The sequence below is a fragment of the Azospirillaceae bacterium genome (assembly GCA_028283825.1).
Taxonomy (GTDB): domain Bacteria; phylum Pseudomonadota; class Alphaproteobacteria; order Azospirillales; family Azospirillaceae; genus Nitrospirillum.
In genome coordinates this window covers 1-57,671 of the sequence record JAPWJW010000003.1, presented here as the reverse complement: position 1 = coordinate 57,671, position 57,671 = coordinate 1, and the positions used below count along the sequence as shown (strand labels likewise).

At 67.3% G+C, this 57,671-nt stretch carries 51 protein-coding genes and 2 pseudogenes (1 of these 53 running past the window's edge); 29 read left to right on the top strand and 24 right to left on the bottom strand.

Annotated features, from left to right (window positions below; all coding sequences use genetic code 11):
• The 8 genes and pseudogenes from murG to lpxC all read left to right on the top strand — a co-directional run.
• Window positions 1-584 carry the 3' portion of an undecaprenyldiphospho-muramoylpentapeptide beta-N-acetylglucosaminyltransferase gene (gene murG, locus PW843_12130; protein ID MDE1147348.1) on the top strand. It extends 520 nt beyond the left edge of the window, so 584 of the gene's 1,104 nt are visible here — the last part of the coding sequence; the start codon falls outside the window, past its left edge; the stop codon is at window positions 582-584.
• A gap of 121 nt (window positions 585-705) precedes the next feature.
• On the top strand, window positions 706-2,136 hold the full coding sequence (gene murC, locus PW843_12125) for a UDP-N-acetylmuramate--L-alanine ligase (protein ID MDE1147347.1): 1,431 nt from the start codon (window positions 706-708) through the stop codon (window positions 2,134-2,136).
• Window positions 2,137-2,153: 17 nt separating this feature from the next.
• Window positions 2,154-3,096 (top strand): annotated as a pseudogene (murB, locus tag PW843_12120) (UDP-N-acetylmuramate dehydrogenase).
• Window positions 3,097-3,344: 248 nt separating this feature from the next.
• Entirely contained in the window at window positions 3,345-4,274 is a 930-nt protein-coding gene (locus tag PW843_12115; protein MDE1147346.1) for a D-alanine--D-alanine ligase, read from the top strand.
• Complete coding sequence (locus tag PW843_12110; GenBank protein MDE1147345.1) at window positions 4,262-5,224, top strand: FtsQ-type POTRA domain-containing protein; 963 nt, start codon at window positions 4,262-4,264, stop codon at window positions 5,222-5,224. The genes PW843_12115 and PW843_12110 overlap by 13 nt, the downstream gene beginning before the upstream one ends.
• A 14-nt stretch (window positions 5,225-5,238) precedes the next feature.
• On the top strand, window positions 5,239-6,516 hold the full coding sequence (ftsA, locus tag PW843_12105) for a cell division protein FtsA (protein ID MDE1147344.1): 1,278 nt from the start codon (window positions 5,239-5,241) through the stop codon (window positions 6,514-6,516).
• A 175-nt stretch (window positions 6,517-6,691) separates the two neighbouring features.
• On the top strand, window positions 6,692-8,446 hold the full coding sequence (gene ftsZ / locus PW843_12100) for a cell division protein FtsZ (GenBank protein MDE1147343.1): 1,755 nt from the start codon (window positions 6,692-6,694) through the stop codon (window positions 8,444-8,446).
• 461 nt (window positions 8,447-8,907) lie between these two features.
• Window positions 8,908-9,867, top strand: coding sequence for a UDP-3-O-acyl-N-acetylglucosamine deacetylase (gene lpxC, locus PW843_12095; protein ID MDE1147342.1), 960 nt, complete (start codon window positions 8,908-8,910; stop codon window positions 9,865-9,867).
• Window positions 9,868-10,029: 162 nt separating this feature from the next.
• Here the strand turns inward: lpxC and PW843_12090 are convergent, their stop codons facing one another.
• The 8 genes from PW843_12090 to PW843_12055 all read right to left on the bottom strand — a co-directional run bounded on the left by PW843_12090 (window position 10,030) and on the right by PW843_12055 (window position 14,014).
• On the bottom strand, window positions 10,030-10,161 hold the full coding sequence (locus tag PW843_12090) for a hypothetical protein (GenBank protein ID MDE1147341.1): 132 nt from the start codon (window positions 10,159-10,161) through the stop codon (window positions 10,030-10,032).
• Window positions 10,162-10,242: 81 nt separating this feature from the next.
• Entirely contained in the window at window positions 10,243-10,380 is a 138-nt protein-coding gene (locus tag PW843_12085) for a hypothetical protein (protein ID MDE1147340.1), read from the bottom strand.
• 57 nt (window positions 10,381-10,437) lie between these two features.
• Window positions 10,438-11,381 (bottom strand): IS630 family transposase gene (locus PW843_12080; protein ID MDE1147339.1). Its coding sequence is split into 2 segments (ribosomal slippage): window positions 10,438-11,043 and window positions 11,046-11,381, totalling 942 coding nucleotides; the frame shifts between segments, so codons are not numbered across the junction.
• A gap of 403 nt (window positions 11,382-11,784) precedes the next feature.
• Window positions 11,785-11,943, bottom strand: coding sequence for a hypothetical protein (locus PW843_12075; GenBank protein MDE1147338.1), 159 nt, complete (start codon window positions 11,941-11,943; stop codon window positions 11,785-11,787).
• A gap of 92 nt (window positions 11,944-12,035) precedes the next feature.
• Window positions 12,036-12,173, bottom strand: a complete 138-nt coding sequence (locus tag PW843_12070) for a hypothetical protein (GenBank protein ID MDE1147337.1) — start codon at window positions 12,171-12,173, stop codon at window positions 12,036-12,038.
• Window positions 12,174-12,568: 395 nt separating this feature from the next.
• Window positions 12,569-12,703, bottom strand: a complete 135-nt coding sequence (locus tag PW843_12065) for a hypothetical protein (protein ID MDE1147336.1) — start codon at window positions 12,701-12,703, stop codon at window positions 12,569-12,571.
• 43 nt (window positions 12,704-12,746) lie between these two features.
• Entirely contained in the window at window positions 12,747-12,884 is a 138-nt protein-coding gene (locus tag PW843_12060) for a hypothetical protein (protein ID MDE1147335.1), read from the bottom strand.
• A 212-nt stretch (window positions 12,885-13,096) separates the two neighbouring features.
• The gene (locus PW843_12055) at window positions 13,097-14,014 is read right to left on the bottom strand and encodes a hypothetical protein (GenBank protein ID MDE1147334.1); all 918 of its coding nucleotides are present in this window, start codon (window positions 14,012-14,014) and stop codon (window positions 13,097-13,099) included.
• Window positions 14,015-14,343: 329 nt separating this feature from the next.
• On the opposite strand from PW843_12055, the pseudogene PW843_12050 reads away from it, so the two are divergent.
• The 10 genes and pseudogenes from PW843_12050 (at window position 14,344) to PW843_12005 (ending at window position 30,714) form a co-directional block, all read left to right on the top strand.
• Window positions 14,344-15,108: pseudogene (locus PW843_12050) on the top strand (outer membrane protein assembly factor BamD).
• A gap of 387 nt (window positions 15,109-15,495) precedes the next feature.
• Window positions 15,496-17,169 (top strand): DNA repair protein RecN, encoded by a 1,674-nt coding sequence (recN, locus tag PW843_12045; protein MDE1147333.1) that lies wholly within the window; start codon window positions 15,496-15,498, stop codon window positions 17,167-17,169.
• A 55-nt stretch (window positions 17,170-17,224) separates the two neighbouring features.
• The gene (gene ligA, locus PW843_12040) at window positions 17,225-19,462 is read left to right on the top strand and encodes an NAD-dependent DNA ligase LigA (GenBank protein ID MDE1147332.1); all 2,238 of its coding nucleotides are present in this window, start codon (window positions 17,225-17,227) and stop codon (window positions 19,460-19,462) included.
• 183 nt (window positions 19,463-19,645) lie between these two features.
• The gene (locus tag PW843_12035) at window positions 19,646-20,455 is read left to right on the top strand and encodes a DUF2807 domain-containing protein (protein ID MDE1147331.1); all 810 of its coding nucleotides are present in this window, start codon (window positions 19,646-19,648) and stop codon (window positions 20,453-20,455) included.
• A 255-nt stretch (window positions 20,456-20,710) separates the two neighbouring features.
• Entirely contained in the window at window positions 20,711-21,130 is a 420-nt protein-coding gene (locus tag PW843_12030) for a VOC family protein (protein MDE1147330.1), read from the top strand.
• Between the two features lie 70 nt (window positions 21,131-21,200).
• Entirely contained in the window at window positions 21,201-21,602 is a 402-nt protein-coding gene (locus PW843_12025; GenBank protein ID MDE1147329.1) for a hypothetical protein, read from the top strand.
• A 127-nt stretch (window positions 21,603-21,729) separates the two neighbouring features.
• Complete coding sequence (locus PW843_12020) at window positions 21,730-24,666, top strand: EAL domain-containing protein (protein ID MDE1147328.1); 2,937 nt, start codon at window positions 21,730-21,732, stop codon at window positions 24,664-24,666.
• A gap of 240 nt (window positions 24,667-24,906) precedes the next feature.
• Window positions 24,907-27,120 carry a DUF1302 domain-containing protein gene (locus tag PW843_12015; protein MDE1147327.1) on the top strand — a complete coding sequence of 738 codons (2,214 nt, stop codon included), beginning with the start codon at window positions 24,907-24,909 and terminating at the stop codon, window positions 27,118-27,120.
• 96 nt (window positions 27,121-27,216) lie between these two features.
• Window positions 27,217-28,278 carry a YCF48-related protein gene (locus tag PW843_12010; protein ID MDE1147326.1) on the top strand — a complete coding sequence of 354 codons (1,062 nt, stop codon included), beginning with the start codon at window positions 27,217-27,219 and terminating at the stop codon, window positions 28,276-28,278.
• Window positions 28,279-28,332: 54 nt separating this feature from the next.
• Window positions 28,333-30,714 carry an MMPL family transporter gene (locus tag PW843_12005; protein ID MDE1147325.1) on the top strand — a complete coding sequence of 794 codons (2,382 nt, stop codon included), beginning with the start codon at window positions 28,333-28,335 and terminating at the stop codon, window positions 30,712-30,714.
• A gap of 60 nt (window positions 30,715-30,774) precedes the next feature.
• Here the strand turns inward: PW843_12005 and PW843_12000 are convergent, their stop codons facing one another.
• The 7 genes from PW843_12000 to PW843_11970 form a co-directional block, all read right to left on the bottom strand.
• Window positions 30,775-32,295: a CehA/McbA family metallohydrolase gene (locus PW843_12000; protein ID MDE1147324.1), complete on the bottom strand. Its 1,521-nt coding sequence runs from the start codon at window positions 32,293-32,295 to the stop codon at window positions 30,775-30,777.
• A 23-nt stretch (window positions 32,296-32,318) separates the two neighbouring features.
• A complete protein-coding gene (locus tag PW843_11995) occupies window positions 32,319-35,012 on the bottom strand; it encodes a TonB-dependent receptor (GenBank protein MDE1147323.1) in 2,694 nt (897 codons plus the stop codon).
• 426 nt (window positions 35,013-35,438) lie between these two features.
• Window positions 35,439-37,310: an autotransporter domain-containing protein gene (locus PW843_11990; GenBank protein MDE1147322.1), complete on the bottom strand. Its 1,872-nt coding sequence runs from the start codon at window positions 37,308-37,310 to the stop codon at window positions 35,439-35,441.
• A 355-nt stretch (window positions 37,311-37,665) separates the two neighbouring features.
• Window positions 37,666-38,043, bottom strand: coding sequence for a cytochrome c family protein (locus PW843_11985; GenBank protein ID MDE1147321.1), 378 nt, complete (start codon window positions 38,041-38,043; stop codon window positions 37,666-37,668).
• Between the two features lie 191 nt (window positions 38,044-38,234).
• Window positions 38,235-38,696, bottom strand: a complete 462-nt coding sequence (locus PW843_11980; protein MDE1147320.1) for a hypothetical protein — start codon at window positions 38,694-38,696, stop codon at window positions 38,235-38,237.
• A 224-nt stretch (window positions 38,697-38,920) separates the two neighbouring features.
• Window positions 38,921-39,451, bottom strand: coding sequence for a hypothetical protein (locus tag PW843_11975; GenBank protein MDE1147319.1), 531 nt, complete (start codon window positions 39,449-39,451; stop codon window positions 38,921-38,923).
• Window positions 39,452-39,460: 9 nt separating this feature from the next.
• Window positions 39,461-40,099 carry a hypothetical protein gene (locus tag PW843_11970; GenBank protein MDE1147318.1) on the bottom strand — a complete coding sequence of 213 codons (639 nt, stop codon included), beginning with the start codon at window positions 40,097-40,099 and terminating at the stop codon, window positions 39,461-39,463.
• A 182-nt stretch (window positions 40,100-40,281) separates the two neighbouring features.
• Here PW843_11970 and gloB point away from each other — a divergent pair, with 182 nt between their 5' ends.
• The 4 genes from gloB (at window position 40,282) to ychF (ending at window position 43,338) form a co-directional block, all read left to right on the top strand.
• Window positions 40,282-41,061: a hydroxyacylglutathione hydrolase gene (gene gloB, locus PW843_11965; GenBank protein ID MDE1147317.1), complete on the top strand. Its 780-nt coding sequence runs from the start codon at window positions 40,282-40,284 to the stop codon at window positions 41,059-41,061.
• A gap of 54 nt (window positions 41,062-41,115) precedes the next feature.
• On the top strand, window positions 41,116-41,721 hold the full coding sequence (locus PW843_11960) for a glutathione S-transferase N-terminal domain-containing protein (GenBank protein MDE1147316.1): 606 nt from the start codon (window positions 41,116-41,118) through the stop codon (window positions 41,719-41,721).
• Window positions 41,722-41,727: 6 nt separating this feature from the next.
• On the top strand, window positions 41,728-42,168 hold the full coding sequence (locus tag PW843_11955; GenBank protein MDE1147315.1) for a cupin domain-containing protein: 441 nt from the start codon (window positions 41,728-41,730) through the stop codon (window positions 42,166-42,168).
• 72 nt (window positions 42,169-42,240) lie between these two features.
• Window positions 42,241-43,338 (top strand): redox-regulated ATPase YchF, encoded by a 1,098-nt coding sequence (ychF, locus tag PW843_11950; protein ID MDE1147314.1) that lies wholly within the window; start codon window positions 42,241-42,243, stop codon window positions 43,336-43,338.
• 59 nt (window positions 43,339-43,397) lie between these two features.
• Here the strand turns inward: ychF and PW843_11945 are convergent, their stop codons facing one another.
• A complete protein-coding gene (locus tag PW843_11945) occupies window positions 43,398-44,408 on the bottom strand; it encodes an aldo/keto reductase (GenBank protein MDE1147313.1) in 1,011 nt (336 codons plus the stop codon).
• 127 nt (window positions 44,409-44,535) lie between these two features.
• On the opposite strand from PW843_11945, the gene PW843_11940 reads away from it, so the two are divergent.
• Window positions 44,536-45,444, top strand: a complete 909-nt coding sequence (locus PW843_11940) for a LysR family transcriptional regulator (protein ID MDE1147312.1) — start codon at window positions 44,536-44,538, stop codon at window positions 45,442-45,444.
• Window positions 45,445-45,478: 34 nt separating this feature from the next.
• On the opposite strand, the gene PW843_11935 is transcribed toward PW843_11940, so the two are convergent.
• Window positions 45,479-46,231, bottom strand: a complete 753-nt coding sequence (locus tag PW843_11935; protein MDE1147311.1) for a helix-turn-helix transcriptional regulator — start codon at window positions 46,229-46,231, stop codon at window positions 45,479-45,481.
• 115 nt (window positions 46,232-46,346) lie between these two features.
• Between PW843_11935 and PW843_11930 the strand changes: the two genes are divergently transcribed.
• A complete protein-coding gene (locus PW843_11930) occupies window positions 46,347-46,742 on the top strand; it encodes a hypothetical protein (GenBank protein ID MDE1147310.1) in 396 nt (131 codons plus the stop codon).
• Between the two features lie 4 nt (window positions 46,743-46,746).
• Here the strand turns inward: PW843_11930 and PW843_11925 are convergent, their stop codons facing one another.
• Both PW843_11925 and PW843_11920 read right to left on the bottom strand, forming a co-directional pair.
• Complete coding sequence (locus tag PW843_11925) at window positions 46,747-47,640, bottom strand: tetratricopeptide repeat protein (GenBank protein ID MDE1147309.1); 894 nt, start codon at window positions 47,638-47,640, stop codon at window positions 46,747-46,749.
• Between the two features lie 179 nt (window positions 47,641-47,819).
• Window positions 47,820-48,386 (bottom strand): DUF924 domain-containing protein, encoded by a 567-nt coding sequence (locus PW843_11920; GenBank protein ID MDE1147308.1) that lies wholly within the window; start codon window positions 48,384-48,386, stop codon window positions 47,820-47,822.
• 146 nt (window positions 48,387-48,532) lie between these two features.
• Between PW843_11920 and PW843_11915 the strand changes: the two genes are divergently transcribed.
• Both PW843_11915 and PW843_11910 read left to right on the top strand, forming a co-directional pair.
• On the top strand, window positions 48,533-49,615 hold the full coding sequence (locus PW843_11915; protein ID MDE1147307.1) for a YjgN family protein: 1,083 nt from the start codon (window positions 48,533-48,535) through the stop codon (window positions 49,613-49,615).
• On the top strand, window positions 49,612-50,664 hold the full coding sequence (locus tag PW843_11910) for a M48 family metallopeptidase (protein ID MDE1147306.1): 1,053 nt from the start codon (window positions 49,612-49,614) through the stop codon (window positions 50,662-50,664). The genes PW843_11915 and PW843_11910 overlap by 4 nt, the downstream gene beginning before the upstream one ends.
• A 186-nt stretch (window positions 50,665-50,850) precedes the next feature.
• On the opposite strand, the gene PW843_11905 is transcribed toward PW843_11910, so the two are convergent.
• The 3 genes from PW843_11905 to petA are packed head-to-tail and all read right to left on the bottom strand — an operon-like array spanning window position 50,851 to window position 53,560.
• On the bottom strand, window positions 50,851-51,633 hold the full coding sequence (locus PW843_11905) for a cytochrome c1 (GenBank protein ID MDE1147305.1): 783 nt from the start codon (window positions 51,631-51,633) through the stop codon (window positions 50,851-50,853).
• On the bottom strand, window positions 51,633-52,964 hold the full coding sequence (locus tag PW843_11900; protein MDE1147304.1) for a cytochrome b/b6: 1,332 nt from the start codon (window positions 52,962-52,964) through the stop codon (window positions 51,633-51,635). Before PW843_11900 ends, PW843_11905 begins: the two co-directional genes overlap by 1 nt.
• Window positions 52,965-52,987: 23 nt before the next feature.
• Entirely contained in the window at window positions 52,988-53,560 is a 573-nt protein-coding gene (gene petA, locus PW843_11895) for a ubiquinol-cytochrome c reductase iron-sulfur subunit (GenBank protein MDE1147303.1), read from the bottom strand.
• A 294-nt stretch (window positions 53,561-53,854) separates the two neighbouring features.
• Between petA and PW843_11890 the strand changes: the two genes are divergently transcribed.
• Complete coding sequence (locus PW843_11890) at window positions 53,855-54,355, top strand: tRNA (cytidine(34)-2'-O)-methyltransferase (protein ID MDE1147302.1); 501 nt, start codon at window positions 53,855-53,857, stop codon at window positions 54,353-54,355.
• Between the two features lie 29 nt (window positions 54,356-54,384).
• Window positions 54,385-55,323: an oxygen-dependent coproporphyrinogen oxidase gene (hemF, locus tag PW843_11885; GenBank protein ID MDE1147301.1), complete on the top strand. Its 939-nt coding sequence runs from the start codon at window positions 54,385-54,387 to the stop codon at window positions 55,321-55,323.
• A 226-nt stretch (window positions 55,324-55,549) separates the two neighbouring features.
• Here the strand turns inward: hemF and PW843_11880 are convergent, their stop codons facing one another.
• Window positions 55,550-56,065 carry a hypothetical protein gene (locus PW843_11880; protein ID MDE1147300.1) on the bottom strand — a complete coding sequence of 172 codons (516 nt, stop codon included), beginning with the start codon at window positions 56,063-56,065 and terminating at the stop codon, window positions 55,550-55,552.
• Between the two features lie 102 nt (window positions 56,066-56,167).
• A complete protein-coding gene (locus PW843_11875) occupies window positions 56,168-57,010 on the bottom strand; it encodes a DUF4198 domain-containing protein (GenBank protein ID MDE1147299.1) in 843 nt (280 codons plus the stop codon).
• Between the two features lie 250 nt (window positions 57,011-57,260).
• Here PW843_11875 and PW843_11870 point away from each other — a divergent pair.
• Window positions 57,261-57,671, top strand: a 411-nt coding sequence (locus PW843_11870) for a hypothetical protein (protein MDE1147298.1), incomplete at its 3' end; no start/stop codon positions are given.

Genomic DNA, 57,671 nt, shown 5'->3' with positions numbered 1-57,671 from the left:
ACACCCCGCCCGGCGGCACCCTGTCCATCCTGGTGACGGGCGGCAGCCAGGGGGCGGCGGTGTTCAGCACCATCCTGCCCGCCGCCATCGCCCGCCTGTCGATCGAACACCGCCTGCGCCTGCACATCAAACAGCAGGCCCGGGTGGAGACGATGGAACAGGCCCGCGAAGGCTATGCCGGCCTGGGCGTGGATGTGGAACTGGCCCCCTTCTTCCGTGACATGGCCGGCCGGCTGGACGCCTGCCACCTGGCCATCTGTCGTTCCGGTGCCGGAACGGTGGCGGAATTGGCCGTGGCCGGCCGCCCCGCCATCCTGGTGCCCTATCCCCAGGCCATGGACGACCACCAGACCGCCAACGCCCGGGCCCTGGTTGCCGCCGGCGGCGCCTGGCTGATGCCACATGCGGAATTCACGGCCGAGGCGCTGGCCCAGCGTTTGGCCGCATTCCTGGACGATCCCGCCCCCCTGGTGGCCGCCGCCGCCGGATCCCGGTCCTTCGCCATCCCGGATGCCGCCGACCGCCTGGCCGATGTGGTGCTGGAGGTGGCGACCGGTGCGCAGTTGAGCGGGAGGGCCGCATGACCGAACCCCGCAAGACAGCCTTCCCTCGGGTGGTGCGCTTCCCCTATGGTCCCGCCGCCGCGGGGGAACCTCGCGCGCTTCACCCCATTCAAGATCCCAATCTGGGCGACGGAGACGGCCAATGAGGGCGATGCCCCTGTCCATCGGCACCATTCATTTCGTGGGCATCGGCGGCATCGGCATGTCCGGCATCGCCGAGGTGCTGCACAACCTGGGCTATTCCGTCCAGGGCAGCGACCTGGCCGACAATTACAATGTGAAGCGCCTGCGCGACCTGGGCATCCCGGTTTCCATCGGCCAGCGGGCGGAAAACCTGGGCGATGCGGCCGTCGTCTGCATCTCCTCCGCCGTGAAGCGCGACAACCCCGAGGTCATGGCCGCGCGTGCCGCCCTGGTGCCGGTGGTGCGGCGCGCCGAGATGCTGGCCGAGCTGATGCGCCTGAAGTGGTCGGTCGCCATCGCCGGCACGCATGGCAAGACCACCACCACCTCGCTGGTGTCGGCCCTGCTGGACGGTGCGGGCTTCGACCCCACCATCATCAACGGCGGCATCATCAACGCCCTGGGCACCAACGCCAAGCTGGGCTCCGGCGACTGGATGGTGGTGGAGGCGGATGAGAGCGACGGCACCTTCACCAAGCTGCCGTCCACCATCGCCGTGGTCACCAACATCGATCCGGAACATCTGGACTTCTACGGCACCTTCGACCGGGCGCGCGAGGCGTTCGACCAGTTCGTCCAGAACATCCCGTTCTACGGCTTCGCCGCCCTGTGCATCGACCATCCCGAGGTGCAGGCCCTGATCAGCCGGGTGGACCGCCGCATCGTCACCTACGGCTTCAACCCCCAGGCCGATCTGCGCGCCGCCAACCTGCAGACCACCGTTGAGGGCGCCTTCTACGACGTCGTCGTCTCCGACCGCGTGGCGGGGGAGGAACGCACCATCACCGGCCTGCACCTGCCCATGTACGGCCTGCACAACGTCCAGAACTCCCTGGCCGCCATCGCCGTGGCCCTGAACATGGGCATCACCGACGACAGCATCCGCGACAGTCTGGCCAAGTTCAGCGGCGTGAAGCGGCGCTTCACCAAGACGGGCCAGTCCAACGGCATCACCGTCATTGATGATTACGGCCACCACCCGGTGGAAATCGCCGCCGTGCTGAGTGCCGCGCGCACCGCCGGCACGGGCCGCACCATCGCCGTGGTGCAGCCCCACCGCTACAGCCGCCTGCAAAGCCTGTTTGAGGAATTCTGCACCTGCTTCAACGACGCCGACGCCGTCATCGTCGCCGATGTCTATGCCGCCGGTGAAACGCCCCTGGACGGTGTCAGCAAGGAGGCGCTGGTGGACGGCCTGCGCACCCACGGCCACCGCCATGCCCTGCCCCTGCCCTCGCCCGAGGCGCTACCGTCCATGATCCGCGACATGGCGCGGCCGGGCGACCTGGTGGTCTGCCTGGGCGCCGGCAACATCACCAATTGGGCCAACGCCCTGCCGGGCGAACTGGACCGCCTGTTCGGCACCGCCATCCCGGGGAGCCACGCGTGATGATGGCCGAGCGGCGCATGGATGGGGTCGAGGCATCGGCGGAAGGCCGGGGTGCGGCCCTGCTGCGCCGCCTGCCGGCCGTGCGCGGTCGCCTGACGCCCGACGCGCCGCTGGGTCCGCTGACCTGGTTCCGCGTGGGCGGCCCGGCCGATGCCCTGTTCCGCCCGGCAGATGAGGAAGACCTGGCCGCGTTCCTGGCCGGTTGCCCGGCCGATGTGCCGGTGACGGTGATCGGTGTCGCCAGCAACCTGCTGGTCCGTGACGGCGGCGTGCGCGGCGTGGTCATCCGCCTGGGTGGCAGCTTCGCCCAGGTGGCCACCGACGGCGATCTTGTTCGCGCCGGCGCCGGCGCCCTGGATCTGACGGTGGCCCAGACGGCGCAAGCCAGCGGCCTGGCGGGCCTGGAATTCCTGTCCGGCATCCCCGGCACCATCGGCGGCGCCATCCGCATGAATGGCGGCGCCTATGGCGGGGAAACGGTGGATGTGATCGAGACGGCCAGGGGCGTGGATCGCCAGGGCAATGTCCGCACCGTACAGCCGTGATGCGTTGCATCTGACCTACCGCCATTGCGGCGTGCCCGACGACGTGATCTTCACCCAAGCCAGCTTGCGCGGCCGTCCGGGCGACAAGCCCGCCATCCAGGCCCGCATGGATGAGATCGCGGCCGCCCGTGCCGCCAGCCAGCCGGTGCGCGCCCGTACCGGCGGTTCCACCTTCGCCAACCCGCCGGGCGAGAAGGCCTGGGCCCTGGTGGACAAGGCCGGCTGTCGCGGCCTGGTGGTCGGCGGCGCCCAGATGTCGGAGAAGCACGCCAACTTCATGCTGAACCTGGGCGACGCCACCGCCGCCGATATCGAGACCCTGGGGGAAGAGGTGCGCCGCCGCGTCTTTGAGGCCTCCGGCATCGATCTGCGATGGGAAATTCGCCGCATCGGGGAGCCACCGAATCAGCCGTGACGCGGTGCGGCAAGGGCCCGGTTCCCGAGTCGTTTTCGGACCCATCCGGAGGACATAGGGAAGGACTATGGGTAGTTATACCCCGGTTGCACCGGTCTGCACATTTCAACGCAATAGCTAGCGGTTTTCAAAAAGAGGCATCAAGAAACTCACAAAATGTTGCGTTTCCCAGCGGTTCTGCAAAGGTGGGCTATCCTCTAGGGATTGTGTCGCCTGGCTGAACCGATTCAGCCAATAGGGAGCGTTTGATGAGTGGTCACCAGCCTAAGCATGTCACCGTCCTGATGGGCGGGTGGTCTGCCGAGCGCGAGGTATCGCTTGTCAGCGGCGCGTCCATCGCGACGGCGCTTGAGTCCCAGGGTTACGTCGTGCGCGCGGTGGACGTGCAGCGCGACCTGGCCGGCCTGCTGGCCGCCTTGACGCCCAAGCCGGACGTCATCTTCAACGCCCTGCACGGCCGGGGCGGCGAGGACGGCATGATCCAGGGCGTGCTGGAATATCTGGGCGTGCCCTACACCCATTCCGGCGTCATGGCTTCCGCCGTCGCCATGGACAAGGCCATGACCAAGCGGGTGCTGGGCACCGTCGGCATGCCCCTGGCCGACAGCGTCATTGCCACGCGTGAGCAGGTGCTGGCCGGCCATGTCATCGCCCCGCCCTATGTCATCAAGCCGGTGGATGAGGGTTCCAGCGTCGGCGTGCGCATCGTGCGCCCTGGCGCCAACGGCCCCGCCATCCCGGAAGAGCATTGGGTCTATGGCGACACCGTGATGGTGGAAAGCTTCATCCCCGGCCGCGAGCTGACGGTGGGCGTGATGGGCGACCGTGCCCTGGCGGTGACGGAGATCGTGGCCAGCACGGAATTCTTCGACTACACGGCCAAGTACACCGAGGGCCACGCCGTCCACGTCTGCCCGGCGCAGATCCCGGAGGATGTCGCGGCCGAGGCCAAGCGTCTGGCCCTGCTGGCCCACCAGACCCTGGGCTGCGCCGGCGTCAGCCGCAGCGACTTCCGCTGGGACGACGCCAAGGGCGTGGCCGGCCTCTGCTTCCTGGAGACCAACACCCAGCCGGGCTTCACGCCGCTGTCGCTGCTGCCCGAGCAGGCGGCGCATTTGGGCATCAGCTACGCCGATCTGTGCGGCTGGATCGTGGAGCACGCCGCATGCCACGGGTGACCCATCCCTCCAGCCCCGGCCTGTTTCCCGAGGGCGACAACCCGCGCAGCCGCATCGCGTATGAGACGCGGCGGACGACGCAGCGCGCGGCGCAGGCGGCCAACCGCCGCCGCGCCGTTCCCTTGTGGCTGAAGTTCCTGGGCCGCCGGGCCACCATCATCGTGCCGCTGGCCCTGGTCGGCGGCCTGGTGCTTTGGGGTTGGGCCAGCGGCAAGCTGACCGCCGCCGGCAATGCCGTCGACGCCGCCTTCCTGGACGTGACGGCGCGGGGCGGCTTGCAGGTGCAGGACGTGCTGGTCAAGGGGCGCAAGGAAACCGACGCCGCCGACGTGCTGACCGCCTTGGGCGTGCAGCGCGGATCGCCCATCCTGGGCTTCGACCCGCATGCGGCGCGCAAGCAGCTGGAGCAGATCCCCTGGATCGCCAGCGCGCGGATCGAGCGCCGGCTGCCCGACACCCTGTACGTGGTGCTGACGGAACGCCAGCCCATGGCCATCTGGCAGCACGACCAGAAGCTGGCCCTGGTGGATGCCGACGGCACCGTCCTGACCGAGCACAATCTGGATCACTTCCCCAACCTGCCCATCCTGGTGGGTGACGGCGCGCCCAAGCAGGGCAAGGCCTTGCTGGCGGCCCTGGCGGCGGAGCCCACGCTGGCGTCGCGCGTCAACGCCGCCGTGCTGGTCGGCGCCCGGCGTTGGGACCTGCACCTGACCGGCGGTGCTGAAATCCGCCTGCCGGAGATCGACTACCCCGCCGCCCTGCACAAGCTGGCGGGCCTGGAGGCATCGGACAAGGTGCTGGAACGTGACGTGGTCGCCATCGACCTGCGTGTGCCTGACCGCCTGATCGTGCAGACCTCCGCCGCGGCGGCGGACGCGCGCATGAACGCCAAGGCGAACAAGGGCGGCAAGCGCCCGACGACGCCCCCCGCGGCGAAGAAGAACTGAGGGCGGACCAGACCATGGCATTCACCGTAACCGGCCGGTCCAAGCCCAAGCGTGTCGCCCGCGGCGGCACGATCGCGGCGCTCGACGTGGGCAGCAGCAAGGTCGTCTGCTTCATCGCCCGGGTGGAGGAACCCGGATCCATCCGCGTGGTCGGCATCGGCCACCAGGTGTCGCGCGGCGTGCGCGCCGGCGCCATCGTGGATATGGAGGCGGCGGAGAACGCCATCGGCACGGCCGTGCACGCCGCCGAGACCATGGCGGGTGAACAGATCCGCGAGGTGCTGGTGGGCCTGTCCGGCGGCCAGCCGGAAAGCCAGACCCTGACGGTGGAGACGGGCATCTCGGGCACCGAGATCACCGACCACGACCTGCGCCGCGCCCTGGCCCACGCCCGCAACCTGAACGTCTCCGCCGATGCGGAACTGATCCATTCCATCCCGGTGGGCTACACCGTCGACGGGTCCAGCGGCATCCGCGACCCGCGCGGCATGGTGGGCGAGAAGTTGGGCGTGCGCCTGCACGTGGTGACGGCCGCCGCCGGCCCGGTGCGCAATTTGAATTCCTGCGTCGGCCGCTGCCACCTGGGCGTGGAGGGCTTCGTCATGTCGCCCTTCGCCGCCGGGCTGTCTTGCCTGGTGGAAGACGAGATGGATCTGGGCGTCACCCTGATCGACATGGGTGGCGGCACCACCAGCATTTCCGTCTTCTTCGACGGCAAGATGGTGTGGACCGACAGCGTGCCCATCGGCGGCAGCCACGTGACCAGCGACATCGCCCGCGGCCTGACCACGCCGCTGGCCCATGCCGAACGCTTGAAGACCCTGTACGGCAGCGCCCTGCCCGCCCCGTCGGATGAACGCGAGATCATCGACGTGCCGCAGATCGGGGAAGAGGACCGGGCCCAGGCCCACCACGTGCCCAAATCCCTGCTGGTCGGCATCATCCAGCCCCGCCTGGAAGAGGTGTTCGAGTTCGTGCGCGGCCGCCTGGACGCCTCGGGCTTCGCCAAGCTGGCCGGGCGCCGCGTCGTGCTGACCGGCGGCGCCAGCCAGTTGCCGGGCATACGCGAGCTGGCGCAGCAGGTGCTGGACAAGCAGGTGCGGCTGGGCCGGCCCTTGCGCATCGGCGGCCTGGCGGAATCCGTGGGCGGCCCCGCCTTCTCCGCCGCCGCCGGCCTGCTGGCCTACGCGGTGCAGCAGCATACCGAGGCGCCGGCGCTGGCCCCCCTGATGGAGCCGGCCGGCAGCGGCTGGCTGGGCCGCATGGGCAACTGGCTGAGGGACAATTTATGACCCCAGCCATGATCCAGGCGACGCAACAGGCGTTCCGGCCCCCGCCATCGCCTTATTTCGGACAAGGCACCGGGCGATGTAGCGCCCGAAGATCGCCGGTCCGAAGACCGAAATCGACCGCCCACCGTCACAAGAACCAAACGTATTCCGGACGTTCCGCAGAGGGGACCACGCCATGACCATCAAAGTCACCATTCCGCCGGTGGAAGTGCTGACCCGCCCGCGCATCACCGTCTTCGGTGTCGGCGGCGCCGGCGGCAACGCCGTCAACAACATGATCCGCTCCAACCTGGAAGGGGTGGAGTTCGTGGTCGCCAACACCGACGCGCAGGCCCTGACCGGCAGCGAGGCGACCAAGCGCCTGCAGCTGGGCAGCACCATCACCCGCGGCCTGGGCGCCGGCTCGCGCCCCGACGTGGGCCGGGCGGCCGCCGAGGAACAGCTGGAGGAGATCCTCTCCTACCTGGAAGGCACCAACATGTGCTTCATCACCGCCGGCATGGGCGGTGGTACCGGCACGGGTGCGGCCCCGGTGATCGCGCGCGCCGCGCGGGAGCAGGGCATCCTGACGGTGGGCGTGGTGACCAAGCCCTTCCACTTCGAGGGCGCGCATCGCATGCGCATCGCGGAGCAGGGCATCAATGAACTGGCCAGCTACGTCGACACGCTGATCATCATCCCCAACCAGAACCTGTTCCGGGTGGCGAATGAGAAGACCACGTTCGCCGACGCCTTCAAGATGGCCGACGACGTGCTGCACTCCGGCGTGCGCGGCGTCACCGACCTGATGGTCATGCCCGGCCTGATCAACCTGGACTTCGCCGACATCCGCACCGTGATGACGGAGATGGGCAAGGCCATGATGGGCACGGGCGAGGCCACCGGCGAGCGCCGGGCCGTGGAGGCCGCCGAGGCCGCCATCAGCAACCCGCTGCTGGACGACGTGTCGATGAAGGGCGCCCGCGGCGTCCTGATCAACATCACCGGCGGCTACGACATGACCCTGTTCGAGGTGGACGAGGCGGCCAACCGCATCCGCGACGAGGTCGATCCCGACGCCAACATCATCTTCGGCTCCACCTTCGATTCCGCCCTGGATGGCAAGATGCGGGTATCGGTGGTGTCCACCGGCATCGAAAGCCTGGCGGGCCAGCAGCCGCGCCAGCCCGCCGCCCCGCAGCTGGCTGTGGTCGCCGGCAACGCGACCCCCGTGCGCCGCGCCGCCACCCCGGTGCCGGCCACGCCCGTCAGCACCCCGGTGCGCCCGGCGGCGACCGGCGCCGCCAGCTATCACGCCAACCTGACCCCGGCCCCCATGGCCCCGGCCGCCGCCGCGCCGTCGATGGCGGTGCCGGCACCATCCGCCTATACGGTCCCCGGCCCGTCGCCGGCACCGGCGCCGGTGGAAGCGGCCCCCGTCGCGGTGATGGCGGCCCCGGAAGTGGCGCCGGAACCGGTGGCGGAACCGGCCCCCGCCCCGCGGATGGAAGTGCCGATACGCGCCCCGGCCCCCAACGCCGCCCTGCGCGGCGAGCGTGGCAATGCCGGCTTCATCCCGCCGCGCCCGGCCGATGCCGGTCCGCGCCTGGGCGCCCCCAACCCGGACCGCTACACGCCGCCGCAGGCGGAACCGCGCAAGCGCAGCATCTTCCAGCGCATGTTCGGCATCGCCGGCGATGAGCCCCAGGCGCACGCGCCACAGGCCCATCACCCCGCCCCCCGCCATCCGGGCGTGAACCAGCCGCCGCCGCAACAGCAGGCCCCCGTCGCACACTACGCACCGCAGCCCGCCCCGCAGGCACATGCCCCGGCGCCGCAGGCGGCCCCCCGCCCGGCACAGGCCGTTCACCCGGACGCCGGCCTGGCCCGCGCCCCGGGCGAGGACAGCTCGCTGGATATCCCGGCCTTCCTCCGGCGCCAGGCGAATTGATGCCAGTCATGTGACACGCGTCACTGCACCGCACCATGTGAAGGGCCGCTTCCCCAGGGAAAGCGGCCCTTTTCATTTGCGGCAGAAGAAAGGCAAAATTGCATTTGTGCTCAAGTAGATACGCATGGGTCCGCGTAACATTCGGTAACAAAGAGTGATTTGATGCTTGGCGCACGGGTTGTTACTTAGGCAGCGTGACGTTTGGCTTTCGATGCACCGCAACATGCGGCGATGACGAAGCCGGCGACGAACCGAAGCGAAAAGGTCGGCCTACCCGCGGATTTCACCGCTAGGCAAACCGGACGCCGGACGTGGATGGCAGAGCCCGGTGCGGTCTTCCCCAAGACAGCCGCTAACGCATCCAGTCCGAACCCAAGTCCCGGGGGGAAACCCCAGGGCAACCGTGATGCAGGAGGGACCCGGTCCCAACCGTATCATGGCCGAACAAGGAAGTTGGACCCGTGTACGCCGATCGTGAAAACACCGCCGCCGCCCGCCAGCAGACGCTGAAGGCCCCCATCAATTGCACTGGCGTCGGCCTGCATTCCGGCCTGCCCGTGACGATGATCCTGCGCCCGGCGCCGGTGAACACCGGTATCGTCTTCCGTCGTATCGACCTGCTGCGCAGCGGCGCCACCGAGGCGCAGGCCACCATCCCGGCCCGCTGGGACATGGTGGTCGACACCCGCCTGTGCACGGTGGTGGGCAACGGCGGCGGCGCCACCGTCGGCACGGTGGAACATGTGATGTCCGCCCTGCGCGGCTGTGGCATCGACAACCTGTTCATCGACCTGGACGGCGCGGAAGTGCCGATCATGGACGGCAGCGCCGCCCCCTTCGTCTTTCTCATCGAATGCGCCGGCATCACCCAGCAGGCCCTCGCCCGCCGCGTCATCCGCGTGCTGCGCCCGGTGTCGGTGGTGGAGGGCGAGAAGATCGCCACCCTGACCCCCGCCTCCGGTTCCAGCTTCGCGTTCGAGATCGACTTCGCCAGCGCCGCCGTGCGCCGCCAGGAAGGTTTCGTCCGCCTGGAAGCGGAGACCTTCAAGGATGAGGTGGCGGAGGCCCGCACCTTCGGCTTCCTGCAGGAAGTGGACATGATGCGCCGCGCCGGCCTGGCCCGTGGCGGTTCGATGGACAACGCCATCGTCATCGACGGTGACCGCGTCCTGAACGAGGGTGGCCTGCGCTTCACGGATGAGTTCGTGCGCCACAAGATCCTGGACGCCGTGGGCGACCTGTACATGGCGGGTTACGCCATCATCGGCCACTACAGCGGCGTGCGGTCCGGCCACGCGCTGAACAATAAGCTGCTGCACGCCCTATTCGCCGACGCCTCCGCCTACGAGATCGTCGAGGAAATGGACCCCGCCTTCGTGGCCCCGGCCTGGGAACGCCCCCGGCTGGCCGCCACCGCCTGATCCACGCCGCCGTCCGTCCGGCCAAGAACAAGAACGTCAAGCACAGCCAAAACAAAACAACTGAGCCTCAAGCGAAAAGGCCTTCTTCCCCAAGCGGAAGAAGGCCTTTTCCGTTTCCGGCCGGACGATCCCGACCGCCGTGCCGGCGCGCCCCAGCGCGCCTCACAGCATGGCGTTGACGCACAGCGCCATGATGGCGGCGACGGACAACATGCCGGCGGCCTCAACCAGGCCGGACAGGCGGGCGGCGATGCTGGCGGTGACGGCGGTCTCGGTGGCGGTAACGGTGGTCATGATCTTGTCCCCTTGGGAATTCTGGTGATCGCTGGTCAGGCGATGGTCGGTGAGGCGAGGCGTTGAACGGGCCGGGTCGACTTACAGCATGGCGTTGATGCTGGCGGCGATCAGCAGGGCGATGGCCATCATGGCGCCCGTCTCGACGACGGCGATATCGGGCAACACCTTGAAAAAGCGGAAGGAAGCGGTGCGGCTAGCGGCGGCGAAGGCGGTCATTTGTCTCTCCATCAGGATCGTTGGTCGGTGTTGTCCCTATATTAGAGCATTATGATTTTAGGTTGGTCCATACCCGCAACTTTTGAAGTAGTTTGAGCATTCCGCTGGCGTAACAGTATCCATGGTCTTTACGATGCTCTTGCAGAGGGCCTCGATAGATCGTGGCTGGGCCTCACGCAAAGAATGCTTGAGCTTGGAGAAGAACTTCTCGATGGGGTTCATGTCCGGGGAGTATTTTGGTAAGAAGATTAACTTAGCGCCGGCGTCGCGGATGGCCTTGCGAACGGGCTTGGCCTTGTGGGAGGGAAGGTTGTCCATGATGACGACATCGCCCTTGCTCAAGGTCGGAGCGAGAACCTCCTCGACATAGACCTGGAAGCGCTGGCCGTTGACGGGCTTGTTCAAGAGCCAAGGAGCCTCGATGCGGTCATGGCGCAGGGCGGCCAGGAAGGTCATGGTGTTCCAATGGCCAAAGGGCGCCTTGCCGACAAGGCGCTCACTGCGCGGCCCCCATCCTCGGAGTGGCGCCATGTTGGTTTTGGTCCAGGTTTCGTCGATGAACACCAGGCGGGACGGATCGACCGACGCCCGGTGCTTCACCCATTGCGCTCGTCGGTGGGCAACGTCGGGGCGGTCCTGCTCGCTGGCGACCAGCGTCTTTTTTTATAAGTCAGCCCCTGGCCACGGACGAACTCCCAGACCGAACGGTAGTCGACCTTCAGGCCGCGTTCCCCCAGTTCCGCGATCAGGACGGCCAGGGTGAAGGGCCGCTCCTGGCAGCGCGCAACAAGCCAGGTGTGATGGTCACCGGATATCTTCTTGGGCTTGTGACCGCCCATCTGACCAGGGGCGACGTCACCCGTCTCGTTCAGGCGCTTCATCCACCTGATCGCCGCGCTGTCGCTCACACCGAACCGAGCCGCCGCCTGACGCCGCGACAGGCCCCCCTGAACTGCGGCCACTACCCGTTCACGAAGATCCATTGAATACGGACGACCCATCGCCACTGCCTCCATCTCAAGACAGACGCAGTGAATCAGAGGCCCAAATAAATGGGAATCCCCCTTACCGATTCAGCCTTATTTCAAAATGCTCTAGCAAGGGGTGTGCCAACTGCCCGAAATGGCGGAAAGTCTGGGCTTTCGGTGCTGACCAACCAGCGCCATGCTTCGCGATGGCCATAAAATCGCCGTTATGGCGATTTAGTATAATAATGGGCAAATTTGCACTGCACGATGGCGAACACTGTCCGTTTGCGGACACAGGCGGCCCGCCACACAGAATCCCCAAAAGCGAAAGGCCCTCTTGCCCAGGTGGGAAGAAGGCCTTTTCGTTTGGCAGTGCCGGAACCCCCGGCCGGCGCGCCCCATCACAGGCGGGGCGCGCATCGTGGTCGGCGCAGGCTCACAGCATGTAGTTGATGCACAGCGCCATGATGCCGGCGACAGACAACATGCCGGCGGCCTCGACCACGCTGGACAGGCGGGCCATCAGGCCCCCAAAGGCGCTGGGAACGCTGGTGGCGGAAGCGGTGGCGGTCTGGTTGACGGTAACGGTGGTCATGATCAATTCCCCTTGGGTGGATGTCTGTGGATGGCGGATCGCTGGTCGGGCGATGAGGGCGGTTACGGCTTGAGTGGCGGGAAGGTCGCGGTTTACAGCATGGCGTTGATGCTGACGCTGATCAGCAGGGCGACGGCCAGCATGCCCACGTTCTCGATCAGGTCGGTGCCGGGCAGCCCCTTCAGGAAGCGGAAGGAAGTGGTGCGGCTGGATGAAGCGAAGGCGGTCATCGGTGTCTCCATGGTTGAGCGGTTCGTCTGATGACTGGGTAATCGCAAGGGGCGTGCCAGAACCCGTAAGCCAGGATTTCCGTGGGTTTGGCCTCGCCGTTATCGCGACATCAACATCACACCGCCATCAAGTCGCCGTTTTCGCTATTTATTGTATAATCTGGGGCATTCTGGACTCGCCAAAGCGGACACTGTCCGCTAACGAACACTCCGGATCGCCCTTCGGAACCCCGGCCAGCGCCCACATGACACCCATGCGATACCCGCATAGGATGTAATCCCGGAAGCCGGCAGACCAAAACGAAAAGGCCCTCCTCCCCACGCGTGGGAAGAGGGCCTTTTCGTTTCAGATACGGCAGACGCCCCGGGCGAAAAACCTGGGGGTCGGGGCGATCTTACAGCATGTAGTTGATGCACAGCGCCATGATGGCGGCGACGGACAGCATGCCGACGGTCTCGACCAGGGCGGCGATGCTGGGCAGGCGGTTGGTCAGCTTGCTGGCGGTGGGGGCGACGGTATGGGTGGTCATGACGGCGGCTTCCTTCTTCCCAAGGTTGGCAGTGATCGCTGGATCAGAGCATGGCGTTGATGCTGACGCTGATCAGCAGCGCCACGGCCAGCATGGCCACGCTCTCGACGATCTCGGTACGGGGGAACACCTTGAAGAAGCGGAAGGAAGCGGTGCGGCTGGAAGCGGTGAAAGCGGTCATTTCGGTCTCCGTCGGAGGATGGTTGGTTGATGTCCCCCTAAGAGCAAGGGGTGTGCCAACCCTGGGAAACCGCCAATTTTTCCGCGAAAAGGACTGCCGTTATCACGACATCAACAGGCCAGCGCCATTAAATGGCCGTATCGGCCACTTCTTAAATAGATCGGCAACGCCAAGCCGTCCGCCAGCGGACACTGTCCGATATCGGACACCTCTTAGCCGCTGAACCACACTTTGGTGTCCAGATAGCGCGACGCCAGGAAACGGTACAGGCGGCTGATCTCGAACATCGCCTCGTCCTTGGCGGGGTCCAGGGCCTTCCAGCGCTGGGGGATGTCCTCCCAGGCCAGGGTTTCGAAATGCAGGCCGTCGCGATGGCGGCGCAGCATGGCCACCGTGCCTTCGAACTGCTTCAGCGCCGCCACGGCCTCGCCGGTGCCGGCCTCCACCTCATCGAACCATTCGCGGTACTTGTCGACCGGCACCTTCAGCAGGGTCTGGATGCGGCGCAGCTGGTGGTCCAACTCACGGTCGCCCCGGGCCAGCTTCTGCATCTCGCGCAGCTTGCGGCCGATATCGAACACCGGCTTGAAGTATTCCCGCAGCGCCTCCAGGAAACCCAGCTCGTTGGCCAGCACCTCCACCCGGTCCACCACCTCCTGCTTGCGGTCGGGCGGCAGGCCGACCAGGGAGGCGATCTCGGCCGCCTGTTCCCGCATGCGGCGCTTGGCCTCCTCGCTCTCATCCAGGGCGGTATGCTCGCGCGCGCCGGCGATGGCCTTCAGCAGCGACCCGCCGATCTTGATGAAGGCCAGGTCGCGGTGCCGGGCCTCGATGGTCCATGAGGCGGTGCCGTCCAGGATTTCCGACGGGATGCGGTCGCCGTTGTGGATGATGCGGACGAACTTCAGGCTGGACGCCACCATGCCCAGCAATTGGCCGTCGGTGCTGTCGGGCGCGATGGAGAACATCTGTGCCACCTGCTTCACCGGGATCGTGCCCCGGGCATCGCCCAGGTCGATCTGCAGCACCGGCTCGCCATGGCTGAGCGTGAAGAAGGAATTGGGCAGGCTTAGGGCCTGATGGGTGAAGGTGAAGTCTTTGACGTTGGGCTTGGCCGTCTTGTCGGTCATGGCGGGAAGACGCAGTCCTTGGGGGCGGGCGGTTCCGGGACGGAAACGGGGAACGCGGATTCGGGCGACGGCGACGGCCGTTGGCACATTCCTATAAGGTACCAACGTTAAGGCTAGCGCTTGACCGCACGATCATCCACCCTGAAGACATCCGGCCGCGAATGCAAAAATCGGCCGCCCGCCCGGCGGATACGCGCCGCGCCAGGCCGACGATCATCGCTTTTTTAAAAAAATTCGCTGTTCGGCCGATAATGTGCCGCTTGGCGATGGACAGGATGTGCGTGCTATAACACGCCGTCGCGCATCCCCGCATATTCGCCTTCGAGATGATGCCCTTGTCCCTCCGCTTCGCCCTGTCGCCCCGCCACCTCCCTCTTCTGGCCCCGCTCGCGCTGCTCGCGCTGGCGGCCTGCTCCAGCGATGATAAGGAGATGCCCTACGTCGAACTTCCGGTGGAGCGCATCTACTCGGAGGGCGGCAACGCCATCGACCGGGGCGAATACCAGAAGGCGGCGCTGTTCTTCGGCGCGGTGGAGCAGCAGCATCCCTACTCCACCTGGGCCATGCGCGCCGAACTGATGGGCGCCTACGCCTATTATGAGGCCAACAAGTATGACGAGGCGATCGGTTCGCTGGACCGCTTCATCAGCCTGCACCCCGGCAATCCCAACGTCGCCTACGCCTATTACCTGAAGGGCCTCTGCTATTACGAGCAGATCTCCGACGTGCGGCGCGACCAGACGCCGACCGTGCAGTCGCTGAAGGCCTTGGAAGAGGTCATTCGCCGCTTCCCCTCCAGCCCCTATGCCCGCGACGCCAAGCTGAAGATCGACCTGACCCGCGACCATCTGGCGGGCAAGGAAATGGACATCGGCCGTTATTACCAGAGCGTCAGCCTGAACCTGGCGGCCATGAAGCGCTTCCGCAAGGTGGTGGACGACTACCAGAGCACCAGCCATGTGCCGGAGGCCCTGCACCGCCTGGTGGAGGTCTACCTGACCCTGGGCATGCTGGACGAGGCGCGCAAGACCGCCGCCGTTCTGGGTTACAACTACCCGGGCAGCGACTGGTACCAGAACACCTACGACCTGATGCGCGACGTGCCGCAGCCGCGCGTCATCCCCATCGCCATCAAGGCGCCGGTGCCCGCCCCGGCGGCCCCGGTCGCTGTGCCCGCGGCAGCCCCCGCCGCGACGCCCGACGCCGCGACGCCGCCCACCGGCGATGCGACCCCAGCGGCTGCCAGCCCCGCCACGGCCACTCCGGCCACGCCTGAGGCGGCCCCGGATGCCGCCGCCCCGGCCCCGGCGGCCCAGCCGGCCGAAAAGCCGCGGCGCGAGAGCAAGGACCGTGGCTTCTTGGGTTGGCTTTTCGGCGAATAAGCCCTAGAAAAATCCTATCCCGACAGCGGGGCTCCGGAACGGCGATGGCCGGTCCGGGGCCCTTGTCGTCTCAAGGCTCGCAACCCGGGTGAGTGCCCCATGCTGGCGTCCATCTCCATCCGCGACGTCGTCCTGATCGAGCGGCTGAACCTATCGTTCGGCCAGGGCTTGTGCGTGCTGACCGGTGAGACCGGTGCCGGCAAGTCCATCCTGCTGGACGCGCTGGGCCTGGCACTGGGCGGACGCGGCGACAGCGGCCTGGTGCGCCACGGCGCCGACCAGGCCACGGTGGTGGCGGAATTTGACCTGGGTGCCGATGGCGCCAACCACCCGGCCCTGGCCCTGCTGCGGGCCCAGGACCTGGACGCCGACACCACCCTGGTCCTGCGCCGCACGGTGACGGCCGATGGCCGGTCCCGCGCCTTCGTCAACGACCAGCCGGTGGGCGTGGCCCTGTTGCGCCGCCTGGGCGAGACCCTGGTGGAGGTGCACGGCCAGTTCGACACCCATGGCCTGCTGAACCCCCTGACCCACCGCGACCTGCTGGACGACTATGCCGGCCTGGCGTCCAAGCGCGCCCACCTGTCCGGCCTCTATCGCGCCTGGCAGGCGGCGGAGACGGCCCGCGCCGACGCCGACCGCGAGGCCGCCCGGGCGCGTGAGGAAGAGGAATACGTCCGCCACGCCCTGGCGGAGCTGGACGCCCTGGACCCCAAGGACGACGAGGAAGGGGCGCTGGCGGAAAAGCGCACCGTCATGATGCACCGGGAAAAGCTGGTGGAGGCCCTGACCGGCGCCGCCGGTGAGATCGCCGGCGACCGGGGTGCGGAACGGGCGCTGGCCAACGCGCTGCGTCACCTGACGCGCGTGGCCGACAAGGCCGCCGGCCAGTTGGACCCCCTGATCACCGTCCTGGACCAGGCCGCCGCCGAGATCGGGGAGGCCGCGCGTACCCTGCAGATCATGGCCGGCAACATGGACCATGACGGCAGCACCCTGGAAAAGCTGGAGGAGCGGCTGTTCGCCCTGCGCGCCTGCGCCCGCAAGCACGGCATCGCCGTGACCGGCCTGGCCGCCTTGCGCGCCGACTTCGCCCGCCGCCTGTCGCTGATCGAGGACCAGGGCGACCTGCTGACCCGCCTGGCCAAGGCGGCGCAAGAGGCCAAGGCTGCCTACGCCGCCACCGCAGCCACCCTGACGGAGGAACGCCGCAAGGCCGCCGGCAAGCTGGATCGGGCCGTCATGGCCGAACTGACGCCGCTGAAACTGGAGAAGGCGCGCTTCGTCACGGCGGTGGAACCGGTGGGTGAGGCCGACTGGGGCCCCGGCGGCAGCGACCGCGTCGCCTTCACCGTCGCCACCAACCCCGGCGCCCCGCCCGGCCCGCTGGCCAAGATCGCGTCGGGTGGCGAACTCGCCCGCTTCATGCTGGCGCTGAAGGTGATTTTGGCCCAGGTCGGCACCGTGCCCACCCTGGTGTTCGACGAGGTCGACACCGGTATCGGCGGCGCCGTGGCCGACGCCGTGGGCGAACGCCTGGCCCGCCTGGGCGCCAGCCTGCAGGTGCTGGTGGTGACCCACAGCCCGCAGGTGGCCGCGCGTGGCCGGCATCATCTGAACGTGCGCAAGCGCGTGGCCGCGGGCAAGACCACCACCGAGGTGGTGGCGCTGACCCCCGACGAACGGCGGGAGGAAATCGCCCGCATGCTGTCGGGGGCGGAGATCACCGCCGCCGCCCGGGCCGCCGCATCCGAACTGATGGCCGCCGGCTGAGGCCCGCCGCCTTTCCCGTCCTGTTTTCCCTGCCCGTATTTCCGAGTGCACGACCATGGCATCCCCCACGGCCATCGATAGCCTTTCCCGTGAAGACGCCCAGGCGGAACACGCCCGCCTGGCAGCAGAGATCAAGCACCACCGCGACCTCTATTATCAGAAGGACGCGCCGGCGCTTTCCGATGGCGACTATGACGCGCTGGAAAAGCGCCTGGTGGCGCTGGAGGAACGCTTCCCCGACCTGGCCGGCGCCGACAGCCCCACGGCCACCGTGGGTGCCGCCCCCGCTGCCGGCTTCGGCAAGGTGAAGCACAAGGTGGCCATGCTGTCGCTGGGCAACGCCTTCGCCGATGAGGACGTGACCGACTTCGTGGCCAGCATCCGCCGCTTCCTGGTGCTGGACGACGACGCCCCGCTGGATTTCGTGGCGGAGCCCAAGATCGACGGCCTGTCGCTGTCCATCCGTTATGAGAATGGCGACCTGGTGCAAGCCGCCACCCGTGGCGACGGGGCGGAGGGCGAGGACGTCACCGCCAATGTCCGCACCATCCGGGATATCCCCAACACCCTCAACGGCCCGGCACCCGCCGTGCTGGAGGTGCGGGGCGAGGTCTACATGACCCGCGACGATTTCCTGGCCCTGAACCAGGCGCAGGCCGAGAAGGGGGAGAAGGTGTTCGCCAACCCGCGCAACGCCGCCGCCGGGTCATTGCGCCAGCTGGACGCCGGCATCACCGCCGGCCGGCCGCTGCGTTTCTTCGCCTACACCTGGGGCGAACTGTCGGAACCGCTGGGCGCCACCCAGTCGGAAAGCCGGACGCGCCTGGCGGCATTGGGCTTCACCATCAGCGAGCCGTCGGCGCAGTGCCATACGGCCGATGAGCTGCTGGCCTATTACCGCGACATCGGCGCCAGGCGCGCCACCCTGCCCTTCGACATCGACGGCGTGGTCTACAAGGTGGACCGGCTGGATTTGCAGGAACGCCTGGGCTTCCGCACCCGCACGCCGCGCTGGGCCACGGCGCACAAATATCCGGCGGAACAGGCGCAGACCATCCTGAAGGCCATCAGCATCCAGGTGGGCCGCACCGGCGCCCTGACGCCAGTGGCGGAACTGGAGCCCATCACCGTGGGTGGCGTGGTGGTGTCGCGCGCCACCCTGCATAACGAGGATGAGATCCGCCGCAAGGACGTGCGCGTGGGCGACACCGTCATCGTGCAGCGCGCCGGCGACGTCATCCCGCAGATCGTGACCTCGGTGGCGGCCCTGCGCCCGGCGGACGCCCAGCCCTTCGTCTTCCCCACCCATTGCCCCGCCTGCGGCAGCCTGGCCGTGCGCTCCACCGCCGAGAAGGCGGACGTGGCGGCCGAGACCGCCGCCGTGGAAGGCGCGCCGGAGGATGCCGAGGCCCCGCCGGCGACGGAAACGATGGCCGAGCCCGACGGCGTGGTGCGGCGCTGCACCGGCGGCCTGATCTGCCCGGCCCAGGCGGTGGAACGCCTGATCCACTTCGCCAGCCGCCTGGCCTTCGATATCGAGGGGCTGGGCATCGAGCGCATGCAGCTGTTCTTCCGCCAGGAACGCATCCGCGAGCCGGCGGACATCTTCACCCTGGAAAAGCGTGAGGGCGAGCGGCTGGACCGCATCGTCACCATGACCGGCTTCGGCAAGAAATCGGTGGAGAAGCTGTTCGCCGCCATCGAGGCCCGCCGCACCATCGGCCTGGACCGCCTGATCTACGCGCTGGGCATCCGCCAGGTGGGCGAGGCCACGGCCAAGCTGCTGGCCCGCCACTACGTGACGGTGGCGCACTGGCGCGAGGCCATGGAGAAGGCGGCGACTGAGCGCGCCGCCCGGCCGACCGAACGCAAACCGGAACCGGTGGGCGAGGCCTATGCCGAGCTGTGCGCCATCGAGCAGATGGGCATGGGCGTGGCCGACGACATGATGGCCTTCTTCCAGGAAGAGCATAACCGCGCCGTGCTGGACCGCCTGCTGGCCCAGATCATTGTGGAGACCTATCAGCAGCCCACCACCACCGACAGCCCGGTGGCCGGCAAGACCGTGGTCTTCACCGGCACGCTGGAGACCATGGGCCGTGGCGAGGCCAAGGCCAAGGCCGAGAGCCTGGGCGCCAAGGTGGCGGGCTCCGTCAGCGCCAAGACCGACTACGTCGTGGTTGGCGCCGACGCCGGGTCCAAGGCCACCAAGGCGCGCGAATTGGGCCTGACCATCCTGACGGAACAGGAATGGGTGGACCTGATCGGCGGCAAGGCAGTTACGCAGGGGTGATGGCTAAAATCACCACCTGGTGGCGTTAACGGCGATTAAATCGCCTCTCCCTCTGCGCGCCTTGGAGCCCACCCTAGGCTTTCCGCGGGTTCCAGGACTGGCACACCCCTTGCGATATAGGCGGGACACGGGAACCGTCGCCGACGGCGGTTCCCCCCGTTTTCGTCAGGGAGCCCCCGCCTCATGTTCCGCATTCCCCACCGCCTGGCCGCCCTGTCCGTCGCCCCGCTGGCGGCCGCCCCCTTGATGGCCGCCTTCATCGCCCTGACCGCCGTTCCGGCGCATGCCGCCACCGTCGGCCCGCAGACCCTGCACGGCCGGACGCTGGAGCTGCGGGGCCTGGTGGCCAATGTCGACGTCAAGGTGTCGTCCTCCGCCAAGGACATCACCGTGTCGGCCGATGGCCCCGACGACCAGGTCGGCCGCCTGACCTTCCATGACGAGGGCGAGAAGGCGTTGGTGAAGCAGGAACACCGCCACCATGAGCACCTGAACGACGAAGACTTCATGACGGTCACTGTCACCCTGCCCGCCGGGACCAGTCTGGCGGTGGACGACTTCGTCGGCCGAGTGACGGCGGGCGACCTGAACGCCGCCCTGGCGGTGGAGGATCTGCACTCCGGCACCATCACCGTGGGCCATGTGCGCGAGGCCTCGCTGGAGGTCAGCGGCAGCGGCGACATCAACCTGGGCGACATCGACAAGGCCCTGTCGGTGGAGATCAGCGGCAGCGGCAAGGTGCGCACCGGCAAGACCGGCGGAACCGTGTCGATGCAGATCAACGGGTCCGGCAATGTCGATATCGCCGCGGTCAACGGTGCCGTCTCCGCCGAAATCCACGGCAGCGGCAATGTCGCTATCCACGCCGGCAAGGCCGACCCGCTGGTGGTGGAGATCGCCGGATCGGGCGACTTCACCCTGGACGGCAGCGCCGCCCACCAGTCCATCAGCCAGAGCGGCAGCGGCCGCGTGCACATCCGCGACGCCCACTGAACCTTTCCCTGATTGAGCTACCGAAAGCCCGCCGACCCACCGGCGGGCTTTCGTCTTTTGACCAGCCTCCTGAAGCCAACGGCTGCGACCGCAGCCGCCGCAGGTTTCCGGGGAATGTCAGTGGACTGGAAACCGAGGAAGCCCAGCGGCCGGATGGCCGCGCCCGGCAATTGAGGGGGCATTTGATCGGCCACGATCAAATGCCGATGGTATAAGGTCCGGTCACACACGACACCAACCCTGGGAATTCCGTCGATGAAATACCTGCACACCATGGTGCGCGTCACCGACCTGGAGGCCTCGCTGGACTTCTACGTCAACAAGCTGGGCCTGAAGCTGGTGCGCCGCAACGACTATGAGAAGGGCCGCTTCACCCTGGTCTACCTGGCGGCCGAGGGCAGCCCGGATGCCGAGGTCGAGTTGACCTACAACTGGGATCCGGAGGTCTACACCGGCGGCCGCAACTTCGGCCACCTGGCGTTCGCCGTGGACGACATCTACGCCACCTGCCAGCGGCTGATGGACGCAGGCGTGACCATCAATCGGCCGCCGCGCGACGGCCATATGGCCTTCGTCCGCTCCCCCGACCAGATCTCGATTGAGCTGTTGCAGGCCGGCGGTTCGCTGCCGCCGCAGGAGCCCTGGGCCTCCATGCCCAACACCGGCGCCTGGTAAGGACCCCAAACGCCCGGATCCGCCGCCGCGACGGTTGCGGATCCGGGCCGCTTATTCTATCCCTGATGCCATGATGTTGTTGATCGTCCTGGCCATCGTGGCGGTGGCGGCGGGTTTGGTGACGGCCCTTTGGCTAGCCACCCGCAGCCCATCCGAAACCGAGATCTTCCGCCGTTTCGACGCGCTGGACGGCTTCACCGTCACCGAGCGCCACGCCCATGACGGCACCGGCATCGCCGCCGACGAGACCCTGGGATACGTGGCCGTCATCGGCCGGGGCGCCAGCGCCCGCCCGCCCGTGCTGCTGGGCCGCCGCGATCTGGCCGCCTGGCGCTACCAGGCTAAGGACACGCATTTCGAGTTGGCACTGACCTCGCGCCGCCATCCCCAACCCTTCGTCGTCAGCTTCCGCAAGCGCGCCACCGCGGATGAATGGTTGAAGATTTTCCGTAACATAGTGGAAGAGCGCTGACCTTTTGCGTGCCCCCCGCCATACGGAAGTGCGAGACTTCACGACCCATACGCCTTAAGGTCTTCCCGCACGTTGTTAACGCATCCGGCACCCCTGTTTGGCCTGGCCCCGCGACATGAAGGTTGGCATGACGCCCCCACCGTCCTCCGAGGCATCGTCGTCCTCCCCGACCCCGGCGGCGCCGGCGGAGGCGAAGCCGTTGGGGACGGGTGCGGCGAAGCCGTTAGGGACCGGAACCAAGGTGCAGCTGCCCCTGCGCAAGCGCCTGTCCTACAAGCAGGCGCGCAACACCGCCATCATCACCCTGGCATTGGGCCTGATCCTCAACACCGGCCAGATCACCTACGACCTGTTCAACGTCGAACAGCAGACCGACCAGCTGGTACAGCAGGTGCTGGCCACCTCGCGCCAACCGGCGGCGGAGGCGGCCTACGCCTTCGACCAGGCCCTGGCGGAACGGGTGCTGACCGGCCTGTTCGAGTACCGGCCCCTCTATCATGCCGTGATCTATGAGGATTTCGGCAACCAGCTGGCCGCCAAGGACCGGCCGGAGGCGGAGGGCGGCCTGAAATGGCTGGCCGAAATCCTGCTGCCGCAGGAAAAGAGCTTCTCTATCCCCCTGGTCATCGAACGCCACCAGCAGAACGTGGGTGTGCTGAAGGTCAGCGTCGACCGTTACCTGATCGCCCTGGACTTCTTCCGCCGGTCCGCCGTGGTGCTGGGCGTGGGCCTGGTGTGGACGGTGGCCCTGGCCCTGATCCTGGTGGTGGTCTTCTACATCTCGCTGTCCAAGCCCTTCCTGCGGCTGACGCGCGGCATCGCCGCGGTGGACGCGCGACGCCCGGCCGACCTGCTGCTGAGCGTGCCGCCGCAGCACACGGATGACGAGCTGGGCCTGCTGGCCAGCACGACGAATGAACTGCTGCTGGAATTCGACCGCGCGCTGGTGGAGCGCGAGCGGGTGGAGAACAGCCTGCGTGAACGCGACACCCACCTGTCCGGCATCATGGACAACGTGGCCGACGGCATCATCACCCTGGATGAGGACCTGCGCGTCGCCACCATGAACCGCGCCGCCCACCGCCTGTTCGGGTATGAGGACGGCCAGGCGGCCGGCCGGCCCTTCGTCGGCTTCATCGCCGATGACGACTGGCCCCGCGTGTCGGCCGAACTGATGGCCAGCCTGCGCCGCCACGGCAGCAGCCATGGCGGGGAGCAGCGGTCGGAGGTGCAGGGCCGCCGCCACGACGGCACCAGCTTCGCCATCGCCTTCGGCGTCAGCAAGATGCGGGTGGGCAGCAGCCGCACCGCCATCTGCGTCATCCAGGACATCACCCAGCGCAAGCGGGCGGAACGCGCCGTGCGCGAAAGCGAGGAGCGGCTGAAGCAGGCCGTCAGCGCCACCCGGTCCGGTGTGTTCGACAGCGACTTCACCACCGGCCTGACATGGTGGAGCCCGGAATTCCTGGAGATGCTGGGCTATCCGTCCGGCGCCAGCCCCTGGCACGACAAGCCGCTGGAAGCCCTGCTGCACCCCGACGATACGGCCGCCACCCTGGGTACCATCGAGCGCTACCTGTCCGGCGAAAGCGGCGACTATGTCAGCCTGTTCCGCCTGCGCAAGAGCGACGGCGGCTGGCTGTGGACCGAGGCGCGCGGCCTGGCCATCCGGGATGAGCGCGGCCGTCCCCTGCGCTTCACCGGCACCATGACCGACGTGACCGACCGCAAGCGCTTCGAGGAGCAGCTGCTGTACGTCAGTACCCACGATCCGCTGACCGGCCTGGCCAACCGCACGCTGTTGCAGGACCGCCTGCAGCACGCCATCGCCCATGGCGAACGCAAGGGCACCTCGGTCGCCGTGCTGGTCATGGATCTGGATCGGTTCAAGCTGGTGAACGACAGCCTGGGCAGCCAGGTGGGCGACAAGCTGCTGCGCGCCCTGGGCCAGCGGCTGGTGTCCTGCGTGCGCGCCGCCGACACGGTGGGCCGCATGGGGGCGGACGAATTCATGGTGATCGCGGAAGACCTGCCGGAGCCGCAGGCCGCCGCCCGCATCGCCGAGGCCATCCTGGTGGGCCTGACCCGGCCCTTCGCCATCGACGGCCAGCAGCTGTTCATCACCACGTCCATCGGCATCAGCCTGTTCCCCGGCGACGCCAAGGACACCGACGCCCTGCTGCGCGACGCCGCCACCGCCATGGACAACGCCAAGGCGGGCGGCGGAAACAGCTATCAGTTCTTCACCCCCCGCATGAACGAGGAGGCGGTGGCCCGCCTGTCCATGGAACACGCCCTGCGCGAGGCCCTGGACCTGAACCAGTTCACCCTGCACTACCAGCCCAAGATGGACCTGGAAACGCTGAAGCCCATCGGGACCGAGGCGCTGATCCGCTGGACCCATCCGGAGATGGGCCCCATATCCCCCGCCCGCTTCATCCCCATGGCGGAGGAGAACGGCCTGATCGTGCCCATCGGCGAATGGGTGATGCGCACCGCCCTGGCCCAGATCCGCGCCTGGCAGGAACAGGGGCTGCAGCCCCTACCGGTGGCGGTCAACGTGTCGGTCCGCCAGGTGTCGTCGGGCCAGTTCGGCGAACGGGTGAACCAGCTGCTGCAGGAATACGGCGTGGGGCCGAAGTTCCTGGAACTGGAGATCACCGAGACGGCGATGATGTCCAACCTGGCCTATATCGCCGACACCCTGGCGGAGTTGCGCGCCCAGGGCATTTCCATCGCCATCGACGATTTTGGCACGGGCTATTCCTCGCTGTCCTACCTGCGGCGCCTGCCCATCACCACGCTGAAGATCGACCGGTCCTTCGTGGCGGAGGCGACGTCCAACACCGACACCGCCGCCATCGCCGCCACCATCATCGCCATGGGCCGGCAGTTGGGCCTGACCGTGGTGGCGGAGGGAATCGAGACGCAGGAACAGCTGGACTTCCTGCGCCGCCACCAGTGCGACCAGCTTCAGGGCTTCTTCTTCTCAAAACCGCTGCCCGCGGACGATTTTTGCAAAACTTTTTTGAAGCCCGCCCAGATGCGGGCAGTTGCGTCGTGAAGTCGGCCTGACGCCTACTGGCAAACCCCTCTGCAACCTGGCCGCGCCGCCGGAACCAACCTGAACGGCGTTGCAGATTTGCCCCATTTTCCCGCGGAATCCCTTGATCCTGCTCATCTATGCTTGACGCCAACGCCCGGAAAAACGAGGCTTGGCGGATAGTGGGTTCGCGTGCACTCCTGGACAGCAATGCCAGGAACGATGGTGCCCACAAAAAAAACGTGCAGGGAGGAAAGACGCATGGTGGCGAACGTCTATGGGAAGTCGTGCCTGAAATCTCGCATCCTGGCGGGCGTCAGTGGCGGGGCCCTGTTGGGGGCCATCGCGCTGCCGCTATTCGTTTCCGCGCCGGCGCGCGCCCTGGACTTCAGCAGCGGCGATCTTCAAGGCAGCTTCAACACCACCTTGACCTTCGGTGGCCTGATCCGCGTGCAGGAACGCGACAAGGCGCTGGTGGGCAAGGCCAACGGCGGCACTGCCGCCTCCATCAACCAGGACAACGGCGACCTGAACTACGGCACCGGCCTGGTGTCGACCGGTGGTCGCATGACCAACGAGCTGAAGCTGGACTATCACGAGATCGGCTTCTTCGGTCGCGCGACCTTCTACTACGACCCGATCAACAACGACGCCAACAGCACGTCGGGTGCGCGCACCGGCAACTTCACGCTGAGCTCCACCGCCCGCGACCAGTCGGCGGCCTACGCGCGCCTGCTGGACGCCTATGCCTACGGCAACTTCGACCTGGGCGACAGCATGTCGCTGAGCCTGCGCGCCGGCAACCAAGTGCTGAGCTGGGGTGAAAGCACCTTCATCCCCAACGGCATCAACGCCATCAACCCGGTGGACGTGTCGGCTCTGCACCAGCCTGGCACGGAACTGAAGGAAGTCTTCCTGCCGGTACCCATGGTCAGCGCCAATCTGGGCCTGACCGACCGGCTGAGCGTGGAGGCGTTCTACCAGTTCAAATGGGAAAAGACCCTGCTGGACCCGGCGGGCACCTATTTCAGCAGCGACGACGCGCTGTCGCCGGGCGCCCGCTACCTGTCCCTCCCCTTCGGCAACCCGCTGGCGCACGACACCGCCACCCAGGGCGCCATCCAGACCAACGGCAGCGTCGTCAACCCGGTGCTGGGCCAGGCCACGCCCATCGCCCCGTTCGGCACCAACGTGCCGCGCCTGAACGACCACAACGGCCGCGACGACGGCCAGTTCGGCTTCGGCGTCCATTATTCCGTGCCGGAACTGGACGACACCGACTTCGGCCTGTTCTTCATGAAGTACAACAGCCGGGTGCCCGACCTGTCGGTCAAGGTGGGCAGCTTCGCCGACTTCGCGTCCGACCCCACCACCTTCAGCAACCACAGCGGCTACTTCGCCGACTACGCCAACGACATCAAGATGTACGGCGTCAGCTTCAGCACCAGTGTTGAAGGTGTCGCCATCCAGGGTGAGTACTCGTACCGGCAGGGCCAGCCGCTACAGTACGACGCCGTGGACGTGCTGCAGGCCATGCTGGCCGCCCCCACCGTCTACGGCCTGATCCAGACGGGCGCCACCCAGGGTGCCGCGGCCGGCTCCGCCCAGGGCATCGCCGCCGCCACCGCCTCGTACCAGACGGCGGTCAATCGGGTGTTGTCGGTGGCCGCACCGGCGCTGGTCGGCACGTCCTATAGTTCGCTGCCCTCCGCCGTGCAGTCGACGGTGGCGGCCGCCATCGCCGCCGCCGGCGGCCCGGCCTCGCTGGCCGCGGCGCAAGCCGCCGGTGCGGCGGCCGGATCCGCCGCCGGCACCACAGCCGGCGCGCAGCAGGCGGCCACCGCCGCCGCCCACATCTTCAACACCAACGCGCTGATCCAGCGCCTGGGCGGCATCCAAGGCACCACCACGGCGCAGATCGAGCAGAGCGCGTCCCGCCTGTTCGGCAGCACCATCCAGGGCTATGGCCGGTACGACATCAGTCAGGTGCAGATGACCTTCACCAAGGACCTGCCGCCCATGATGGGCGCCAGCCAGGTCATCCTGGTGGGTGAGGTCGGCGCCGACATCGTGCACAACATGCCGGACGGCGTGCACTTCTCCGGCACCGGCACCAACGTCGGCGGCAACGCCACCTTCCTGGGCCTGGGCGGCATGGACAGCGTGGCCACCAGCGGTTTCGGCACCGAATTCTCGTGGGGTTACCGCCTGGTCGCCCGTTTCGATTACCTGAACGCCATCGGCGGCATCAACCTGATGCCGCGCATCGTGTGGGAACATGACGTGCACGGCACCACGCCGCTGCCCGTCGGCACCTTCATCGATGGCCGCAAGGCGGTGTCGGTCGGCCTGACCGCCTCCCTGCTGGACAAGTGGTCGGCCGACATCAACTACACCAACTTCTTCGGCGGCGGCGACTTCAACCTGATCAAGGACCGCGATTTCGTCAGCTTCAGCGTGAAGTATTCGTTCTGATCCCCCTCGTCCGTCCCCGGGTGCCCCCCGGGGACGGACGGGTTCCTGTCCCTGGTCTTATGGGCGCCGGTTGCCGAGAGGCGGCCCGCGACTTGAATGATGAAATGCCGATCCCTCGCCGTCCGGCTGTCCGCCGGACTTCTGTCCCTGGCCCTGGCCTCCAGCCTCGCCCCCGGGGACAACCTTCAGGCGAGGGAGGTGGCGGCAGGCGACAATGCCACGTCGTCTTCCGCCGATGGGGCCGGGCCTGACGCCGCCGCCGCCAAGGCCGGCGTGGCACCGGCCGCCCCCATCCCGGCGATGATCGCCCCGCTGGCCGCCAAGTCCCTGCTGCTGGGCGCCGCCCTGGCCGGCAACCGCCTGGTGGCGGTGGGTGAACGCGGCCACATCCTGCTATCCGATGACAACGGCCATGCCTGGCGCCAGGTGCCGGTGCCGGCCAACGCCACCCTGACGGCCGTGCGCTTCATCGATGCCAAGCAGGGCTGGGCCGTGGGCCATGACGCCACCATCCTGCACACGGCCGATGGCGGTGACAGCTGGACCCTGCAGAACTTCGCGCCCGACTGGGAACAGCCCCTGATGGACGTGCTGTTCGATGATGCCGACCACGGCATCGCGGTCGGCGCCTACGGCCTGTACCTGGAGACGGCCGACGGCGGCCGGACCTGGACCAAGCGCCGCATCACCGAGGACGATCTGCACCTGAACGCCATCCTGGCCATAGGCGGCGACAACCGCCTGATCGTGGGTGAGGCCGGCGGCGTCTATACCAGCGCCGACAGGGGCCGCACCTGGACCAAGCGCGACCTGGGCTACGAGGGCTCAATGTTCGGCGGCACGCTGGTGGACGGCAAAACCATCATCGTCTTCGGCCTTCAGGGCCACGCCTTCCGCAGCACCAACGGTGGGGAGGCCTGGCAGCCGGTGGACACGGGCACCAAGGCCGGGCTGATGGGGGGCCTGGCCACGCCCGACGGCCATGTCGTGCTGGTGGGTGCGCTGGGCACGGTGCTGACCAGCACCGACGCCGGCGCCACCTTCACGCTGACCTACCGTCCCGACCGCCTGGCCCTGGCCGACGCGGTGCGGGGTAGCGACGGCGGCCTGATCCTGTTCGGGGATGAGGGGCCGAAACTGGCCGGCGCCCTACCTTAATTCCTATAGGCCCCGACCGCCCTTTCCCCGGTTCATTCGTTTTTCTGGTGCCCGATGCTGACGTCCCTGCCCCGTATCATTGACGCCGTGATCTTCCGCCACCGCAAGGTGGTGCTGATCCTGTTCGCGCTGGCCACCGCCTTCTTCGCCTGGCAGGCCAGCCACCTGGCGGTGGACACGGCGTATGAGAAGCAGCTGCCGCAAGACCACCCCTACATGAAGACCTTCCTGCAATATCAGAAGGAATTCGGCGGGGCCAACCGGGTGGTCGTGGCGCTGAGCGTCAAGCAGGGCGACATCTACACGCCGGAGTTCTTCACCAAGCTGAAGCAGGTGACGGACGAGGTGTTCTTCATCCCCGGCGTGGACCGGGCCAGCGTCACCTCGCTCTACACCCCCAACGTCCGCTTCATCGAAATCGTGGAGGATGGGTTCAGCGGCGGCAACGTCATCCCGGCGGAGTTCAAGGCGACGCCGGAGTGGCTGAACGTGGTGCGCGGCAACGTGCTGAAGTCCGGCCAAGTGGGTCGCCTGGTGGCGGAGGACTTCACTGCCGCCCTGGTGAACATCCAGCTGCTGGACCGCGACCCCACCACCGGCGCCAAGCTGGACTATATGGAGGTCGCCAAGCGGTTGGAGGCCATCCGCGCCAAGTACGGCAGCGACACCGTCGACATCCACATCATCGGTTTCGCCAAGGCGATGGGCGACGTGGCCGACGGCACGGTGGGCGTCGTCGTCTTCTTCGGCATCGCCTTCGTCATCACCGCCTTGCTGGTCTATGTCTACGGCCGGTCGGCCCGCATGACGGCCGTGCTGCTGGCCCTGTCGGTGGTCACCGTCATCTGGCAGGCCGGCCTGCTGGTGCTGATGGGCCTGGCCATGGACCCCATGTCCATCCTGGTGCCCTTCCTGGTGTTCGCCATCGCCATCAGCCACGGCGTGCAGAACGTGGGCACCATCACGCAGGAGATCGGCAAGGGTGCCGACGCCTTCTCCGCCGCGCGCATCAGTTTCCAGCGCCTGCTGGTGCCTGGTGCCTCCGCCCTGGTGGCCGACGCCATCGCCTTCCTGACCATCCGCATCGTCAAGATCCAGATGATCCAGGACCTGGCGCTGTCGGCCTCCGTCGGCATGGTCATCATCGTGCTGACCCACCTGATCATCCTGCCGATCACCCTGTCCTTCCTACCGCTGGGCGACAACTATCGCCGCCGCGTGGCGCACCAGGTGGACCGGTTCGACGCGGTTTGGAAGATGTTCACCGTCTTCGCCCGGCCCAAGGGCGCCATCCCGGCCCTGCTGATCGGCCTGGCCGTCTTCGCCTGGGCCCACCATGAGTCCGGCCGCCGCGTCATCGGCGATGCCGAGGCCGGCGTGCCCGAACTGTGGCCGGACAGCCGCTACAACAAGGATGCCGACTTCATCGCCGGCCACTTCGCCATCGGCGTGGACATCATCCAGGTCATCGCCGAGGCACCGGCCAACGGCTGCATCGACTATCATGTCGCGTCCCAGGTGGACGACTTCGCCTGGCAGATCCGCAATGTGGAGGGGGTGCAGTCCACCCTGTCCCTGCCCCAGGTGATGAAGACCGTCAACATGGGCTGGAACGAGGGCAACCTGAACTGGCGGGTGCTGCCCCGCAACAGCCAGGTGCTGGTCCGCACCGTCTCACCGGTGGAAACCTCCACCGGCCTGCTGAACGCCGACTGTTCCGTCATGCCGGTGATGATCTTCACCAAGGACCATCGGGCCGAAACCATCGACCGCGTGGTCAAGGCGGTGGAGACCTACAACCAGGCCCACCACACCTCGGAAAAAGATAAGAGCCCCATCCACTTCCGCCTGGCCACCGGCAGCGTCGGCGTCATGGCCGCCACCAACCAGGCGGTGACCCAGGCAGAGACGCCCATGCTGCTGTGGGTCTACGGCACCGTGCTGGTGTTCTGTGCTATCACCTTCCGCTCCGTCGTCGGCACCATCGCCACCGTGCTGCCGCTGGTGGTGGTCTCCTTCCTGTGCGACGCGCTGATGGCCGAGCTTAAGATCGGCCTGAAGACCAGCACCCTGCCCGTCACGGCGCTGGGCGTGGGCATCGGCGTGGACTACGGCCTCTACATCTTCAACCGCCTGCAATCCTACCTGAAGCATGGGCTGGGCTTCGCCGAGGCCTACTACAAGACCTTGCAGGAAACCGGCAGTTCCATCCTGTTCACCGCATTGACCCTGGCGGTGGGGGTGGCCACCTGGGCGTTCTCCGCCCTGAAATTCCAGGCCAACATGGGTGAACTGCTGACCTTCGTCTTCATCGCCAACATGTTGGGCGCCATCATCCTGCTGCCCGCCATCGCCGCCATGCTGTACCGCCTGTTCCCCCGCCTGTTCGAGGGTGAGGTCAAGCGGGCGCAGAAGCGGAACTTCGTGGCGCACTGACGGGGGAAACCCCACCGGGGCGGTCCTTGGGGGCCGCCCCGGTGGGTGGGGATCGGTGATTTACCCCTTCGGCGCCACGTAGATGGGATTGCCAATCAGGATGCGGCGACCGTCGGCGGCGCGGACATCGGCGCGAAACCAGTGGATGTCCTGGCCGGCGGGAAAGGTCACGTCCACGGTCTGGTCGTCATCCCGCAGGACAGGGTCGCGGATCAGCTTTTGCCCCTGCCCGTCGGCGATCAGGTCGATGTGGGCCCCCTTGGCACCGGCGACATGGATGTGCGCCACGATGGGCGCCGCCGCATCCCGCGCCAGCGTCGCCCCCATCACCGCCGTCGCCCCGCCGGCGCTGGCCGCCATGTCCAGCACCCGCCCGGGATGCGCGCCCTCCAGGTCGATGAAGACGCGGCCGGACCGGATGCCGTTCAGGATGGCCGGCTGCGACAGCGCGTCGGCGTGGACCACCGTGGCCGGGAACCCCACCGGCGACTGCGCCCCCACCGGCGAGATGTCCTTGCGCCCATCGACGGCGTCATGGTTGTCGCTGCCGCCCACCCCGGTCAGGTGATACCCCCGGCTCAGCTGCGCCTCCCAGAAGGCCACGCCGGAGCCGGCGCCGTCGTCGAAGCCACCCTGGTCAGCGGCGATGCCGCCGTTGGCCACCTCGACCGACTGCACCCGGCCGTAATCGGTGTCCGGCGCATTCCAGCCGCAACCCAGGCAGGCCTCCCCCGTCGGGATTTCCGGGTGGTTGATCGACACCAGCGCCCCCGTCCCTTTGGCGGCGTCGAACATGCCGTTGATGGTCGGGATGCCCTTCGGGCCCAGGCGGAAATCCACGAAATCGGTAATGCCCAGCAGGTTGAAATGGCCGTTCTGCGTGGTCATTTCCCGCCCCGGTATCAGCAGCAGGGTATCAAAATAGGCGGCCAAGTTGCCCATGTCGGCCACATGGCTGCTGACGTTGTGGTCGGTGACCACCAGGAAATCCAGCTTATGGTCCACCGCCGCCTGCAGGCTGAGGAACAAGGGGCACGGTGTCGCGGCACCCGACAGGCTGCGGCAGGCGGCATCGCTGTGGCCGGTGTGGCTGTGCAGATCGCCGCGATACCAGCCGGCACCGGTCCGCAGCGGCGTGTCGCTGAACCGCTGCGCCTCCGGCCCGGTGGCCAGCGTGATCTTGACCGTGTAGGGCGAGGTCACGCCAGGACGGATGCTGGCCACGGCCAGGCTGAGGCGCCATTGCCCCGGCACGATGGGACCGGGCAGGTAGGAGGGTGAGGCGAAGCCGTCGGCCACGACGAAATGCGGCTTGATCGCCCCGCCCCAGCCGCGGTTGCGTTCCGGGTCATACAGCCCCAGCACCAGGTAGGTGCCCTTTTCCAGGCTGTCCCAGCTGACATCGACGGTGATCTTGCCCACGCCGGCCGGCACGGTGAAGGGCAGCTCGCGGTAGGTCTGGTTATCCCCGGCATGCAGGGTGCCGGTCATCACCACCTGCGTCTCCCCCGCCCAGGCGGGGAAGCAAAGACCTAGGGTCAGCGCGGCCGCCAGGCCGCGCAGGAAAGCCAAGAAGGACATAGGGAGACATCCGTCCGTTCGGGTCAGAACTGGTAGGAGGCGGTCAGCGCCACCGTGCGGCCGGTTTCCACATAGGAACCGTTGCCGCCGCCGTCCTGGGTCCCCAGGTACTGCGTCGTCTTGCCCAGGGTTTTGTAGAACTGGACGTTGTCCGTTAGGTTCTTGCCGGCCAGCGTGACCGTCACCCCGGCGAAGGGATAGCTGACGCTGAAGTCCAGGCTTTTGACGGGCTGGAGGTAGGTGTCCAGGTTGTTGCTGGTCAGCCCGACCAGTTGCAAGCCGGTGTACTGGAAGGACAGGTCGGCCTTCAGGCCATCCTTCTCGTAAAACAGGTCGACGTTGTACATCAGCTCCGGCGCGCGCGGCAGCCAGGTGTCCCGCCCGTAATGGTCGGCCCGCTTGCTGTCGGCGGAACTGTGCTGGACGGTCACGGAGCCGCCCACACCGAAGCCGCTCCACAGGCCCGGCAGTTCGGTCAGTTTGCGACGGGCGTCCAGGGTCAGGCCCATCAGGTCGGCGTCGCCGCCGTTCTCATATTCGCTGACCACGACGCCGCCGTTATTGGCGGTGGCGGTGTTGGCGCTGGGGGCCGCCCCGGACGAACTGGCAGCGTAGATGAAGTTACGGATGGATTTGTAGTAGGCGTTGACCTCGACCACCATTTCGTTGGGGCCGTAATATTCCGCCGACAGGTCGTAGTTGGTGGCCTCGGACGGCTTCAGGTTGGGGTTGCCCTGGCTGATGCCGTTGATCTCCCCCGTCAGGTCGTTGCGGCTGATGGTCACCGGGCTGGCGATCAAGCCGAACGCCGGGCGGGAGAAGGACTGGCGGACCGCCGCGCGGTAAACGAAGGACTGGTCCGGGCGGTAGGTCAGGATCAGGCTGGGCAGCACTTCGCCGTAATGGTTGGAGCTGGTCTTCCAGGCGCCGCTGTCGCCGTCCACCTGCCACTGCCGGCTGGCGAAGTCGGTGTCCTCATACCGCATGCCCACCGTCGCCCGTAGGTCCTGGTACTGGAAGTTGGCCTCGACATAGGTGGCGTAGATGTCCTCGGTGCCATAGACGGTGTTGCGGATGTAGTCGTTGTAGGTGTAGGCGCCGGGGTTTCCCGTCACCTGCCCCGTGGCGGGGTCGATGCCGTACTGGCTGGTGTACTTGTACGGCAGGGCGCCGTTCTCATAGGTGGACCGGTCCAGCGCGCGGAAGACACCGGCGTAGGTGCCGCCCAGGAAGGACGACAGGTCGCGCCCCGGCAGCGCCTGCACCGTGGGGCCCGCCGGGTCGGTGGACGGCCGGATGTTGCCGTTGGCGTCCAGGATGACGAAGTTGTCGCCGTTGTTGCCGAAGAACTGGTGCTGGTACTGATAACGGTCCGACCGGCTGATGCTCGCCCCCGCCCGGATGTTGTCCAGCAGCCCCTGCTTCACGCTGTAGTTCAGGTTCACCTTGCCGGTGTACATGGTGTTTTCCTGGGCGCTGTCGGAGCCCTGGAATTTCCACAGCCGATCCGTCGTCTGGCTCAGGGCGTAAGCCTTGTCGGCGGCGCTGCCGTAGATGACCTTGGTGGCCGCCGGATCACTGAGGTCGAAAGACGTGGTCCCCGTCGTGTCCACCGCGCCATAGGCGCTGCCCTCGACATAATCGGGCCGTTCGATCCGGCTGTAGCCGTAGGAGAAATCATAGTCGGCGGTCAGGGCGCCCCAGATGTTCTGCCCGCCGATCTTGGTGGTCAGCAGTTCCTCATTCTGGTCACGCAACTGGAAATAGGTGCCGGGCAAAATACCCTGTTCACTGAAGGTCGTGCCATTACAGTAATAACAGGTCTGGCCACCGTTGATGCTGTGCTGCGTATCGGTGCCGCGGACCTGATATTTCGAATACGATCCCTGGATATAATAGTGTTGGTCCTGGTCCTGCTTATCCAGGGAGAAGTTGCCGCCGTACCGCGTCATCTGGTCTTCGTAATAGTCGTAGCGCACGCCGGCCGCCGACAGGCCATGGACCTTGGTGAAGTCGGTCTCGGTGGCCTCGGACGCCAGGGTCGGCGCGTACCCGGTGGCCTCCACCGTTTCGCCCGCCGTGTTCTTGCGGGTGTAATAGGCGGTGGCGTACAGGCCGATATCATTGCTGAGGCGTTGGGCGGTTTCGACCTGGCCGCCACCGCCCATGTAATCGGACCCGGTCTTGCGGGCCAGGTCCGAATAGTTGCCCTCCATCGTCACCTTGGTCATGGCGCCGGGGAAGTCGAAGGCGGTGGGCGTGCGGATATCGATGGTGCCGCCGATGCTGTCGCCGTCCATGTCCACGGTGGGGGTCTTGTTGACCGACACCGACTGGATGCCGTAGGGCGCCACCATCTTCAGCGACAGGGCCCGGCTATTGGCATCCGCCGCCGGCACCCGCACGCCATTGAGGGTGTAGGCGTTGTAGGAGGAATCGATGCCGCGGATGGAGACGTACTCCTGCTCACCCGTGGCGGCCTGCCCCAGGCCCATGTCGCTGAACCCCGACAGACCCGGCAGATGGGTGATGATGTCGACGATGTTGCCACCCGGATGCTGGGCGATTTCCTCCGCCGACATGACGCTGGTGACGGCGGTACTGTCGCGCTTTTCATCCAGGGCCTTCTGGGTACCGCTGATCCTGTCACCGGTGATCACCAGTTCCCCCGTAGCCTGATCCGCCGGGGCGGCGTCCGCGTCCGCCGCGCGCGCCATTGGCGCCATCAAACCCAGCATCACTGTCGCGCTGGCCGTCAAATAAAGTACATGACGCCGCGAAATATCCACCCCGCCGAATGCAATCATTCCCCGCATCTCCTTCGATATGGACGCCGGCATTTGCATTATTTTTCGATAGTGCCAGCTATCTTCGAGGGAGCTTGTCGCCGTGCTTGGTTTCAGATTTGGCGCATGATTGTGAATATTATATTTTGTATATCTTATGATACAATCGTATTCACCTTATGGGCGCCTCTTCTTTCCGTGTGGTTGCAGTGCCTACCAACCCCCGAAATCTATGGAAGATCATCTGGACGACCGGGCAATAGGCCGCAGGGACGCATCGCCGCACCACCGGTCGAATCGGAGCAGCAAAAAGGGCCGCGGGCGTGAACCCGCGGCCCCTCCCGTTCTCAATTCAAATCAGAACCCGACGCGGATGTGCCCCATGACGGCGTGGTCGGTGCGGTCGTTGCCGGCGAAGGTGCCCTGGTAGGACACCGTGGCGGCAATCCCGCCGCCCTGGATGGCGATGCCACCGCCCCCGACGTAGGAGGTGCGCTTGCCCGCCCCCGCGTTGGTTTCCGCCACCTGCCCGCCGGGCAAGGTCGCCTGGAAGATGCGGCCGGAGTTCAGGAACTCATGCTGGATGCCGGCCGTCAGCTGTGGCGCCACCACCACATCGCCCAGGGTGAAGGGGGCGGATAGCTGGCCGCCCACCTGCGCCCGGAAGCTTTCGGCGTCGAAATCCGGCACGGTCAGGGCCAGGGCGCCGGCGTCGCTTTCGGTATATTCATGGATGCTGCCGCGCTGGTACCGCAGGCCCGCCGTGGGCCCCAGGGTGGCGCCACCCAGGCTGATGTTGTAGCCGCCCGACAGGCTGGCGGCGTAGGTGTTGCCGCTGGGGGCGGCGTTGCCCCAGGGCTGCGGCGCGAACCCGGTCTGCCGCTGCATCTTGGTGAACTCATCATAGCCATAGGACAGGGTGCCGTCGGCGTACCATGAGCCCAGGGTGGCGGTGGCGTAGGCCATCAGGTTGTAGGCGTGCAGCTCATCCTTGCCGAAACCGCCATCAAAGTTCAGGCGGTTGTCGCCGAAACCCAAGGCCAGGCCGGTGGTGACGACGTCACTGACCTTGTAGTCGATGCCCAGCGCGCCGGTGTAGCTGTCGTAATCGTAGCCCATCTGGCCGGCGATGGCGTCGCGGTTGCCGGTGCCGTAATTGCCATAGAGGAAAACCCCGACCTTGCCGTCGCGGCCCATCTGCGACCCGGCCGCACTACCACCGCCCGAGGTCGCGGTGCCGATGCGGATGCCGTTCAGGCGGGCACGCACCGCCCCGGTCATGGCGTCATCCGCCAGGAAGCCCAGCTGCGTGGCCGCCACCGCCGCCTGCGGCGCCTGCAGCACGGTGGTCAGCGTGCCCGCCACATATTCCGCCAGCAGGGTATGCCCGGTGGTGGTGGGGTGCACGTCGTCCCAGAACAGCATGGTGTTGATGTTGGACGCGTTGCAGTAGCCGGTGGCCACCCCGCCCAGCAGACAGGAATGCACGGCGTCGGTGATGCCGTACTTGGCCGGGTTGGCCTGAATCATGGCGAAGATGGTGTTCACGTCCACCAGGATGACGCGGGCGCCGTTGGTGCCGTTCAGGCTTTTGGTCAGGTCCAGCACATCCTGGTTATGGATGGCCGTCAGCTGGTTGGCCTGCAGCGCCGCGGTCGCCCCTTCCGCACTGATGGCGGGGGTGTTGCCCAGGTTGGGCAGGTTGAAGATCAGCATGTTGCGGGCGCCGGCGGCGATCAGTTCGCTGGCGCCGGTGCGGATGTTGCCCACCACCGTGGCGGCCTCGGTCGCCGCGTCCACCGTGGGGCTGGCCGCGTAGGCGAAATAGTCGTTGGCGCCAATCCAGAGCGAGTATAGCTGGCTGCTGGTGATGGTCGGCTTGGCCGCCAGGAAGGCGCTGATCTGGTTCAGGAAATCGATGGGCCGGGTGGCGGTCGACAGCGCGCCGCCATAGGCGTAGCTCTTGAACGGCACGCCGCCCAGCAGGGCGCCCACCTTCTCATCCCACAGGGGGCCGTTGGAAAAACGCCCCTGGTAATAGGGTGCCGGCGGTGCCAGGCCTAAGGGCACCAGGTTGCCGGTGTCGCTGAGGCTGTCGCCGAAGACGATGCCGGCGGAATATTGCTGGGCTTGGACGGGGGTGGCCGAAATGGCGGCAAACGCCGCCAGGGCCAGTGCCACGGCGGTACCCGTGCGCAGCGCGGTGGCGCGCAACAACTTGGTGGTCATGCTCCCTCTCCATCGACGGCGGCCGTTCAGGCGGCGCGCTCATTCTCGACGCGAGGGATAGGGTCCCACGAAAGCATCCCCCGGCGTCAAGGGATGAAAAGATGCAGGGACGCGAATATCTTCGGTTGTGTCACGCGCACATCATGTGCAGGACCGCAACCTTCTGCGCCGCGCCCCCGCACATGACCCAACGCTTATACCAGTGGCCTTTGATCGTGACCGATCAAAGGCCCCCTCAAGCGCCGGGCGCCGACATCGTCGGCTTGGGGCTTCCTCACTGCGCCCTCCGGTGCTCGTTCCGGCGGCCCCGGTCGGGGCCTACAGCGGCACGAGTTAGAGTCTCGTGCCGCTGGTACTATTTCAGGCTGGACAGATAGGCGATGACGTCGGCGCGGTCCTGCGGGTTGGGCAGGCCGGGGAAAGCCATGCGGTTGCCGGGGATCAGCTTGGACGGACCGGTCAGGTAGGTGTCCAGCGTGGCCGGATCCCAGGTCAGGTTGGCGCCCTTGAAGGCAGGAGAATAGCTGAAGCCTTCCTTGCTGGCGGACTTGCGGCCGACCACGCCCCACAGGTTGGGGCCCAGCTTGTCGGCGCCATCCTTCTCGGCGCTATGGCAGGCCTTGCAGCGCAGGAAAATCTTCTCGCCCTTGGCGACGTCACCGGCGGCCGGGTCGGCGGCGGCGGTTCCGGCAGCGGCAAGGACGAGCAGGGCGACGGCGGCGGCAATCTTCATGGAGAAACGACCCCCTAGAGTCTGGATACATGTCGTGTGTCGTGCCGGACAGGGTGGCCGGCGGGGCGTCCCGTCATCGGGCATGCGGGCCCGGGGACAGCGGCGACCCTAGGGGGCGATGGCGACCAGCTGTCAATCGCGCCGGCCGCCGAAATGTTGGCTAGTCCGTTGCTTTTCCGGGGAATTCGGTTTCAGTCGCCCATATCCAGGGTCGGCTGGCCACCCAGTGGACGGCCACCACCGCCCATGCGGGCGCCGACCCGGCGCGCGGCGTCCGTGCCACGCTTCACGACCGTACCGACGCCAGGACTCGGCAGCGACGGCCGGACGACCCACAGCACCACCAGGGCCGCCACGGCACCGACGGTGGCCGGCAGCAGGGCGACGGCACCCGCCACCAGGCCCGACACCAGGGTCAGGTCGAACAGCATGCCGTGGCGGGCCGGGGTCACCATGTGGGACAGCAACACCCCGACACCGATGACCAACACCCAGACGCCCCATTGGCGGGGGGCTGCCACCGACAGCAGGAAACCGGCGATGGCCAGCATGACCAGGGTGCCGTCCAGACTGGCGGAGGTCAGGTCCCACAGTCCGGCGGCGGCACCGAAGCCCGCGGCCGTCAGGGGCATGAAGACAGTCTTGAGCAACATGGCGACACGCTTATCCCGAACTGAAGGACCGGCCCGGACCCCCTACCCCGAAAGACAATTGTCCTAGGGGGGAAGGCGTCCGGCGATGGTTCTATTCAACACCGGGATTGCGGCGGAAGGCGGGCAAGCCCGGGGCCGGGAGGGGGCGATTGTCGCGCGACACACTTGCGCAGGCCACGCAAACGGCGCCCTTGAACAAGATCAGGCATCGCCCACCACCCTTGTCATAACTCTTCCGGGTCGGTGGGATAGGCGTCGCCGCCCTTCACCACATACCCCCGCTCGGGCGGGAAGCGCTGCAGCGTCTTGGCCAGCGCCAGCTTGGCATTGACCGCCCAGACCAGATAGCGGCGGCCCACGCGCCAGGACGACACCACCGTTTCCGGCGCGCCGCGCGACAGGGTCTGGAAGTTGGAATGGCTGATGGACACCAGGAAGGCGCTGTCCTTGGGCATGCGCCGCTCGTCATAGACGTAAAGCAGCGCCTCATCCGCCCGCCGCACCTCCGCCAGCTTGTCATGCTCGGTGACGCTGGTGCGCAACTCCTCCAGCTCCGCCGCCATCTTGCGCTCCTCGCGCTTGAGGTCGAGCGTCAGCTTGGCCTTGGCGCGCACCGCCACGAACAGTTCCTCCACTTGGCGGCGGCGGGCCTGGGTGTCACGGCGCATGCGGCGGATGCGCCGTGCGGTGGAACTGGCGACCTGACCGGCCGCGGTCACGCCCGCGGCAATGCCGAACAGCAGGGCGAAACTCATCCCCGCCCCCTAGCGCCGGCCGCCGGGCGGCGCGGTATCGGCCTCCGCCAGATGGTCGTCGGCATCGTGCGCCCCGTCATCCTCGTGGTGACCGTCCTGCGACGGTTCCCGAATCTCCAGGATATGGAAACCCATGGAATGCGGGTAGTAACTCTCCACCAGGGTCTTGGCGTCGTTGGCGTTGGGGGCCCAGGCGTGCACGTTCTGCACCCGCGCCCAGCCGCGCGACAGGCCGATGACATCCTTCTGTTCCAGAACGGAGCGCTGGACGTGCCGGTTGATGACGGCGGCCACGAAGTGCCGGGCCGGGCGGCCAGGGCGCAGGAAGGCGTCCTCCTCCCCCAGCACGCGGATCAGCTGGTCGCGCTTGGACTCCAGGTCCGCCACCTTGCGGGTGGACATATAGTTCTGGCGGCGGGCGGATTTCAGCGTGTTGTCCAGCCGCGCCACGCGCGGCATGATCTTGGCCCCGCGATCCTCGAACTTGTGGTGCAGGACGTTGGCCTCGTGGAAACGTTCGTCCACCCGGTCCACGCCCTCGGCACGGTGCAGGTGGCGTTCGACCAGATGCGAGGCGGCAAGGGCGACGAGGTAGGACAACCCCGCCACCATGACAAACACCGCCACCGCCGTCAGCAGATCGCTCATGATCCCTTTTCGGTCCGCCGCATGCCGGGCATGATCACCCCCTCACAAGGCAATGCCGACGGCACCGCGCTGTCAAGCAGCGGAACTGCCGGCAACCCATTAGCATTACCTGTTCATTAACATACGATTAGCTTTAACTGAACTGTGGCAGTAGGTCACCGATGACAACCGAGGGTCCCAGCATGACCGCCCGCCTCGACGTCCGGCTGGTTCCGGCACTCAGCGACAACTACATCCACCTGGTGCGCGACGCCGCCACCGGCACCGTCGCCGTGGTCGACCCGTCGGAAGCGGCCCCCGTCATCGCAGCACTGGACCGCCTGGGCTGGGACCTGGACCTGATCCTCAGCACCCACCATCACGGCGACCATGTCGGCGGCAACCTGGACCTGAAGGCCCGCTACGGCGCCGCCGTCATCGGCCCCGCCGCCGACCGCGACCGCATCCCCGGCATCGACCATGCCATCGCGGACGGCGATGTGTTCCAGGTGGGGGCCGCCCCCTTCATCGGCATCGACGTGCCGGGCCACACGCGCGGCCACATCGCCTATCATGGGCCCGAGGACGCGGCGCTGTTCAGCGGCGACACACTGTTCTCCATGGGCTGCGGCCGCCTGTTCGAGGGCACGGCCGGCCAGATGTGGCACTCCCTGAGCCGCCTGCGCGCCCTGCCCGACGCGACATCCATCTATTGCGGCCACGAATACACCGCCGGCAACGGCCGCTTCGCCCTGACGCTGGAACCCGACAACGCGGCGCTGGTGGCGCGCATGGTGGCGGTGGATGCGCTGCGGGCCGAAGGTCACCCCACCCTGCCCATCGACCTGGGCACGGAGAAGGCCACCAACCCCTTCCTGCGCGCCGACCTGGCCGTGCTGGCCCGGGCGGTGGACCTGCCCGGGGGCGATCCGGTGACGGTGTTCGCCGAAATCCGCCGCCGGAAAGACAATTTCCGGGGATAAAAACCCATTATCCGGCATATGCCGGACCGCCTGAGCCTGGAAGCCCGACCCACCATGAAACTGTTCTACAGCCAGACCTCACCCTTCGTGCGCAAGGTGCTGATGGTGGCGCATGAGCGCGGGCTGTTCCCCCGCCTTGAACTCACACCCACCGACATCTGGTCGCCGGAAACGGTGGTGCCCACCCTGAACCCGCTGGGCAAGATACCGACCCTGGTCACCGACGACGGCCTGACCCTGTTCGACAGCCCGGTCATCGCCGAATATCTGGACAGCCTGGGTGAGGCCGGTGGCGCCCTGTTCCCCGTAGCCGGCCACGCCCGCTGGCTGGCGCTGCGCCAGCAGGCCATCGCCGACGGCATCTGCGACGCCGCCATCCTGCGCCGGATGGAGGGTTTGCGGCCGGAGAACCTGCGCTCCGCCAACTGGATCGACCGCCAGCGCCAGGCCATGATGCGGGCGGTGGACCTGCTGGAGTCCGAGACGGAATTGCTGGAGGGCCAGACCATCGGCACGCTGTCGGTCACCGTGGCCCTGGCCTATCTGGACTTCCGCTGGGGTTGCGACCACTGGCGCGAAGGCCGGCCCAATCTCGCCGCCTGGTTCGAACGCGCATCGGACAGCGGCAGCTTCCGCCAGACCGTGCCGCCCCGGGGATAAGCATCCATGGACGCCGACCGCATCATCGCCCTGCTGGGCCTGCAACCCCACCCCGAGGGCGGGCATTACTTCGAGACCTACCGCCACATCCCCGAGGGCGGCGGGCGCGGCGCCTCCACCGCCATCTATTTCCTGCTGAAGGCGGGGGAGCGGTCGCACTGGCACCGGGTGCGCGACGCGGATGAGGTCTGGCATTGGCATGCCGGCGCGCCCTTGCGCCTGTCCATCTCCGCCGACGGCCTCACCGCCGCCGACCTGGTCCTGGGCGCGGATCTGGCCGCCGGCCAGCGGCCCCAGGGCGTGGTGCCGGCCGACCAGTGGCAGGCGGCGGAATCCCTGGGCGACTGGACGCTGGTGGGCTGCACCGTGGCCCCGGCGTTCGAGTTCCAGGCGTTCGAGATGGCGCCGGCGGGCTGGGCGCCCGGCCCCGATGGCGGCCCTGCATAAGCTCGGTTTGCAATCGGGGCGCGTTTGCCCGATAAACGCCGCCAAAGCGGCCCCTTACTCCAGGTTATTCCCATGGGATTCAATTGCGGCATCGTCGGCCTGCCCAACGTCGGCAAGTCGACCCTGTTCAACGCGCTGACCAGCACGGCGGCGGCGGAAGCGGCCAACTACCCCTTCTGCACCATCGAGCCCAACGTGGGCCGCGTCGGCGTGCCCGACCCGCGCCTGGACAAGCTGGCGGCCATCGCCAAGTCGCAGAAGACCGTGCCCACCCAGCTGGAATTCGTGGACATCGCCGGATTGGTGCGCGGCGCCTCCAAGGGTGAAGGCCTGGGCAACCAGTTCCTGGCCAACATCCGCGAGGTCGACGCCATCGTCCACGTGCTGCGCTGCTTCGAAGACGGCGACATCACCCACGTGGAAGGCTCCATCCACCCCACCCGCGACGCGGAGACGGTGGAGACGGAGCTGATGCTGGCCGACATGGACAGCCTGGAAAAGCGCCTGCCCGCCCTGCAGAAGAAGGCCAAGGGCGGCGACAAGGAATCCAAGATCGTCGCCGACCTGATCGAGCGCGCCCTGGTGGCGCTGCGCGACGGCAAGCCTGCGCGCACGGTCGCGGTGTCGGAGGAGGAGCGCGGCCTGTGGCGCCAGCTGGCGCTGCTGACGGGCAAGCCCGTGCTGTACGTCTGCAACGTGGAAGAGGCGTCCGCCGCCACCGGCAACAGCCTGTCGGCCCAGGTGGCCGAGATGGCCAAGGCCCAGGGTGCGGTATCGGTCGTCATCTCCGCCGCCATCGAGTCCGAGCTGTCGCAGCTGGGCGATGAGGACAAGGCCGAGTACCTGTCCTCGCTGGGGCTGGAGGAGCCGGGCCTGAACCGCCTGATCCGCGCCGGCTACGGCCTGCTGAACCTGCTGACCTTCTTCACCGTCGGGCCGAAGGAGGCACGCGCCTGGACCGTGCGCCGTGGTGCCAAGGCCCCCGAGGCCGCCGGCGCCATCCACACCGACTTCGAACGCGGCTTCATCAAGGCCGAAACCGTGGACTTCGACAGCTACATCGCCTTCGGCGGCGAAACCGGTGCCAAGGACAACGGCAAGCTGCGCATCGAAGGCAAGGAATACGTCGTCCATGACGGCGACATCTTCCACTTCCGGTTCAACGTCTGAGCCATTGTTCCGGTAACGGAATGAAGAAAGGGCGGCCTCAGCGGGCCGCCCTTTTTGTTTCAGCGCTCGCTGTCCAGGGTCGCCATGCCGTGGGCGGGGTAGCGATCGCCGGCGGCACTGTCCTTGGGCACGGCCTGTTCGATGGCGGCCAGGTCCGCCGCCGTCAGGGTCACGTCCAGGGCGCCCAGCGCCTCCGCCAGGCGATCGCGGCGGCGGGCGCCGATCAGGGGGATGAGATCATTCCCCTGGGCCAGCACCCAGGCGATGGCGATCTGCGCCACGCTGACGCCCTTGGCCTCGGCCACCCGGCGCAACGCCTCCACCAGGGTGAGGTTGTGGTCCAGGTTGTCACCCTGGAAGCGCGGGCTGTGGGCGCGGAAGTCCGCCCCCTGGCCCTGGCCCTTGGCCCAATGACCGCTGATCAGGCCACGGCTCAGCACGCCATAGGCGGTGATGGCGATGCCCAGGTCGCGGCAGGTGGGCAGGATGTCGCGCTCAATCCCACGGGAGATCAGGGAGTATTCGATCTGCAGGTCGACGATCGGATGCACCGCCGCCGCCCGGCGCAGGGTTTCGGACCCCACCTCCGACAGGCCGATGTGGCGGACATAGCCGGCCTTCACCATGTCGGCAATGGCACCCACCGTGTCCTCGATCGGCACATTCGCGTCCAGGCGGGCCGGGCGATAAACGTCGATATGATCCACCCGCAGGCGCTGCAACGTGTAGGCCAGGCTGTTCTTCACCGCCGCCGGGCTGCCGTCGAAGCCCAGCCAGCCGCCGGCCGGGTCGCGCAGGGCACCGAACTTCACGCTGATCTGCACGTCGTCACGCTTGTGGCCCTTGCGGAACGCTGGATCGGCCAGGAAATCGCCGATCAGCATCTCATTATGGCCCATGCCATAGAAGTCGCCGGTGTCCAGCAGGACGATGCCGGCATCCACCGCCGCCTGCAGGGTGGCCAGGCTTTCCGCCCGGTCGCTGGGCCCATACATGCCGGACATGCCCATGCAGCCCAGGCCCAGGGCGGAGGTGGCGGGGCCTTTGGCGCCCAAGGTACGCTGCAACATCGCTTTTCTCCGAAAAGGGGACGGCGCCCCAGGGGGATGACAAGGCGGACTATGCCGCCTTTGGCCCCGCGTGATAATCTGGACTATCCTCAATGAACTGTTCGATAAATCGAACAATGGATGCCGCATGCCCGCGCCCAACCTGGCCGACCTGGACCTGTTCCTGGCGGTGGCCCGCCACCGCAGCTTCCGCAACGCCGCCCGGGAACGGGGCGTGGCCCCCTCCACCCTCAGCCTGGCGCTGAAGCGGTTGGAGGAGGATCTGGGCGTGCGCCTGCTGAACCGCACCACGCGCAGCGTCACGCCGACGGAGGCCGGCCAGCGCCTGGTGGCCCGCCTGGCGCCGGTGTTTTCGGAGGTGGCGGAATCGCTGGACGAGGTCAACAGCTTCCGCGACACACCCACCGGCGTGCTGCGCCTGAACGTGCCCATCGTCGTCTCCTGGCTGATCCTGGCGCCGCTGGTGCCCCGCTTCCTGGCGGAATACCCCGGCATCACGCTGGAGGTGATCGAGAACAACGCCCTGATCGACGTCTTCGCGGAGGGCTTCGACGCCGGCATCCGATATGGCGAGGCGCTGGCCCAGGACGTGGTGGCCGTACCCATCAGCCCGCCGCAACGCTATGTCCTGGCCGGCTCACCAGACCTGGTGGCGCGCGAGGGCCCGCCCCAGCACCCCCGCGACCTGGTCGGCCGCCCCTGCATCCGCCACCGCTTCGCCGACCGCGCCCCCCTGGCCTGGGAGTTCGAGAAGGACGGCGAAACGGTGCGGGTGGTGCCCGACGGCCGCCTGGTCGCCAACAGCGTACAGATCGCCGTCAGTGCGGCGGAGGCCGGCCTGGGCTGGTACTGCACCTTTGAAGGCTTCATGGCGCCCTCGCTGGCGGCCGGACAGCTGGTGCCGGTGCTGGAAGACTGGCTGCCCCCCTTCCCCGGCCCCTATCTCTATTACCCCAGCCGCCGCCACGTGCCGGCCCCTTTGCGCGCCTTCATCGACTTCATGAAGCGGAACTACGCCAACGACACGAGGCCCTGACCGGTGTCGCTGGCGCCCGGCGACTGAGGGCGCTTTATGCAGCGGAGGTGGACGGCCGGTAACGCGCCGGCGTCACACCCAGCCGGCGGCGAAAGGCGCTGACGAAGGCGCTGGTGCTGGTGTAGCCGACCTCCAGCCCTGCTTGCGTTACCGACAGGCCGGTGCCCAGCAGGCTGGCGGCGTGCAGCAGGCGCAATTGCTGGCGCCATTCGCCGAACCTCAGGCCCGTCTCCGCCTTGAACAGCCGTTGCAGGGTGCGGGCGCTGGCGCCCACCGCCTGGCCCAGCACCTCAAGCTCCGCCTCATCCGCCGGATCCTGGCGCAACCGGTCCGCCACCGCGCACGCCCGGCGGTCGCGCGGCCAGGTCAGCGACAGGGGCAGGCGGTCGGCCGCCGCCAGCCGGTCATGGAACACCCCGGCCAGGCGCACATGGTCCGGCCGGTCGGCGCGCAGCATGCCCTCGGCCACGATATGCAGGATCAACTCACGCAACAGCGGCGCCACCGCCATCACCTGGCAAACCAAAGGCAGCCCCTCATCCTGCCCCGGTGCCAGGTACAGCGTGCGCATGGCCACGCCACCGCGCATCTCCACCCCGTGCGGCGTGCCGGGCGGTAGCCAGACGGCCTGGGCCGGCGGTACCAGCCAGGCGACCTCGCCCGCCGTCACCCGCATGACGCCACGGGCGGCAAACAGCAGTTGACCCCAACCGTGGCTATGGCGGTGCAGGCGGTGGCCATCATCAAACGTCAGGGCCAGGCTGCGGATCAGGAAGGCATCGGGCATATTGGCGCCCAAAGGTTGGCGTCTTTACGACAAGGATCGTCATCCTAGCGCAAGACGGCCAGGGGTGCATGGGGCATGCTGGCAGCCATCTTCCACCCCTGATGGAGCGACGCCCGTGCCCAACCATCTGCGTTTCTTCGCCATCCACGCCGACGATGTGGAGCGCGCCAAGGCCTTTTACGAGGCGGTGTTCGATTGGCGCATCAGCCCCTGGGGCCCCCCGGGCTTTTACCTGATCCAGACCGGGCCGGACGATGACAAGGGCGTGGGCGGCGCCCTGCAACAACGGCATGAGCCCCTGGCCGGCACCGGCATGCAGGGTTTCGAATGCACCGTCGGCGTGGACGACCTGGACGCCATCATCGCCAAGGTGACGGCCCATGGCGGCGCCGTCACCCTGCAGCCCTACACCATCGACGGCGTGGGCCGCCTGATCTACCTGCGGGACACGGAGGGCAACCGGGTCGGCGCCATGCAGTACGATCCGGCCTACGCCGCCCAGTTCTTCTGACACCCTACCAGCTGCTGTCGCCGCCGCCGCTGCCGCTGTCCGAGCTACTACCGCTGTCGAAGCTGCTGGAGGAAGAACCGCCGTCGCTGGACCCGCCCCAGCCGTCATTGCCGGATGAGGCGGAGCCGCTGTCGAAGCCGCTGTCGCGCGATGGGCGGCGGTCGTCCTCATAAACCCGGTTCTCCGTGACGTTGTTGATCACCGTCTCATGCACCACGGTGTCATGGCCGCGGCCACCGGCCATCAGCTCGCCCGCCAGCACGCCGGTGAAGAAACCGGCACCGCTGTTCTCCTGCACCACCACGGGGGCGTAACCCGGCGCATAACCGGACGCGTAGCCGGGGCCCGGCTGCGGCGCATAAGGCGGCGGGCCGCCGGCCGGCGCGTACCGGGGGCCACCCGAATATCCCGGCGCGGCGTTGGGCCGGCGGAACACCAGATAGACGACCAGCGCCGCCAGCAACAGGCCACCCACCAGCAGGGCGATGGTCATGCCATGGCTGGAGGATTCCTTGGGCACCGGGGCCGGCGGGTGGCTGACGGTGGTGGTGGTCTGGGTCACATGCTGGGGGGCGGGCACCGGGGCGACGGCCGGTTTCTGGAAGGATTCCTCCCGTTCCAGCCGCTGCTGGAAAGCCTGGGGCGTGGCGGCGAAATGCAGGCTGGGGTCGATCTTGCGGGCCAGTTCCAGTTCGCCGACGGCGTCCTGGTGCCGGCCTTCCATGCCCAGCACCTCCCCCAGCTCATAATGCGCGCGGGCGCTGTCGCCATGGTCGCGGATGGCCTGGCGCAGCATGCCCTCCGCCCCGGTCAGGTCGCCCGTGTCCACGGCGTGCTTCACCTGCTCCGGCGTGGGTGCCGCCAGCGCCGGATGGGCCCCGGCCAGCAACACGCCCATTAAAATACCATTTACCTTCAATGCCTTAATGAAAGCGCTCATCATATGCTCCCCGCGATGGTCCTGGGTTGGACCTGCGGGCGGCATGGTAGCGGCGGCGGCCGGCACCCGTATAGGACCACTTCCGATCCTGCCTGAAAGGCCCCTGCGGCACCCCGCCGCAGCTCGGCCGGAACCGCTCAGAACCCGGCGTCCGGCTGGGCCAGATAGTCCAGTTCCTCCGCCGTGCAGGTCCGGCCCAGGGCGGCGTTGCGGTGGGGGAAGCGGCCGAAGCGGCGGATGACCGCGCGGTGGCGCTCGGCATAATCCAGCCGCTCGCCCTGGCCGATTCGTTCCGCCACCAGGGCGACGCAGCAGTCCTGCAGCACGATTTCCTCCGCATGTTCGAACGGCAGGTAGAAGAACAGGCGGCGGTCGCCCTCCGGCTGTTCCAGATCCTGGGCCCGCGCCACCGCGCGCCGTGCCAGGTCCTGCGCACGCTCGTCGGTGGCGAAGGCGCGGGGGGCGCTGCGGAACAGGTTGCGCGGCACCTGGTCCAGCAGGATCAGCAGGGCCAGCGCGCCGTCCGACGTCTGGCCCCAGGCATCCAGGGTTCCGGCGGCCGCCAGTTCATAGGCGCCGGCCAGCCGATCGTGCACCAGCACGTCCACCTCGGCACCGCCGCCGAACCAGTCCTCCGGCGTCAATTCATCGAACCAGAACCGCAGCACATCAGCGATCGTCGGCGTGTTCACCACCTTGGTCATATTCCACTTCTCGCACCTTCTCTCGCGCCTTGCCGGACTGGCAACTTTCCGACTTATCGCTATCGATACGTGTATCGCTGTAAAAAATTTACGCTAGAGTTTCAGGGCGTCGCCAGGGGGGGTGGCGCCAAACCAGCGGGGGCAGAATGCCTGATACCTTAGATGCGTCCAACACCACGCCCGCCGTGGAAGGCGGGGTTCACCTCTTCCGGTTCCACGGCCGGGGGGCCGAGTATTTTTCCATCTGGATCGTCAATCTGCTGCTGACCATCGTCACCCTGGGCGTCTATTCGCCCTGGGCGAAGGTGCGCACCGAGCGCTATTTTCATGAGGCAACGGAATTGGCCGGCGCGCGTTTCGGCTATCACGCCCGGCCGCTGTCCATCCTGATCGGGCGCGCCATCGTGCTGGCCCTGTTCGTGCCCTATCTGATCCTGGTGCGGCTGCAATCGCCCTTCGCCGCCCTCTTCGCCCTGCTGCTGGCGATGGCCAGCCCCTGGCTGGTGGTCAAGGCCCTGCGCTTTCGCCTGCGCGTCACCTCCTACCGGGGGGTGCGTTTCAGCTTTTCGCATGAGCGGGGCGTGATGGCCGGCGCCTACATCCGCTTCCTGGGCCTGCCCATCCTGGGCGGCGTCTCGCTGGGCCTGCTGTTCCCCTATGTCATCCACCAGCAGTACCGCTGGATGGTGGACAACAGCCGCTTCGGCGCCACACCCATGCGCATGACGCCAGCGGTGGGCCGCTTCTACCTGCTGTGCGTGGCGATGGTCGCCGCCTTCATCGTGTTCGGCGGTGCCATCGCCGCCATCTTCGTTCCCGTGATGCAGGCCGAGAAGACGGGTGTGGAGCCCTCGCTGGCCGCCGACGCGATGCTCCTCCTCCTGCCCGTCCTCTATGCCGCCCTGATCCTGACGGCCGTCACCATCGGCCTGAAGCTGTTGCAGACGGCGGTGGAGCGCACCACGCTGGGCGACGTCACCTTCACCACCGGTTGGCGGGTCCTGCCCTACGTCTGGCTGCAGTTCAGCAACTTCGTGCTGCTGGCCGTCACCCTGGGCTTCGCCTACCCGTGGGTCCGGTGCCGCAAGGCGCGGTATATCCTGGAGCACATGGCCGTGCGGGCACCCACGGGCCTGGACCACTTCGTGGCGGGGGCGACGGATGAGACCGGGGCCTTCGGCGACCAGGCGGCGTCCTTCTTCGACATCGACCTCGGGATCGGGTTTTGACGCCTGCTCCCACGCCTGATACCGGCTGGCCGGGGCGGCTGTTCAGCCCCGGCCAGTCGCGCGCCGTCGGCGTCACCGCCCGCGCGGCGTCCGGCGACCTGGTGCTGGAGGCCGCCGACGGTGCGACACGGACGGAGGCCGGCCCCACCGTCGAGATCGTGCCGCCCATCGGCGGCGATTACTGGCGCTTCACCCTGGCCAATGGCGACAGTCTGGAGGTCATCGGCGGCGGCACCCTGGCGGCGGCGCTGGGCCACGCCCCCGGCCTGCTGAACCGGCTGGAGCGATCCTGGCGCCTGGCCCTGGCCTCCATCCCCGTACTGGTGGGCGTGGCCGCGGCCTGCTGGTACTGGGGCGTGCCCTTCCTGGCCGACCGCGCGGCGGAGCATGTGCCGCCCTGGGTGGAACACAAGATCACCGACGCCGCCCTGGACCTGGTGCTGCGCCAGGGTGAGGAGGACACCAAGATCGACCCCGCCCGCCGCCAGGCGCTGACCGCCATCCTGGCGGATATGACCGGCCCGGCGGCGGATGGCAACACCTATACCCTGCATTTCCTGGACGCGCCCGTCATCGGCCCCAACGCCTTCGCCCTGCCCGGCGGCGACATCATCGTCACCGACCAGTTGCTGGCCATCCTGGACGACCAGGAGGTGGCGGCCGTGCTGGCGCATGAGGTCGGGCACGTGCGCCACCGCCACGGACTGCGCCTGACCTTGCGGGCCAGCGGCCTGTCGCTGCTGGCTGCGTTGACCCTGGGCGACGCCAGCACCAGCGCACATTTCCTGGTTGCGGCCCCAGTGCTGCTGCTGAACCTGCGCTTCACCCGTGCGTTCGAGGCGGAGGCCGACGGTGATGCCCTGGCCTGGCTATCCCGGGACGGCCGCAGCCCCTGCACCTTCGCCCGCGCCCTGCGCAAGATCGTGGATAGCCCGGAAGTGAAGCGCATGGCCGAGGTCACCGGCCACATGCCCGGGTGGCTGGCCACCCACCCGGTGACGGAGGAACGCTTGCGCCCCTTCGACGCCGCCTGCGGTTTGAATATTTAGGTTCCCTCAGGCGGCGGGCGCCGACATCCGTCGGCTTGGCCTGATCCTCGGTTTCCAGTCCGCCTACGGCTCCCCAGAAACCTCCGGCGGCCGCGGTCGCGGCCTATCAACAAATCACGACCAAAGAAAAAAGAGCGCCCCGGTCAACCCGGAGCGCCCTTTCAACTCACCGAAGCCATGAACCGCTCAGTGCTGGTCCGCCCATACGGCGCGCTTGGCGGCGTAGAGGATGCCGGCCAGCACCAGCAGGAAGATCATGACCTTCAGGCCCATCTGGTGGCGGGCCTCCAGGTTGGGCTCGGCGGCCCAGGCCAGGAAGGTCACCACGTCCCTGGCCTGCTGGTCCACCGTGGCCTTGGTGCCGTCGGCGAAGGTCACGCCACCGTCCGACAGGGGCGGCGGCATGGCGATGACATGGCCGGGGAAGGCCTTGTTGTAGTTGCCGCCCGACGGCAGGTTGAAGCCGGCGGGGGCCTCCTCGAACCCGGTCAGGATGGCGTAGACATAGTCTTCGCCGCCCTTGCGGGCCTTGACGATCAAGGACAGGTCCGGTGGGGCCTTGCCGCCGTTGGCGGCGGCGGCGGCCTTCTCATTCGCGAAGGGCGCCTTGAACCGGTCGGCCGGCACGCCCTTGCGGGTGAACATCTCACCCTCGTCATTGGGCCCGTCGGTCATGTCGTAGCCGGCGGCGATGGCGGTGATCTCCGCCTCGCTGTACCCCAGGGCGCTGAGGTTGCGGTACGACAGCAGGTTCATGGAATGGCAGGCGGAACAGACTTCCTTGTAGACCTGGAAGCCGCGCTGCAATGCCTTGCGGTCGAAGGTGCCGAAGATGTTGCTGAAGCCGCGGGTCACCGCCCCATGGCTCCATTCCTGCTTCGGATATTCCATCTCTTCCACGGCCATGGCGGGGGCCGCGGCGGCGAAGGTGACGAGACCGGCGAGGATCAGGGACCGAAGACGGCGCATCAGGCTTTCTCCATCGGCTTGGCGGCGACGCCGGAGGCCGTGGCGCCACCGCCCAGAACGGGCTTGGCGATGCTGGCCGGCAGCGGCAGCGGCTTCTCGAACAGGCCGATGAACGGCAGCGACACGAAGAAGCCGAAGTAAACGAGGGTGGCGAACTGGCCGACATAGACCAGCGGAAGCGACAGGCCGCCGAGGTTCCAGGCGGCATCCGCCGTCTGGGCGCCGACATACATCAGCAGGAAGAAGGCGATCAGGAAGGCGAAGATGGCCTTCTTGAACAACGGGCGGAAGCGCGCGCTGCGCACCGGTGAGGTGTCCAGCCAGGGCAGGATGAACAGCACGGCGATGGAACCGAACATGGCGATGACGCCGCCCAGCTTGGCCTCGATCAGCTTCAGGCCCGTGAAGGGGATGGAGATGTCGAAGGTGATGGACTTCAGGATCGCGTAGTAGGGCAGGAAGTACCATTCCGGCACGATGTGCGGCGGCGTCACCATCGGGTTGGCGGGGATGTAGTTGTCCGCCTCACCGAAGAAGTTGGGCGCGTAGAACACGAAGGCCGCGAAGATCAGCAGGTAGACCACCGAACCGAAGCTGTCCTTCACCGTGTAATAGGGGTGGAAGGGCAGCGTGTCCTGCGGGCCCTTGGGCTCCACCCCCAGCGGGTTGTTGGACCCGGTGACGTGCAGCGCCGCCACGTGCAGGAACACCACGGCCGCGATGACGAACGGCAGCAGGTAGTGCAGGGCGAAGAAGCGGTTCAGCGTCGGGTTGTCGACCGAGAAGCCGCCCCACAGCAGGGTCACGATGTCCTGGCCCACCAGCGGCAATGCCGAGAACAGGTTGGTGATGACGGTGGCGCCCCAGAAGCTCATCTGGCCCCACGGCAGCACATAGCCCATGAAGGCGGTGGCCATCATCAGCAGGAAGATCACGACGCCGATCATCCACAGCAGCTCTCGCGGCTTTTTATAGGAACCGTAGTAGAGGCCGCGGAAGATGTGGATATAAACGGCGATGAAGAAGAACGATGCGCCGTTCATGTGGATGTAGCGGATCAGCCAGCCGAAGTTCACGTCGCGCATGATGCGCTCGACGGAATTGAAGGCCAGGCCGGTATTCGGCGTGTAGTGCATGGCCAGGACGATGCCGGAGACGATCATCGTCATCAGCATGACCATGGCGATAGCGCCGAAGTTCCAGAAATAGTTGAAGTTACGCGGGGTTGGGAAAACCCCGTATTCCTTCTGGATCATCGTGAAGATCGGCAGCCGCTGGTCGAGCCAGTTGACCACCGGATTCTTGAAAGACGATGAAGGGCCGTGAGCCATTTCTCGCTCCTTGGGGGTCCGGCTTAGCCGATTCTGATCGAAGTGTCGGTCTTGAAGGCGTAGGTGGGCACTTCAAGATTGCGGGGTGCTGGACCCTTGCGGATACGGCCCGACGTGTCGTAGACCGAACCATGGCAGGGACAGAACCAGCCGCCATATTCACCCCGCGGATCGGAGTTCTTCTGGCCCAGCGGGATGCAGCCCAGGTGCGTGCAGATGCCGACGACGATCAACCATTCCGGCTTCTTGGCGCGCGACGCGTCGGTCTGCGGATCGCGCAGTTCCGAGACGTTCACGTCCGTGGCGGACTTGATTTCCTCAGGCGTGCGGTGGCGGATGAACACCGGCTTGCCGCGCCAGGTCACGGTGATGGACTGGCCCACGGCGACCGGCGTCAGATCGACGTCGGTGCTGGCCAGCGCCAACGTGTCGGCGGCGGGATTCAGGCTGTCGATGAAAGGCCACACCACCGTCGCGGCGCCCACGGCACCGGTCGCGGCGGCGGCCAAGTAAAGGAAGTCGCGACGTGAGGGATCCCCGTCGCCATGTGAGCCGCTCCCCGGCCCGTGCCCGGCCGTTTGGGTCGTGTCCGCCATACCAACTTTCTCCTCGAAGTCAGGGGGCACCCGATAACGCCCCGGCGCCCGCCTCACGAAGGGTTTCCCAATGTTCTTATAGCCTTACCCAAACAGTCGCGGTGTTGCGCCGCGCTGTTTCGGTAAGGTGGAAGACCGATCGTGTGTTCGGTCTTGATGAATCCATATACATGCGCCCCGAAGCGTTGGGAAGCGTATGAATGCACCCACAGCGCTATTCTTAGCTGCATCACCAAAAGGTTAAGTTGCTTAAGCGCTAGTCTTTCCAACCACTTATCGGACTACTTTAATATCGTGCGCCTCGCCCTTTACCAACCGGACATCCCCCAGAACGCCGGCACGCTAATGCGGCTCGGCGCCTGCCTTGGCGTGGGGATAGACCTCATCGAACCCTGCGGATTCGTGCTCGATGATCGACGCCTACGCCGTTCGGGTATGGACTACCTAGAGGGTGTGGATCTCGTTCGGCATACCTCATGGAACGCGTTCCAGGCGGTTCGGCGGGCAGACGGTCAATCCCCCGGGGGCGCCGTGCAGGGTGGTGCGGGGTGCACGCCGCGCCTGCTGCTGCTGACCACCCGGGCCGCGGTGTGCTACACGGAATTCGCCTTCCAGCCCGACGACATCCTGTTGCTGGGCCGGGAATCGGCCGGCGTGCCGGAGGATGTGCACCAGGCGGCGGACGCCCGGCTGGTCATTCCCTTGCGTCCGGGCCAACGCTCGCTCAACGTGGCGGTGGCCGCCGCCATGGTGGTGGGCGAGGCCCTACGCCAGCTGGACGCCTGGCCGCGCTGACCCCACCGGTTCAACGGAAATACCGATCGATGACCGACATCCCCCTCTCCGCCAGCCTGCCGCCCTCCCTCACCGTGGCAGGCGACACCCCGCTGGCGGAGGAGCACCGGGCCCGGGCCGCCGCCTGGTTCCAGGATTTGCGCGACCGTATCTGCGCCGCCTTCGAGGCCATCGAGGATGAGGCGGCCACCCTGCCCCAGTATGGTGAGGGGGCGCCCGGCCGGTTCCAGCGCAAGGCCTGGGACCGCCCGGACGCGTGCGAGGAAAAGGGCGGCGGCGGTGTCATGTCGCTGATGCGCGGCCGGGTTTTCGAGAAGGTCGGCGTCAATATTTCGACGGTTTTCGGCAATTTCTCGGAAGAATTTCGCGCCCAGATCCCAGGGGCCGCCAGCACCGGCCGCTTCTGGGCCAGCGGCGTCAGCCTGGTGGCGCACATGCGCAGTCCCCTGGTGCCGGCGGTGCACATGAACACCCGCCACCTGGTGACGGAGGAGGCCTGGTTCGGCGGCGGCGCCGACCTGACACCCATGTTCACGGACAGTGCCGAGACGGCGGAGGACGCCGCCACCTTCCATGCGGCGCTGAAGGCGGCTTGCGACGCCCACGGCGCCGACTACTACGCCCGCTTCAAGGAATGGTGCGACCGCTACTTCTTCCTGCCCCACCGCAATGAGCCGCGCGGGATCGGCGGCATCTTCTACGACCGGCACGATACCGGTGACTGGGACGCGGACTTCGCCTTCACCCGGGCGGTAGGCCAGGCCTTCCTGGAGGTCTACCCGGCGATCGTGCGCCGCCGCATGGGCCTGGCCTGGACGCCGGCGCAGCGCGACCACCAGCTGGTGCGCCGCGGCCGTTATGTCGAGTTCAACCTGCTGCACGACCGCGGCACGCTGTTCGGCCTGAAGACCGGCGGCAACATCGAAGCCATCCTGATGAGCCTGCCGCCCGAGGTGAAATGGCCGTGAGGCGCCCGGCACCTGTGGGCGCACAAAATAAAGGGGCCCCGGGAGGGGATCCCGGGGCCCGATAAAAAGAGCCGGTCGACGGAAGGGGAAACGGAGGCCGCCATTCCGCCCATCGCACCACACGACTAGCGCGCCGCCGACCGGCTGTACGATGCCTTTTTTGTGGGGGTGGACTCCGCATCGCCCAATCCCCAGGCACCGATAAGGAACTCGAAAACTCTTGAAATCAGGGGGCCTTGCCCGCCCCGCCCTTGGCAGCGTCATGCGCCTTTTCCAGCAAGGGCTTCATCTCTTCCGACAGGGCGACGTCCGCCTGGTCGATCTTCTGGTCGCCGTTCTTGTCGTGGAAACCGAACATGCGCCAGCCCGAGGCCATGAACTCTTCCCGCGACATCTTCTGGTCGCCGTCCAGGTCGATGGCGACGAAGCGGATGTGGGTCTGCTTCAGCTGCAGGGCCTTGCGTTCCGGCGCCACGTTTTCCTTGTTCAGGCGGGCCTCGAACTCACTGGTGTATTCCGCCTCGCTGATCCAGCCGTCGCCGTTGGTGTCCAGCGCCTTGAACTGCTGGTCGCGCACCAATTGGTATTCCTGGGCGGTCACGGTGCCGTCGCTGTTCTGGTCATGCTCCTTGATGAAGGTGGCGATGTCATGCGACGCGGCGCGGGCCACGCCGCCGCCCAGCAGCCCGACGGCCACCAGGGCGGTCGCGGTCAGACGGATGGTGCTGCGGGTGTAGGCCATGGTGGAATTCCTCGAAGTCGAAGTCTGAAGTTTGGCTTTATTGATGGGCCCGGGGACGGGGCGACGCCCCCTGGGCGAACCTGAAGTTTGGTACGGGCGAACTTACTTGGGCACTTCAAAGGTCAGGGCGTAGGTGTAGCTGCGCATCGGCGTCTCCGCCCCGGCGGGGGCTTCGGTGCGATAGCGGCCCATCACCAGGTACAGGCCGGCCTGGTCCGGACGCAGGGTGGCGCGGCCGTCGGCGGCGGTGGTGACGGTCGCCACCCCCTTCTCACCCGCCGGGTCATAGGCGGTGCCGGCGCGGTAAAGCGTCAGCGTCTGCCCGGCCAGCGGCTTGCCGTCGAACAGGGCCTGCACCGCCAGACCGGCCTGGCGGTCGATCTGGTTGGGATGGCTCTGCGGCACGAACTCCAGCCCATGGCCCGTGGGGGCCACAACCTTGGTGCTGGCCGCACCCTTGGTGACATAGGCGTCGGCACGGGTGACGCTCTGGTATTCCTGGACCTCGGCGCCGGCGGGCGGCGTCTTGTCGCCGTTCTCGCCCAGCACCTGCCAACGTCCGTCGATCTTGACCACCTTGCCCTTTTGGCCGAGGCGCTCCCCGGTCGTCAGGCGATAGGTGCCGGCCTCCGGCAGGGCGGCCTCGAACAGGGCCACATCCTTGAGGTAGGTGACCTCCGCCTTGCGTTCCTCACCCGAGGGGGTGACGACGGCGAAGGCGTCGGAGCGCAGGACCACGTCGGGGGTGAAGAAATCCTCGGTGAAGGAGGATTCGACCGTCACATGGTCGCGCTTGGTCACCGTGAACTGGTTGGGCAGGACGTAGGGGGTGTGGGCCTGGACCACCACCGGGGCCGCCACCGTCAGCGCCAGACCGGCGGCCAGGGCGCGTACCGTGCGACCGCCCCGGCGTATGGTGTGGCGCGTGGCCAGCGTCCGTTCCATGTCCCCACTTCCCCAAATTGCGTTCGCTGCTGCGTCGTCGCCGTTTCGGCGTCGCTGCGTTCATCAGCGTGTGGCCTCATGTTTAATGAGAGTCATTCGCATTTGCAAGCGCAAAAACCACGCAAAGGAGAGGAAATGTATGGCACCCTCAAAATGCTACTCTTGAGGGTATATATCGTAGATACGCATCCATGAATATAAGTGGTCCATCGCAGCCCCGTCTGCGTCACAACCCGACCGGAGAAGCGCGATGCCCACGCCCAGCGTCACCTACAACAACATCCTCGCCCCTGGTTCCTTCGTCACCGGCATCCGCCAGGACGGGGGCGATGGCCACCCGGTGCTGATCACCGGCAATTACCCGCCCGCCGGCGGCGGCAAGCCCCAGGCCCTGCTGTACCGGGGGCCGCTCTACCCCACCGACAGTGCCGGCTACGCCTACCTGCCGCCCGCCTTCGCCGGCCAGACCGTCACCACCTCCAGCTTCTACGGCCCCAACACCGCCCTGTTCGACCCATCCCTGGGCCAGGGCAACGTCCGGGCGGTGGGCAGTTACAAGTATGAGGAAAGCGGCAACGGCGACCACGGCATGATCTACCAGGGCGCGCTGGACGGTTCGGGCACCTGGGCGCAGATCGACGTGCCGTCGGGCGCGGCCGGC

Bases quoted from the DNA above. Each gene is read 5' to 3' on its own strand.
- ftsZ (MDE1147343.1), top strand. From the start codon at position 6,692: ATGACCATCAAAGTCACCATTCCGCCGGTGGAAGTGCTGACCCGCCCG.
- ftsA (MDE1147344.1), top strand. From the start codon at position 5,239: ATGGCATTCACCGTAACCGGCCGGTCCAAGCCCAAGCGTGTCGCCCGC.
- PW843_12090 (MDE1147341.1), bottom strand. From the start codon at position 10,161: ATGACCACCGTTACCGCCACCGAGACCGCCGTCACCGCCAGCATCGCC.
- recN (MDE1147333.1), top strand. From the start codon at position 15,496: ATGCTGGCGTCCATCTCCATCCGCGACGTCGTCCTGATCGAGCGGCTG.
- PW843_12085 (MDE1147340.1), bottom strand. From the start codon at position 10,380: ATGACCGCCTTCGCCGCCGCTAGCCGCACCGCTTCCTTCCGCTTTTTC.
- PW843_11995 (MDE1147323.1), bottom strand. From the start codon at position 35,012: ATGGCGCGCGCGGCGGACGCGGACGCCGCCCCGGCGGATCAGGCTACG.
- PW843_11980 (MDE1147320.1), bottom strand. From the start codon at position 38,696: ATGTTGCTCAAGACTGTCTTCATGCCCCTGACGGCCGCGGGCTTCGGT.
- PW843_12060 (MDE1147335.1), bottom strand. From the start codon at position 12,884: ATGACCGCTTTCACCGCTTCCAGCCGCACCGCTTCCTTCCGCTTCTTC.
- hemF (MDE1147301.1), top strand. From the start codon at position 54,385: ATGACCGACATCCCCCTCTCCGCCAGCCTGCCGCCCTCCCTCACCGTG.
- PW843_12035 (MDE1147331.1), top strand. From the start codon at position 19,646: ATGTTCCGCATTCCCCACCGCCTGGCCGCCCTGTCCGTCGCCCCGCTG.
- PW843_11945 (MDE1147313.1), bottom strand. From the start codon at position 44,408: ATGTTGCAGCGTACCTTGGGCGCCAAAGGCCCCGCCACCTCCGCCCTG.
- PW843_11875 (MDE1147299.1), bottom strand. From the start codon at position 57,010: ATGGAACGGACGCTGGCCACGCGCCACACCATACGCCGGGGCGGTCGC.
- PW843_12030 (MDE1147330.1), top strand. From the start codon at position 20,711: ATGAAATACCTGCACACCATGGTGCGCGTCACCGACCTGGAGGCCTCG.
- PW843_11905 (MDE1147305.1), bottom strand. From the start codon at position 51,633: ATGCGCCGTCTTCGGTCCCTGATCCTCGCCGGTCTCGTCACCTTCGCC.
- PW843_12010 (MDE1147326.1), top strand. From the start codon at position 27,217: ATGATGAAATGCCGATCCCTCGCCGTCCGGCTGTCCGCCGGACTTCTG.
- PW843_11985 (MDE1147321.1), bottom strand. From the start codon at position 38,043: ATGAAGATTGCCGCCGCCGTCGCCCTGCTCGTCCTTGCCGCTGCCGGA.
- PW843_12115 (MDE1147346.1), top strand. From the start codon at position 3,345: ATGAGTGGTCACCAGCCTAAGCATGTCACCGTCCTGATGGGCGGGTGG.
- PW843_12055 (MDE1147334.1), bottom strand. From the start codon at position 14,014: ATGACCGACAAGACGGCCAAGCCCAACGTCAAAGACTTCACCTTCACC.
- PW843_11970 (MDE1147318.1), bottom strand. From the start codon at position 40,099: ATGAGCGATCTGCTGACGGCGGTGGCGGTGTTTGTCATGGTGGCGGGG.
- PW843_12015 (MDE1147327.1), top strand. From the start codon at position 24,907: ATGGTGGCGAACGTCTATGGGAAGTCGTGCCTGAAATCTCGCATCCTG.
- ligA (MDE1147332.1), top strand. From the start codon at position 17,225: ATGGCATCCCCCACGGCCATCGATAGCCTTTCCCGTGAAGACGCCCAG.
- PW843_12000 (MDE1147324.1), bottom strand. From the start codon at position 32,295: ATGTCCTTCTTGGCTTTCCTGCGCGGCCTGGCGGCCGCGCTGACCCTA.
- PW843_12025 (MDE1147329.1), top strand. From the start codon at position 21,201: ATGATGTTGTTGATCGTCCTGGCCATCGTGGCGGTGGCGGCGGGTTTG.
- PW843_11935 (MDE1147311.1), bottom strand. From the start codon at position 46,231: ATGCCCGATGCCTTCCTGATCCGCAGCCTGGCCCTGACGTTTGATGAT.
- PW843_11880 (MDE1147300.1), bottom strand. From the start codon at position 56,065: ATGGCCTACACCCGCAGCACCATCCGTCTGACCGCGACCGCCCTGGTG.
- PW843_11940 (MDE1147312.1), top strand. From the start codon at position 44,536: ATGCCCGCGCCCAACCTGGCCGACCTGGACCTGTTCCTGGCGGTGGCC.
- PW843_12075 (MDE1147338.1), bottom strand. From the start codon at position 11,943: ATGACCACCGTTACCGTCAACCAGACCGCCACCGCTTCCGCCACCAGC.
- ychF (MDE1147314.1), top strand. From the start codon at position 42,241: ATGGGATTCAATTGCGGCATCGTCGGCCTGCCCAACGTCGGCAAGTCG.
- PW843_11975 (MDE1147319.1), bottom strand. From the start codon at position 39,451: ATGAGTTTCGCCCTGCTGTTCGGCATTGCCGCGGGCGTGACCGCGGCC.
- PW843_11915 (MDE1147307.1), top strand. From the start codon at position 48,533: ATGCCTGATACCTTAGATGCGTCCAACACCACGCCCGCCGTGGAAGGC.
- gloB (MDE1147317.1), top strand. From the start codon at position 40,282: ATGACCGCCCGCCTCGACGTCCGGCTGGTTCCGGCACTCAGCGACAAC.
- PW843_11920 (MDE1147308.1), bottom strand. From the start codon at position 48,386: ATGACCAAGGTGGTGAACACGCCGACGATCGCTGATGTGCTGCGGTTC.
- PW843_12020 (MDE1147328.1), top strand. From the start codon at position 21,730: ATGACGCCCCCACCGTCCTCCGAGGCATCGTCGTCCTCCCCGACCCCG.
- petA (MDE1147303.1), bottom strand. From the start codon at position 53,560: ATGGCGGACACGACCCAAACGGCCGGGCACGGGCCGGGGAGCGGCTCA.
- PW843_12070 (MDE1147337.1), bottom strand. From the start codon at position 12,173: ATGACCGCCTTCGCTTCATCCAGCCGCACCACTTCCTTCCGCTTCCTG.
- PW843_11955 (MDE1147315.1), top strand. From the start codon at position 41,728: ATGGACGCCGACCGCATCATCGCCCTGCTGGGCCTGCAACCCCACCCC.
- PW843_11925 (MDE1147309.1), bottom strand. From the start codon at position 47,640: ATGGGCGTGTTGCTGGCCGGGGCCCATCCGGCGCTGGCGGCACCCACG.
- PW843_11900 (MDE1147304.1), bottom strand. From the start codon at position 52,964: ATGGCTCACGGCCCTTCATCGTCTTTCAAGAATCCGGTGGTCAACTGG.
- PW843_12110 (MDE1147345.1), top strand. From the start codon at position 4,262: ATGCCACGGGTGACCCATCCCTCCAGCCCCGGCCTGTTTCCCGAGGGC.
- murC (MDE1147347.1), top strand. From the start codon at position 706: ATGAGGGCGATGCCCCTGTCCATCGGCACCATTCATTTCGTGGGCATC.
- PW843_12005 (MDE1147325.1), top strand. From the start codon at position 28,333: ATGCTGACGTCCCTGCCCCGTATCATTGACGCCGTGATCTTCCGCCAC.
- PW843_11990 (MDE1147322.1), bottom strand. From the start codon at position 37,310: ATGACCACCAAGTTGTTGCGCGCCACCGCGCTGCGCACGGGTACCGCC.
- PW843_12065 (MDE1147336.1), bottom strand. From the start codon at position 12,703: ATGACCACCCATACCGTCGCCCCCACCGCCAGCAAGCTGACCAACCGC.
- PW843_11960 (MDE1147316.1), top strand. From the start codon at position 41,116: ATGAAACTGTTCTACAGCCAGACCTCACCCTTCGTGCGCAAGGTGCTG.